Here is a 57,671-nt window from a genome sequence, read left to right as displayed (position 1 = left end):
AAGGATCGCCTTTTAGAATTTTTCGTAGCGTTGGTTTAGACAGACCAGTTCTTTCGTGCAGCATTTCTTGGGTAATGCCGCGGCGCTTCATTGCCAGAGTTAAGTTCTCGCCCAAGATGCTTAACACCTTTTTGTGCTTTGGAAAAATGACGGCTGTGCGTTTTTCTGTTGATTTGATGGTATTCATAGTGAAACTATATTTTCAATTTTCGGTATATGGAGAAGTTATAGTTTCACTTTTGTTGTTTGCCTCACACTCCGTGTGTTGTAACACACCACTTACCCCTTGGGCTTTTGGGGCAGTTTGATAGCAATACCCTCAGAAAGCTGCACGATCTTGGCGTTTATCTGCCTACTGCGTCCGTTTAACTCTTTAATACTAGTGGGGGCAAACTCCTAACTGAACTTAACAGATCAGTGAGGAAGCAAACGATGAACCTAACTACACAATCACCCACAAACTCGGTATACCCAGCGTGTCAGCAGCGGATTTTGCGTTTGCCCGAGGTAAAGGCAAAAACAGGCTTTGGCCGCAGTACCATTTATGCTCCTGTTTATACAAAAGAGAGAGGCTAGCGGTGAATTTCCGCGATCTATTCGTATTGGAGCGCGTGCCGTGGGCTGGTTAGAAAGCGATATCGACCAGTGGATTGAAACCCGCCGTATCGGTGCTGCTTATGGCCGTGGATAAACCATCAGCATCAAACCAATTACCTGCCAGTGAGATGAATAACAACGCGCCAACATTACGGCAGCTTGGCTTTGACGGTATTTAACGCAGCACAGCGCGCAGGTGCGACCCGTTTTCCAAAACGTACGGCAACGTTTTTTAGCCAGCTTAACCAATGGATACTCGCTCGCGGTGGTGTGGCCGCCAATGAAGACCAACAAGCCATTCGTCAGGTACGCAGTTTTATTGAACAACATGGTGAAAGCCGTTTTACGCCCAAACAAACCGGTTACAGCTGCCAAGTACGTCAACGAGCAGGCTGGATAGACCGCTCCGGTGCATTCCTGCACTCGCGGCATACCGTTCATCCTGAACATAACACTACAGGCCTACAAACCCTCTACCTGTTTGACCCAACCGGCTGGCGTGAAGCCACCGAAGGTCTAAGCCCAGATCGCGCCGCTAAAGCACTGATGGCCGCAGGCTACCTAATCCCCGATGGCAACCTACCACAGCGTAAAGTCAGCCTGCCCGACAACACCCGACCACGTACTTCTTTTGAAATAGACAGGGCGTGAAAGGCAACATCTTAGATGACTAAAAAGGCGATAAATCCTGTGTGGGCTTGTCGCCTTGCAGTGTACCGGCAGTAAACATAAGGACTGGGCGAGGATTAAAGGCTAAGGCGGACAAGACTGCTAGTGTACTGGTTGTGTATTTAGCTATTCGATACAGCGTGATGACTATATCAGTGCCATTTCCAGTTTATGTTTTCGCTTCACCCAATCTGGTAGAGAGCGTTCGAGTAAGCGATAAAACTCTGGACCGTGGTTGTGGTGCTCTAGGTGACACAGTTCATGAATGATCACGTACTCAATACACTCTTTCGGTGCCTTAATTAAGTCGCGGTTTAAGGTCAGCGTTCCGTTTTTCGATAGGCTGCCCCAGCGCTTTTTGAGTTGCATTATTTTAATGGTTGGCTTGTTGTCATCTGAATGTTTGAACTTCTCCCAACAATCCGAAAACACCTTATTTAAATGAAAATCGGCCTTTTCTCGATACCAATCACTCAGTAGTGACTCCACATGGTCTGGTTTACCATTGGCAGACGTTACCCAAAAAAAGCCCGCTTTCAGCGCTACACCGTTGTCAGTGCCTACTGCAATTTTTAGCCGATACTTCTTACCGAGATACAAATGGCTTTCACCACTTACGTATTTGCGAGAAGGGGTTCTTGGGTCAAACTGGTCAAAGTAGCGAATTTGACGCTTGATCCACCGAGCACGCTTCTTCACCTTAGCTTCAATGGCCTCACGGTCGGTGCCTTCAGGGGCTTTCACAAAAACTGATTTATCAGGGTGAACTGATATTTCCAGCGACTTGCGTTTAGAAAAAGCCAGCTGGAAGGGGATTTCTCCCCCTCCGTATACAACCGCTAGCTTTTCAGCGCTTGCTGTTGGTATCTCGGCCTGCTTGATGGTTGACGACATCAAGAATGCCTCCGGTGCCTTATTCTTGATTTGGCAACCTGCATGGTTTTCTCAATGATTTCGTCCATTTGCTCTAAGCTCAGCGTCACGCCGTACTGCTCTTTGACTTCGTCATAAAGAAAATCGTCAATATCATTCATCGTCGTTTTTTGAACGTCGGCATCGTCCCAAAAATCGACCTTCCAATGAGCATCAATGATCTTTTGTATCGCTAAGGATGTTTGTGCCGCAATGACATCAAGTTGAGCATCATCTAACTCGTTGAGTGTTGCCACTTGTTGAAACTGCGGTTTAATCAGGCCAAAGTAGGCACACGCTTCGTCGTTTTCACGAATGCAATCAGGCATATCATCATGCTGCTTCGTGGCCACTTTGTTACGAATATCAATCACTCGGTTGAGGTATTCTAAGTCTGAGATGCGCTTAGCCCTAAAGTCATCAATAGCGGCTTGGATAAGCTTCGAAAACTTCTCATAAAACGCAGGGTCTTCGTCCATATTCTCCGAAATGCTGCGCTTCGTGGCGTGGGCGATGGTGTCTGCCTTCGACGCCGTAGTTTTGGTTTGATAAACCCCTTGCTCTTCTTTCACGGCGGTAAACATTTTTTCATCAAACATATTCACGGGCTCGTTAAGCTGAGTCACTTCATTGGCCTGAATATGGGTATCCAGCAGCTTTTTAATTTTCGGCTCGTAGTCGCGATAATCAATCGCCTCGGCGTAACGCAACTTAACCGCTGCCTTTAAGTTCTGAAAACGTTTTAAATCGTTTTTATAGGTTTGTAGCTTCTTCTCATCAGAGCTCATGATGAACTGCTCAGACGATAAAGCGATGGCTAAAGATTTACTGTATGCCGATAAACGCTCGTAAAACTCTTCACGTAACTCGTCATCGGCCAACAACACTTCATAGGCTTCTTCGTCTTTTGAGTTTTTAACGGCTTTAAACAAATCCCATAAGTCAGAGTAACGCTGTGGCAGCTTAAACACTTCTTCATTGATGGAGGTGAGTGTGCCTGCTAAGTCATCTTCGTCAAACCCTTCAAAGGCTTCATACATGGTTAGGGCTTTATCCAACTCGCCTAATACGCTGGCATAGTCGATGATATAGCCAAATTCTTTGCCTTCGTACAGACGGTTAACCCGAGCGATAGCCTGTAACAGCGTGTGCTCTCGCAGGGTTCGGCATAGATACAGCACGGTGTTGCGCGGTGCATCAAAACCGGTTAATAGCTTATCCACCACAATGAGTATTTCAGGGTCATCACCATGCTTAAACTGGTTGATGATTTGCTTGGTGTACTCTTCTTCAGAGCCAAAGCGCTTCATCATTTTGTCCCAGAATTTACCCACCTCATCGGTTGGCCCTTCGTCCACTTCGTCATGGCCTTCACGGGTATCTGGGCCAGAAATCACCACTTCAGTGGAGACGATGCCAATCTCTTGCAAAAACTGTTGGTACTTTAACGCGGCCTGTTTACCCGGGGCAACCAACTGAGCCTTAAAGCCGGTGCCTTGCCAGTTCGCACGAAAATGCTCGCTGATATCAAAGGCGCGCATATATATCACTTGATCAGCTTTGTTTAGCATTTCAGCGCGGGCGTATTTCTTTTTAAGGTCGGCCTTTTGCTCTTTGCTTAAATCGGCGGTGTGACGCTCAAACCAGAGATCGATAGCCGACTGATTCTGCTCCATCTCAACGTGTCGGCCTTCGTACAGCAGTGGCAATACCGCTTCGTCGGCAACCGCTTGTTTAATGGTGTAGTGCGGCTCAATCAGGCCACCAAACTTGGTAAAGTTATTTTTTTCTTTTTTCAGCAGTGGTGTACCGGTAAAGCCAAGAAAACAGGCATTAGGCAGCATTTGGCGCATTCGGGCCGCCAATGAGCCAAAGTTGGTGCGGTGGCTTTCATCGACCAATACAAAAATATCGTGCGACTCATCCACAAACTTCTCGGCCACCCAGCCTTTGTCAAATTTGTGGATCAGTGTGGTGATCAAACCCACTTTATTTTTCAGGTGCTTAACTAAGTTTCGGCCAGACGTGGCTCGCTCGCGGCTTAAACCACAGGCTGCAAAGGTATTACCCAGTTGTTTATCAAGATCATCCCGGTCGGTAACCAAAATGATTCTTGGATTGATAAGCTGTGGCTCAAGCGCCATAGCGCGGGTGAGCATCACCATAGTCAACGATTTACCCGAGCCTTGGGTATGCCAAATAACACCACCTTGGCGGTTTTCTTTTGAGCCATTGCCTTTATTGGTTAGGCGTTTAATTCGGGCGATGGTCGCTTTAATCACAAAATATTGTTGATAGCGCGCTACTTTCTTAATGCCACCATCAAACAGGGTAAAGCGATACACCAAATCTAATAAACGCTCTGGGCGGCACAGGCTGTGAATGGCATTGTCTTGTTCCGTCACCAGGCGTTTACCTTCAGCCTCTAGTGCATCAAAAAATGGCCGTGCGGCCGCAAACTCGCCACTGAATAGCTGTGCTTTAGTGTCTTTGGCTAAAGTGGTATTTATGCCTTTATCGACATCGGCAGGTTTGTCTTCCTGTTCCTTCCCTGGCTCTTTCCAAATACTCCAAAACTTCTTAGGTGTGCCTGCTGTCGCGTATTGGGCGGCGTTTTTATTCACCGCCAACACTTGCTGCACATAGGTAAACAGGCGCGGAATATAGTCATCGCCCTGGTTACGAATATTTTGCGATACGGCTTGCTCTACATCCACTTTGGGTGATTTACATTCAATCACGCTAAAGGGAATACCATTTACAAACAGGACGATATCGGGGCGCACCGTATCGGTGCTGCGCGCGCGCTCAACCGAGAACTCAGCGACTACATGAAAGCTGTTGTTCGACGGCGTCTTCCAGTCAATGTAATTGAGGGTAAAGCTTTTTGAGTCCCCCTCAATGGTTTGCTCCATAGCTGAGCCTAAGGTGATTAAATCGTAAATCGACTCATTGGTTTTTTGCAGACCATCAAACTTAATATTTTTGAGCTTTTGGATCGCGGTTTGAATGTTCTCCTCGCTAAACAGATACTCGCCACCTTTATAGTTAATGCGATTAATCTTTTTTAGCTGCTGGCGAAGCACTCCTTCCAAAATCACATTGGCACTGCGCCCACCCCGTTCAGCCAAAGCCTGCTCAGGGGTGAGGTACTGATAACCCAAATTGATCAACTGTTGCAGGGCAGGAATTTGCGACAAGTACTTTTCGTTAAACTCAAAGCTTGCCGCGTCCTGCTCTCGCTCCTTACCTGCATCCATGCAGGCAAAGCCCGAAGGCTCCGAGTTTGCTGCGTAATTGACTGGAGGTGTGCTCATGCGACGTTCTCCCTAGAAAGCTCCTGACAAGTCTCCTCAGAGAGGTGCTGAGAACTACCAACTTGCCACTCACCAGTAAGCAGCTTTTGCATCAGGCCGCGTTTCTGGCAGCGGTACTTCTCAAGGATATCTTTCAGCAAATCAATTTCCTGCCTTGCAGTGTCAAGTTTTGACGCAATTTTTACTTGTTCATCCATATCAGGGTAAGGAATTTTAATCGTGTCAAAATCTGTAGAGCTAATTTGTTTGCCGTCACGAATACCAATAACTGCAACCGATAGGTACTTTTCAATAAAAATATAGGACTTGAAAAAGTGTCGGTAGAAGCCGGAATGTATTTTCTTCTTCGAGGAGAGCACTGTGTAAGCTGGACTAACAATTCCACAGTAATCAGAGTACTCAAGACCACCCTGAAATGAGCGTAGACTGATTACAAAATTCCCCTTTTCAACTAACTTGTAACCCGCTGTGCTGCCCGCTGGAGACATTACTCGGCCGCTTAACATAGACCTTGGTACGACACCTTGGTCTTGAGTAACGGACAAAAGTTCTTCTTCTGGATGTCCTTTAGAAGAAACTCCAGTGAAAAGTTCTCTTGCAAGATAATGCTTCCAATCAGAACATTTTTTACTAATAAGTGACTGCGTTAACCACTCAAACTGCTTTTCCTTGGCCGCAATTAACGCCTCCGTTTTTTCGATGGCGTTGTCCCATACTGATATAGTGTTTACAATTCTGTTTTGAATTGCATGATCAACAGGATAAGTGATTTTTACGCGGTTTAAGTCTTGTCTATTAATCTTAGGTATACCTGTTCGCATCGAAGATTTAATAGCCTGATTGTAAAATGCAGGGCTTTGCATAAAGTAATAAAGATAACTCTTATTAATCTCTTCTTTAGCCCATATTGGGTACATATCGGCACTGCAAATACCACGAAAGCTCGGCTGGCATAATTTATTCAGGTTGGGCCTAATTTTTGAGTAAATAATAGAATTTTCATCAAATACGTATTTTCCAGAAATGAGTCCCAGTTCTTCGGCTTTCTGTAGATTAATAATTCTTCCTGTATGGCTTTCGATGTTTTCTGGGCCAATGTGTATTTCTCGGCAATATGGCTCTATTCTTGGGTCTACTTGACCATTTGCGATAACCGCTACTTCATCGAATCGTTTTTTCTTCCAGGCGATAGTGGACTTATCTAATTTACTCATTGATCGCCCTCCAACTTCTTCTGCGCACGCGCTAACTGGGGAATGCCTTTTTCTGGTGTTGGCAAATCCTCTGGCATAGTGCCGCCTAGCTCTTCAATAGTGGCGCGCACTTTGGCACCCACTTCATAATGAGTTTGGTTAGCATGGGCTTTATTGCTGACCTGATCACGCTTTAGCTTCTCTTCTGTTTGCGTGGCGCGGAACAGGTTAGCGGCAAGCTCAGTACTGCCCATGAGTTGGTGTGCGACCTTATTTCCCACTTGGGAAAAATGGTGTGCTGTGTTTAACATCATTTTTCCTCTTTGGCATCTTTGGGTAGCTCCGCCGCTTTGATAAGGCGTTTTTCATCGGATTTCACTCGGCGCTCTAGCTTTTTTAGGTCTTCTTCGGCCGGCAGCTCTTCTGGTTTAATGCCGCGCTCACCAAGCATGTCGCGCAGGCTTTTGTTGTTTTGCACGTGTTCATCAGTAATCAACCGTTCACCTTGCAGATCATTTTGACGCACGTTGTGATTGGTGATTTCGGTAGCTAAGTTTTTGGCTGCAATGGTCACCGTCGGCAAAAAGTCAGCCAAAGCACGGCTTTTGGGTACGCTGAGCTTGTTCTTCATGCTTTGGGTAGTATTACCGCCAAATAATGCTGCATCACCGCGCGAACGAATGCGGCCGAAGCCTTTATCGTCAACACCACGCTCGTAAATGTTCTTTGATAGCTCTGTTTCTGACTCTCGAAGCTTCTCTCGCGCTTGAATGCGATCTTGTAGACGTAGCTGCTCTTCAATGAGCTCTTGTTTGCGCGTTTGCAAAGCAAAGTAGGTTTGCGCAAAGGCAATGGCGTCTTTGCGAGGGTCGCCGTTCTGCGCGATCAGATAGCAGGCGTAACGGGTGAGCATAATGTCGTCTATTTTGCGTTCAGCACCCGAGCCAATGGTGACCATTTCGTTGACGCCAACGAAATGGTTTTCGACCTTGCCACCACTGTTGCTACAGGCTTCTTTGGCCTTTTCGATCACCTTGATAAAGTTACGCCAATCGCTGTATTCCAGCATTTTCTGAAGGTCGCGAGCATACCAATACTCTATCTTTGAACCCTCCCATGTGTGGGAAATCTGATTAAAGCTCTGGTTCAGTTGGATGATTAATTCTTGATTCATTCCGCCACCTCCGTTGTATTGTTTTGCGCCTCGTTAGGCACGATATCCTTTAACAGCGCTGCCATTTTGCTACGGACCTTGGCAAGTTCGCTTTCAAGGGTGGTGATCTCAGCCTGTACTGCCATAATGTCGATTTCGACCTCTTCTTCAAAGGTATCGACGTAGCGTGGGATATTCAGGTTAAAGTCGTTTTCTTTGATCTCGTCAAAGGTGGCTAAATGGGCGTATTTTTCTACCTCTTCACGGGCGGTTACCGCCGCAACAATTTTGTCTAAGTGCTCATCCAGCAGGATGTTTTGGTTTTTCCCTGCTTGGTAATGGTCTTTGCTGCTGGCATCAACAAACAGCACGTCTTTGCGGTGTTCATTGGCGCCGCCTTTTTCACGTGAGCGGTCAAATATCAGAACTGCCACTGGAATACCTGTACTTGGGAATAAGTTGCCAGGTAAACCGATCACGGCATCCAGTAAGTTTTCTTCAATCAGTTTTTGACGAATGCGACCTTCTGCTGCGCCTCTAAACAGCACACCATGAGGGACTACTACGGCAATGCGGCCTTCTTTTTCAACGGCGGCTTCAACCATGTGGCTGATAAAGGCAAAGTCGGCCTTTGATTTGGGTGGTAGCCCGCGCCAGTAGCGGTTGTATCTGTCGGATTCAACGTCTTCTGAACCCCATTTGTCGAGTGAAAACGGTGGGTTGGCAACCACGTTATCAAACTTCATCAGTCTGTCATTTTCCACCAACGCCGGTGAGGTGAGGGTGTTACACCACTCGATACGAGCAGAGTCGGAGCCGTGCAAGAACATGTTCATACGCGCAAGCGCCCAAGTGCTGCCGTTGACTTCCATACCATAGAGTGAGTAATTGCGGTCGCCCACTTGGCGTGCAGCTTCAATCAATAGCCCGGCTGAGCCACAGGCTGGGTCGCAAATACGCGCCCCCGATTTTGGCGCAGACAGGCGCGCAACCAGCTCAGAGACTTTATGGGGGGTGTAGAATTCACCTGCTTTTTTACCTGCATCGGAGCCAAAGCGCTCAATAAGGTAGATGTAGGTGTTACCAATCACATCTTCAGACACGCGCGATGGGCTCATGTCGAGGGCAGGCTTGTTGAAATCATCCAGCAAGGTTTTTAAGCGACGGTTGCGGTCTTTGGTTTTACCCAAGTTGGCTTCGCTATTGAAGTCGATGTTACGGAACACGCCTTCTAACTTGGCTTTGTTCGCGGTTTCAATATGCTCTAAAACAATGTTGATTAGCTCACCAATGTTGGGTTCGTTTTTACGCTCTAACAATGAATAGTAGTTGGCCAAAAAGGTGTTGGTAACAACGGTTTTCTTCTCTTTGGTTGCTGGGTCTTCAACTTCTTCTGTGAGTTCTACCATTGGTAGTACAAAACGCTCGCGCTCAAGCTTACGTCTGATACGAACGTCGTCGTCACCGTACTGTTTTTTATATTCTGCGTAGTGGTCATTCCATACATCGGAGATGTATTTTACGAACAGCATTACTAGGATGTAGTCTTTGTATTGCGCAGGATCTACCGCGCCACGGAACGTATCGCATGCAGCCCATGCTGCATTGTTGATGTCTTTTTGTTGAATTTTATCGTTCATGCTCTTGTTCATTAATTCGCGCTCAAATTTGGTCAGTGTTTATAAAGCGGGGCAGGCTATACCGATAGCGCCCCGCTAGCTGCAAGTGAAAAGGTTAAGAATCGAGTACGGCTGATTGAGTCCAGGTAATCGAGCGCCCAAATGGAGGGTAAATCGATGTACTGTCCTTTATGGTGTACCGTGCAATGACTTCACCTTGCTCGTGTAGCTCTTCACATTCATAGGTATCAGTGTCTTGGCCTTTTCGTTGCGACCACTGACTACTCACGGTGTTGAGGGTATGCGATTCAGGTAACCCTATTTTCTTTTTGTATTCATCACTCATAAGGGCGACTATCCTTTAATGTCTTTTGGGTCGTTACCATGGCTATCTTTGCGTTGTATCTGGCCATTTTTGGCATGAACAAACAGCTCAGTGCCTTCGCGCTTGCTTTGTTCGCGCGCCGCAGCTTCGGCCTCTCGTTTGGTGCTGTGTACGCTTGAAGCGCGTTCTGCACCGCCTTTTTTATTCGCCCATCCGTCAGGGTGTGGTACGACATGTCGGGTATTGCCCTTGCTTGATGATGTATTCTTTGTCATAATTTTTTGGTTCTATATGGATTGTGGTTCTACTAAAAGTGCTGTCACACTTTTGGTTCGTCTAAACCCAGTAACTGTCATTACTGGGTATTCATTGCTAAATTTATTAATATTGCGTTAGTTAACACCTCCTTTTTCTCTGCTAATGCATTCATTAGCTTTTGCTCGTTCATGGATAATTGGTAAATCTCAATGATCTTTTTCTGCACATCGAGACTAGGGACTACTATCTCCAGATCCTCAAGTGCAGGTTTGCCAATCATTCTTACCGATGTTCCTGTTGCCTTACTTTGTAATGCTGCTTGTGAAGTCGGTTGATTAATAAACCAGCATAAATACGCTGGCATAACCGAATCACTTTCAACTCGAATTCGCAACAGTGGCGCAGCGATAACAGCATCGCTTAACTCTTGGTCAATCAATGCTGCCGTATTGGTTTGACCTCTAGAGCGAAACGCCAAATCGTTATGTTTAACTCTGTGATGATCCTTTAAGTCCGGCATGGCGATCTGCACTAGCTCTTGGGGATTTAGTCGGTTACCTTCAGTAAGGTCCTTCATTTGGATAACAGAGATATTTCCACTAGCATCTGGCTCAAGCTTTGACCTAAAAGAGTGTCCCATCTGTACAGAGGCAATTTTTTTCAAATTAACTTTCATTGTTTTTATTGTTACCTCAAATTAGTTGTAATGGCGTTTCTGCGATTTTTAATGTTTGAGAGTATAGAGTGACACCTACAGAATTGTCAAATCTAAATATTGAAGAAATGCCGTTACTGCATTTTTGTTTTTTTAAATAATACTTATGTGTGACCGAATTGACCTGATATAGGGCTGCACCGAGGGATGACGTAATTTTTAGCAGGTACCAACATAAATTCGGTGCCAAAAGCCAAACGGATAGTGGTTTTGGCGTATAGGGGTAAAGGCATGGGGAAGTGTTTAATCAAGTGCTGCTGTTTATTTTGACTTGGGATTTTATGGAGGGGCGTCTTCCAACTTGAGTGCAGGTTGCTTGTCACTGTTACCATCAAAGTACTCGAGGGCGTACCCCATTGCTTTGTAGCTTTTCTCACGTTTTTTAAACATGCGTTGCAGCATAGGGAGGGCGCAGTCCACATAGTCGTGAATGGTTACTTGTGTTTTTCCTTCGGATTCACGATGAATACGACCGGCATATTGGGCCAGCGTACCTTTCCATGCGATTGGTATGGCCAAAAACAACGTATCCAGCCTTGGAAGGTCAAATCCTTCGCCCACATATTTTCCTGTTGCGACGACAACTTGAGCCGATTGCAGATGATTGTCAGCGTTCTTGCGTTCGGCAGCTTTCATGGCGCCTTTAAGTACGACAGTGCTGATACTCATCTCGGTAAGTCGTGAGTGTACGTACTCTGCGTGCTCTCTACGCTCTGTAAGGACTAACGGGTGTCCGCCATTTTGAACACACTGATAGGCGTCTGAGACGATTTTTGACGTGCGCTGTTCGTTATCGACGAGCCAGCGGTAAGCATCGCTTATTTTTGGGCGCTCATTTGTTTTTATTAGCTCAGCTGGCGGTATATCGTATAGCTGATGAATAATCACTGTTTGAGCAAATTGCTCATCAGGGCTTTGTTTCACTTTGTAGCGGATGGGCCCTGCCGCCATAAAAATGATCTTCTGATGACCATCTTGTCGCTCAGGTGTTGCTGTTAGGCCCAATACATATTTTGCTCTTACCTCGTTGAGTACCATTTCAAATCTTGGCGCAGATAGATGGTGGCATTCATCAACAATAATGTGGCCGTAGTCTTGGATGAGAGGGGAGATAGAGTTGTCTTTTTTATTGACTAAGCTTTGGTAGGTGGCAATGTCGACGATGCTACTCGGCTTTCTTTTGCCACCGCCTATACTGCCAATGTTTACTTCGGGTAGGAACGTGCGCAAGCGCTCTTGCCACTGTTCAAGCAGTTGTCGGCTATGAACCAGTATGAGGGTATTTACTTTGCGTTTTACGATCATACCAATAGCAGTAACCGTTTTTCCAAATGCGGTCGGCGCATGCAAAATACCGAAGTCATGTTTAGATATTGCGGCCACTGCGTCTCGCTGGTTCTTTCGCAAAGTGAACTCAGGGGTAAGTTTTAATAATGGCTTACCGGTTTCACGCTTATCGTCAAATAGTGGCGAAATGTTTTGCTCTTGTAGCAAAGCAATCGCGTCATCAAGACAGCCTCGCGGTAGTGCTAGATAACCGTTTTCAATACGAGCACAGGCAATAAACCTTGGAATGCCATGAGTTGAAAAGCGCAACGCTTGTGTTTTAAAAAACACAGGATTAGAAAAACTAGCTAATCGCTTTAGTCCTGCCAGTAGTGGCCCAGGTAACTCGCTCATTAAAAAGTAGATATGGTTGGCCAAGGTAATGGTCACGTTTTTCGGCAAAGACTCTAATTTTATTGGTGCTGCTTTGGCTGTGATTTCCCAAGGAGGGCGGTTGTCTGTTCGCCCTTGTTCGGACAGCAATAGGGTATTGGGTGAAATGGTTGTTATGAGTTGATCAATACTCGACTGAGTCAGCGTTTTAAGCCCAGCAAGGTACTGCCATTGATCATCGATGGCATTCAGATCACTGTCAACAAAGCAACTACGGCCTGAAAGGCGAGCCTCCTTTTGAGGTGGTAGCGCAATGAGATTGCCAAACCCGCCTTCAGGAAGTACATCTTGGTTAGGAAAGAGCCTGTCATAGGAGTCAAACGATAGATTTGGAAATATTTCCATGGCTTTATCAAGCAAAGCGAAACCCAGTGCCCGAGCTTGGTTCGCTGGGATATTGGTTTCAAAAAAGATCCATAAGTGCGCCCCGTTGCCAGAACGCGAGATTTCTATCGCGTGCGGAATATCAAACGCTTGGCACGCTTTAGACATTGCTTTGACTTCTTCTTGCCAACAGCCTTTGTCAAAATCGGCGGCTAACAAATAGCACGAATTATCTTTCAGTAAGGGATACAGCCCTACCACTTGTTGACCGGCAAGGTGCCTGTAAATAATGCGCTCGTTTAGTTCGCTAAACTGTCGGTGTGAACAGTCTTGGCATTTAATGCGGGGTTTGTTGCAAACCCCGTTTACCCATTCATTATCACAGGCTACGGAATAGCCACTGCGGCCCTGTTGGTTTTGCCAACGATTGGCAAAGATATCCTCTCGTCCACGAAATCGTTGTCTGAATAGGGCGACCTTTTGTTCTGGCGTGAATGTCTGTATTGAACGCTCGTTTTGAGCGCTACGCAAAGCCTCTCTTAATGCGAGAAGCTGCTGCTTTTCGTTTTCAAGCTCAGCTAGCCTGTTATCAATAGTAGAAATGTTTGGGTAGCGAGCGTCATTCATAACAAACTAATTTTGATTCGCAGCACTATGAAGCGCGAACTTGCGGTGGCTTGATCAGCGACTCTGCTGGAATACCTAGCCCTTCATGAAGTTTCCAAATCATTTTTAGCGTGAGTGATCGCTTACGGTTTAGGATTTCATAAACACGATTGCTTTTACCTATCATGGGTTCAAGATCTTTAACCGTTAAGCCTTTGCGCTCCATCTCAAACTTTATTGCCTCAACAGGGTCTGGCAAATCCATTGGAAAATGCTTTGCTTCGTAGGCCTCGACTAACGTAACCAAAATGTCCAGCTTTTCACCTTCAATGGTATCAGGCTCCGCCATCATTAGGTTTTCGATGTCGTTTAATGCCGCGCGGTAGTCGGCATCTGTTTTAATAGGTCTGATGTCCATTATATGTACCTCTTGTTACTACCTTTTGGCTTTAAATCGTTTGCACATCAATTTTTTATTCGGCTCGTCCATGAGCCTCACCCTTCGGGCTCGCGTTGCTCATGAAAATTCGTTCCCGACGAATTTTTCGTATTGTGCATGGCTATGGCTGCCTATAAACCGTATGTAAACCACCTTGTAGGCATAATTGATCCAAACAACTAATCGGTATTTATTACCGGCAATGTTAAACACGACACGCCCATCTTTGAAGATGCTGGCATTTCTAAAGTCCTGTTTCACATCCGTAGGTGATCCCCAATCAGCGTTTAATGCATGCCTATACCACGCTAACGTTGGCTCTTTCGCGTCAATGTATTCTGGGCTGTCTTCCCAAAATGTTCTTAAGGTTGATAATGCGATAATTCTCATAAATAGATGGTGGTCCCAATATGGGACTTTTGCAAGTTTGGCATTTTTGATGCGGTTAGGAGTTCTTACCGCATCCTCTATTGCTCCATTCCTTGGGGCAGTTTAATTTCCTCTTATTCACCTTCTAAAGCTTGCTGTATCGAGTACTGCCTCATTGTTCCAACTGCCCACAGTAAGTGAGCAAAGTGTGGTTTGTTAGTTTCGCCTGATTGGCTTTTTTGGCATACGGCTTCGTTTGCCATCGAAGAAGGCTAATACACCAACCAAGCCCTGACAGCATGGCTGTTGGAAAGGTAATAGAGGTGAGTCGCATCATAAATTGCATGTTAACGCACTCCTGTGTGGTGTTGTGAAGCGGGCTCAAAGTTCACCAGTGGTTCGATCACATCAGCCACGGTTTGATGGGCAATTCGGCGCTCTTCAAAGTAATCGTGGCGGTCGTAAATGCCCTCAACGCCTTTTAGCTTATGGTTAAGACAGCGTTCGGCCACGTTGCCTGCAATGCCTAAAGAGGCACCAAGGCTGCGAAAGGTGCGGCGTAAATCGTGTACGGTGAAGTGCCCAAGCTTGCCCATTTTATTGGGTGGCTGCTTTTTGCGCCCAGGCTCGCGACCAAAGAGTTTAGAAATTGCGCGGTTCAGTGTATCTGGCCCCCTATGCGGACGATGGCTTGTTCGTCTGGCAGGGAAAACATAAGGCGAGCCACAAGCACGGATTTGCAGCTCGTTGAACTAGGTAATGGCTTGGCGCGGTAAGGGGATGCTGATTGGCACGCCGGTTTTGCTGCGTTCTTTGGGTAGATCCCACACGGCCATGGTTAAGTCCATTTCACGCCACATGGCTTCGCACAGTTCGCTTTTGCGCACGCCCAATACCAAAAACAAACATCAAGCGAGGTAGCTATCGCGGCCAAAGCTATTGATATGGGTATGAAACACGCTGAAGGCGTAGTGAATTTCCTCTTTGCTGAGCATCCTGTCTTTACTGGACTCCACGCCACCGGCATCGTCCACGGTAAATGCAGCGGCTGGGTTATTCAGCGTTAAGTCGAGCTTAATCGCATGTCGAAACAGCTGCTTCATGCACATCAAGGTGTCGTTGGCAATGGTAGGGCGGTTACTTTCTCGAATACGCTCTAATACTTCACGCACATCGCGAGCGGTCACCTCAGAAATACACTTAATGCCAATGACTGGGCTTATGTCTTTGGTGTAAACCCGATACGGAATCTTGGGATGCTTTAGTCGTCGACTCAGGTCTGTTCGATACCAGTCATGGAACAGTTGATCCACTGTCTCGATGTCAGGTAACTCGATTTTCTGTTTTTCCAGAAGAGGATCTATGCCGGCACGCACTTCCTTCCGAAAATAAGCGGCGGCAATTCGAGCGTCTGCCAACGACATCAAAGGAAATTGTCCCAAGGTCGCTTCTCGTCTTCCTTTGGCTGTGGTGTAGCGGATCATCCAATGAGGCGAGCCCTGTTTGCGGACGTAAAAGTATAGGCCTTCACCGTCTGAATATTTTTTTGGGTCGGCTTTGCTGTAAGCAATAACCTGTTTTGCTGTGAGTTTTCCCATGTTTACTCCATAGTTGCTGAAATAATGGAGGGGGCAATAATGGCGGCCCACCACCGATTTGCTTATTGAATCAGCAGCTAACCTGTTGTGGTGGCCAGTTAAATGCGAGAATTGGGTAACTTACTGCCCACCATTCTGCCCACGACTAAACAGGTAGTTGGTAACGGGCATCTGCAAACCGATTTGGACGGGAAAAATAAAAAAGCCCTGTATTTACAACGAAATAGCAGAGCTTCTAAGACATTCTTGTGTAGGTAAAAAATTACTCAATATTCTGGATCTGCTCTCGCATCTGCTCAATTAACACTTTCAATTCCACTGCGGATTGAGTTACTTCTGCATTAATCGACTTAGAGCCTAGCGTGTTTGATTCACGGTTGAATTCTTGCATCATGAAGTCTAAGCGTCTGCCACATGCACCGCCTTTTTTCATGATATTGCGGGTTTCTTTAACGTGTGCAGCAAGGCGGTCTAGCTCTTCGGCTACATCCAGCTTTTGCGCTAGCATGACCATTTCTTGCTCTAAGCGGGTTTCTTCAAGTTCGACCTTGGCTTCTTCAAAGCGGGTTTGTAGTTTTTCGCGTTGCCATTGAATGATTTGTGGCATGTGTTCACCCACTTTTTGGGCTTCTACTTCAATGCCATCAAGGCGTTGTTCTATTAGTTTTTTCAGTTCTTCGCCTTCTGTGGCACGCGCTTCAATAAAGTCATTTAGAGCGGCATCTAAGCCTTTGAGTAACTCGGTTTGGATGGCGTCCATATCGGTTTCTTCTGCTGAAACCACGCCCGGCCAGCGCAAGACATCTAATGGATTAACGCCAGTCGATTGACCATGAGACTGAATCCAGTCTGCTGCTTCTAAAACTTGTTTTGCGAGGGATTCATTAAGTGTAATTTTGCTATTTTCCGCGCCTTCATCGTTGAAGCGTAAATTGCATTCTACTTTGCCTCGCTGAAGGCGTTTGCGGAAACGCTCGCGCAATACAGGTTCTAGGCTTCGAAACTGTTCGGGTAGGCGGAAGTAAGTTTCTAAGAATCGCTGGTTAACTGAGCGAATTTCCCAAACGGCTGTACCCCAAGAGCCTTTAAGTTCTTTACGGGCGAAGGCAGTCATGCTGTATATCATGTAATCGTTCCTTAAGTTTGATGGAGGCATTCTAACGCGAACTGATTGGCCTGTTAACGTCTTATTATTTTAGTTGTTTGTCTACCGTAGTAAGGACAGCGTAAAGGTTGCGAAAACTTACTCTTCTGCCATACTTACCCCGCTTTATCATGATCGTTTTTTCGAGGTCTGAAAGAGCGGTTTCGGAATATTAGTTATAAAAGGATCTAGGAATGCTCAAACCGAGTTGGCGGCTGATAACAGCTATAATACTTTTAACTTCTTTGCCAGTATTGGCGCAAATCTCCCCTGCTTTAATTGCAAAAGCGGATACCTACCACGAAGCAGAACTTTCTCCTGATGGAAAACATCTTGCTGTTACTTTAACCCAAGAAGGTGAGCGCAAAATGATTGTGCTGAGTACCTCTACCTTCAAAATGGTGGGGGCTACGGCGTTTGCTGGTGGCGAAGAAGTGGGAGATATTCATTGGGTTAACAATGAACGCATTGTTATTAAGATAATGCATAAACGCGCTTGGTTAGAGCAGCTTCAATATTATGGCGAGCTTTATGCGGTGAATTACGATGGTAGCCGCGCTGAGCTGATTTATGGTTATCGTGCCGCGGAAAAGCAAACGGGTTCGTTAATTCAGAAACGGAAAGCGACTATCGGCTGGGCTGATATTATTGATTACATGCCTGATGATGAAGATCATATTTTGATTTCATCTGAACCTCAATCTGCAACCTCGGATAAACATTCTTTTATTCACGAATTGAATGTTTATAACGGTAAATTGAGTAAGCCATTGGGCCGCTCTCCTACGCCTTACACTACCTTTCACACCGATCAAAACTCTAAAGTTCGCTTAGCAACCAGCGTTGATAATGAGTACCGCCTCCATGCATATGTGTTTAACGAAGAAGAACGTACATGGAGCGAATTAGAAAATGTGCCAATTGGTTCGTACTTTAGGCCCATTGCTTTTGATGAATCAGGTGATTGGTTTTATGTGATTGAAAATCATGATCAAGATAAAGAAGGCTTGTTCAAAATCAATATCAACACTGGCGAGAAGAAAAAGCTTTATGTAGACCCAGATGTAGATATTACCCACGCCGTTACTAATTATGACGATACAGAAGTTTACGCGGTAAGAGTTGACCCCGGCTATCCTAATTACGTTATCTTCAATAAAACCAATGAAGAAGCGCAGATTTTCCGCAACTTGGTGAAAACCTTTGCGGGCAGCAAAGTCACCATTACCAGCCAAAGTGAAGACGGCAATATGAGTGTGGTGGCGGTAAGCTCCGATACTAATCCGGGCATTTTCTATTTGTACAACAAGAAAACTAATAAGTTGTCTTTGCTGTTTAATAACTTAAGCCACATTGATGCAAAGTTGGTGTCATTAACAGAGCCGGTTTCTTTTGAAGCGCGCGATGGCACAAAAGTGCACGGTTTGTTAACCATGCCAAATGGTGTTGCAGCGGATGCAAAAGTACCGATGGTCACACTCGTGCATGGCGGCCCTCATGGGGTGCGCGATTATTGGACGTATAATCGTGACGTTCAGCTTTTAGCGAGCCAAGGTTATGCCGTGTTGCGTGTGAATTATCGTGGTTCCGAAGGCTATGGCAAAGCGTTTTGGGCGGCAGGGCATAAACATTGGGGTGACACCATTCAGCACGACATTATAGATGGCACAAAATGGGCGCTAGCGAATCATAATATTGATGCGAGTAAGTTATGCATTATGGGGTTCAGTTTTGGCGGCTATTCTGCCATTCAAGCCGCTACCATTGAGCCAGATTTATTTAAATGCGCCATTGCTGGTGGTGGTGTTTACGATTTAGAGATGATGTTCACTGAAGGTGATATTCCCGAGCGCGGTTATGGCGAAAGCTACCTAGAGATGGCGCTAGGTAAAGATGAAGCGGTTTGGCGCGCGTTTTCTCCTGTAAATAATGTGGATAAATTAAAAGCCAATGTGATGATTGCGCACGGTGAAGAAGATGAGCGTGTTCCGTTTGAACACGCGGAAAAGTTAGCAGAAGCACTGAAAAAGCAAGGTAAAAAGTACCGTTGGTTTACACGTAGTGGCGAAGCGCATGGTTTCTTTGATGAGGAAAATCGAACAGCCTACTATGAAGAAGTGGTCGATTTCCTAAGAGAAAATTTGAAATAGCCGTATAATATCCAGCTATTACTTTTATTTTCACTTAGGAGAGCGCAATGCGACCAAGCGGCAGAACAACAGGGCAGATTAGACCCATTACCATCACACGCAACTATACCCTTCATGCAGAAGGTTCCGTGCTTGTTGAGTTTGGTAATACAAAAGTGCTTTGTAATGCCACCGTAGAAGAAGGGGTTCCTCGCTTTATGAAAGGTGAAGGTCGTGGTTGGGTAACAGCAGAATACAGCATGTTACCTCGTGCAACCCATACCCGTTCTCAGCGAGAAGCGGCAAGGGGTAAACAAAGTGGTCGCACTTTAGAGATTCAACGCTTGATTGCCAGAGCTTTGCGAGCTGCGGTTGATTTAAAAATGCTAGGTGAGAATACCATCACCATTGACTGTGATGTCATTCAAGCTGACGGTGGCACGCGTACGGCATCTATTTCCGGTGCTTGTGTGGCGCTAGCCGATGCCCTTAGCTATATGCGTACCAAAGGCATTATTAAAACCAATCCAATGAAATGCATGATTGGAGCCGTGTCTGTTGGTGTTTATCAAGGTGTACCCGTAGTCGACTTGGAATACCTTGAAGACTCAGCCGCAGAAACAGACATGAATGTGGTAATGACCGAAACAGGCAAGTTAATTGAAGTGCAGGGTACAGCAGAAGAAGCGCCATTTAGTTTCGAAGAAATGTACGAAATGATGGAGCTAGCAAAACGCGGCATCCGTGAAATTTTTGATGTACAAAAAGCCGCACTGAACTAAGATTTCTGCTCAGTCGTAAGCATAAAGGCGCTTTTAATAAAGCGCCTTTTCAACATAAATCCTATGAGTTATAAGTCAGTAATCAGTTATGCAGCAATATAAACAAGACTTTATTGAGTTTGCCTTGCAGCGCAAGGTGTTGAAATTTGGTGAATTTACTTTGAAATCTGGGCGTACCAGCCCGTATTTTTTTAATGCCGGTTTATTTAATACCGGAAATGATTTAGCTAAGCTGGGGCAATTTTATGCTGCGGCGTTAGTCGATTCTGGCATTGAGTTTGATGTGTTATTCGGGCCTGCATATAAAGGAATTCCTATCGCCACCACAACAGCCGTTGCACTGGCAGATAAACATCGCATCGATAAACCTTATTGCTTTAATCGTAAAGAGAAAAAAGATCACGGTGAAGGCGGCAACCTTGTCGGTAGCCCGCTGCAAGGAAGAATCATGTTAGTGGATGATGTGATCACCGCGGGAACGGCCATCCGTGAATCAATGAGCCTGATTCAAGCGAATAATGCAGAGCTGGCAGGTGTGTTAATTGCGTTGGATCGTCAGGAAAAAGGGCAAGGTGAGCTTTCTGCTATTCAAGAAGTAGAAAGGGACTTTAATACAAAGGTGGTGTCTATTGTAGCGTTAACAGACGTCATAGAGTTTATTAAGGAGAAGGACGCGTTCAAGGCTTATCTTCCGAGTGTGACCGCTTATCGGGATCAATATGGTATCGAGTGATTCAACGCAACTGTTTGATAACGCAGATCACGAGCTAGACGCCCTCGGCTTGCGCTGCCCTGAACCTGTGATGATGGTTAGGATGCGCGTACGAAAAATGCAAGAGGGTGAAACCTTGCTTGTCATTGCTGACGACCCTGCGACAACGAGAGATATTCCAAGTTTTTGTCGATTTATGGCGCATACTTTGGTGTCCTATGACACCGAAAATCACCCATTTCGGTATTTGATTAAGAAAGGGGTTTAACGTTTAATTGTGAGGGAAAAGCGATGTCCAAACCTACCCTAGAGTTCTGGTATGAGTTTTCCAGTCCGTATTGTTATTTAACGGCGAAGCGGATAGCCGAATTGGCCAATGAAAAAGGTTTTGTTGTTGATTGGAAGCCTTTTTTACTCGGAGCGGTGTTTAAAGCGGAGAATCGTGACGCACCGGTTTCCATTCCAGCGAAAGCAAAGTATATGCGTCGTGATATGCTGCGTAAGTCTAAGAATCTTGGGTACCCTTATAAGTGGCCAGACACTTTTCCGACTTTTGCCTTAGTGCCTGCAAGAATTGGTACTGCTATTCATGGCGAACCTTGGGAAGCGGATTTCATCAAAGGCATTTTTGAACTGTACTTTGAACAAGGTGTTGATATTTCGGGTAAAGATCCGGCTCCTATTCAAGCATTGTTAGAACGGTTAGGGGCGCCAGTTGCAGAGATTTTTGCCAAGTTGGAGCAAGCTGAATTTAAAGATGCGTTGAAGCAAAACACTGACAAAGCAATTGAAATAGGCATCTTTGGTGCGCCGATGTTCTTCGCAAAAGGCGAAATGTTTTGGGGAGATGAGAGCTTAGAGGAAGCCGTCGATCATCTGCTTAATGACTAGGTTCTTGCCTTAATCCAATTAGCGATCGATTCCCTCGGAGCGGTCGCTGATCCTTTGATACATCTTCAACCCAAAATGCGGCAATACAGCAATAAAGTGCTCAATGAGTTCAGCTTGCAGTGTTTCGTATTTCGCCCAAGACTTCTCTTTGCTAAAGCAATATACCTCTATAGGAATGCCTAAGTCGGTTGGTTGCAACTGACGTACCAGTAAAGTTAGGTTTTCGTTGACTAAAGGATGATGCTTCAAATAATGATGGATGTAATTGCGAAGTAGACCAATATTGGTTTGAGATTCGTGAGCGATTTCTTCAAACGGTGGTGGCGCTAGTAGGTTTTTCTGTTTTAGTTGTTCTTGTTGTTCCGTATTCCAAATATTAACCGTTTGTGCATCAAGCCAAATCGCACGCTTGATACGTCGCCCCCCTGAATTTTCCATGCCGCGCCAGTTTTTGACTTCTTCGTTCATTAAAGCGTAGGTTGGAATAGAGGTGATAGTGTTGTCCCAGTTTTGTATTTTTACCGTGGTTAACCCTAGCGCTAAAACAGTACCGTCTGCACCATAACTTGGAATTTCGACCCAGTCGCCATTGTTAACAGTTCGATTAGCCGCGATATTAATACCTGCAACAAAACCAAGAATCGTGTCCTTAAATACGAGAAGTAAAACGGCAGTAATAGCGCCAAGACCTGATAGCAGTAAGCCGGGAGATTTGTCTAACACTTTTGCTGCAACCAGCAAAATTGCAATCGATATAACCACGAGTTTGCCAACTTGTATGAAGCCATCTATTGGTACTCGTTTGGAGTATCTTGAGCGGTTGTAGTTGTAATGAATGGTGTTTAGTATCGCGTTAAAGACTGATGTGATGGCGATAATGAAATAGACGGTGGCAATTAGGTCAACAATAAATAAGGGAGTGCTTTCCTGTACATACAATGCATTACCTGCTGCACCAAACACCATAGCGGTTATTGTGTGGGAAAAACGTGAAAAGAAATGATGTCGTTCCAGCGCATCCTTAAGGCTGCTTTTGGTTTTAGTCAGTAAATGGCTGATATTGGCGCTGAATAATCGATTGACGACGTTAAAGCCAATAAAGGCAATCCCCAGAATAACTACAAAAGCGATACTGTGATAGATAATAGGGTGTAGTTCTGTCGGAACTTTGACCTGATCAAGCAATGGACTTAGGTGGTTATGAAGTAAGTTGTCGGGCACTGACAAATTCAGCATCAAAATCCTCTGATTGGGTCCGATAAAAATAAGAAACTACTCTAGACTAATCGTGTTTAATCAACAACTTTTCCAGTTTGTTATCTTTTTTTATCCAATGGGCGTTAAGTTTTTCCTGAAAGCGAGATTTAAACGTTTGATCGTTGTAGTAATCGCCTATGAGTTGTTTATCAATAGGGACGAGTTCAACATGGATCACAATGCGCTTAAGTTGCCCACGCAACATGTCGATCATGACATGACCAGGGTTATCTGGATACTGAAGTGTGACGTCAATAGTGTGGGTGAAGAGTTCTCCCATGCTGGCGAGTGTAAATGCAATACCGCCGGCTTTAGGAGATAACAGATGCTTAAATTGTGTGTTTCGCTTGGCTTGTTTCGCTTTAGTGAAACGGGTGCCTTCAACAAAATTAATTACCGTTGTTGGCCTGAATTTGAATTTCTCACAATGCTTACGTGTGGTCTCAATATCTTTATTTTTCAACTGCGGATTCTTAGCGACTTGCCTGCGGTTATAGCGGCTCATAAAGGGCATATCCAATGCCCAACAAGCCTGACCAACTAAAGGCATAAATAACAGTTCCTTTTTAATAAAGAACTTAGGCGAAGGAATATGGTAATAACTCCAGTTTAAAATAAGGATAATATCCAAATAACTTATATGATTGGAGGTAAGTAAGTACCAATTATCTTTGCTAGGTTCGCCTTTCATTTGATAATCCCATGTTGGATTATTAAACAAATTCACCCAGAAAACTGCGGATATTCCGTATGCACCAACACACCAGTCTAGGATGCTATTAATGTATTTTTGAGCTGTTGAAAAAGGAAGTATCAGTTTAAGCAGTGTAAAAACAAGTATGCTGGAGGCATAAAAGCTCACTGTTACTAGCTGTAGGAAAAAGTGAATGGGAAAAATGATGATGCCCACAAGAGATACCCTATTTTTTAGCGGCTTCAATAAGCTGAGTGATCTCATCATCTTTACTGTACCAAACTTGATTTAGCCACCTTTGAAATATAACGCGCTCATCTTTGTTATTGAAATAGTCGTCACCAATCACGCCTGACTGGCGTAATTCGTCAATAGATTGAACCTTCACCCTTACTTGAACTTGCTTCACTTTTCCTGAAACAAAATCCCAAAAGCTTGGTGTTCCGCCGGGATAATAAATGGTGACATCAACTAACGTGTGAAGATGGGTTTGCATGGCATCGAGCACAAAAGCAATCCCTCCAGCTTTGGGTTTGAGTAGGTGCTTAAAAGGTGAGGCCTGACGCGCATATTTATCCTCTGTATAACGGGTACCCTCAACGAAATTCATGATACTAACAGGCTTAAAACGGAATTTTTCACAGGCTTTACGAGTGGTTTCGAGATCTTTACCTTTCAAATGTGGGTTTTTGGCAAGAAATGACTTTTTATAACGTTGCATAAATGGGAAATCGAGAGCCCACCACGCCAAACCCAGTACCGGGACCCAAATAAGCTCTTTTTTAAGGAAGAATTTTAGGAAGGGGATTTTCCGATTAAAGATGCGTTGTAACACGACAATATCTACCCATGAGCGATGATTGGCAATGATTAAGTACCAATCGTTCATCGATAGGGAGTCTATACCTTTTATGTCCCAAGTCGTGCGGCTAGTCAGTCGTTGATTTAGGTTGTTCAAACTAACCCAAGCCGTGGCGCAATTATCTAAGAAATAGGACATGAAAGTTTGCCAAGGCTTAATTGGGATAAGCTTGAAAAACGAGAAAAATATTATAGGAATAGACCAAAAGAGGGTATTTAAAACGTAACCTAAAAATGAAATAGTGCCTATGATATGACGCATTATGTACGAACCTAAAAACGCTGTGAAAGTGTAAACACGAAAAAGCGCCGATTATATACGGATTTAATCGCGTGTGCGCTATGTGAATATGGGAATTTACAGGCTTTTGGTGCTTCATTCCTTTGAGGTGAAAACATTTATCCCCAAAATAAAGAAACCAATTTGTAAATTCCTAAAGAAGAAACGAATACCACGATAATTCCACCTAAGGTGTTGCTGATGGGACCATTGGTATAATCTCCCAAAATGTCTTGCTTATTCATTACCCAGAGCAAGAAGATGGCAATAAATGGCAAAAGTAATCCATTACTGGCTTGAGCAAACAAAATAGCCGATAAAGGAGTGATACCAATAAAGCAAACTCCCGTACCGATAGCCAAAACAAAGAACCACGTTAATCGAAAAGCGAACCCTTTGGGCGAGCTAGACCAACCAAATACAGCACAGATGGTATAAGCGGCAGCGAGTGGGGCGGTTACTGCACTGGTGATACCTGCACTTAATAGCCCAATCGCAAAGAAAAGCTTAGCTTGTTCACCAAGAAGCGGTTCAAGTTGTAAGGCTAAATTTTGTGTGTTGGGCGCAATACCATGAGTGAAAAAAGCGGCGGCCGATGTACAGACGATTGCCAACGTAATGAGCCCTCCAATGGCAATGGCAACACTGCTATCTATGCGAATTCGGGCCATGTCTTTGTTATATACATATTGAGTTTGGCCCTCTTTTGAGCGTGCATTTAGGCTGTGTTTGGCAACACTCGCGTGAAGAAATAAGTTGTAAGGAACAATGGTGGTACCAATCAATGCAATGGCAGTAAGTAAGCTACCACTCGGCACGCTTGGTGTGAAAAGGGATGTGAGTATTTCACCAAAATCAGGTTCGGCATACCACAGGGTGGTGATAAATACTGCACTCATGAGCACTACCAGTATTGTGAGTACATTGCGAATGATGCTAAAGGTCCCCGTCGCTAAAAGCAGTGCCGAGAAAACAGAAATGATCAGCGTCCACTGAACTAAGCTACCATCCGATAAGTTTTGTAAACCTATGGCTGCACCCGTTAAGTTACCCGCTTGATAGGCTGTGTTACCAAAGCCAATAGCGCAGACCACTAACAATAAAGCGATGTAGCGAAGTGGGGCGAAGTGAATACTTGCTTTAATTGCTTCAGCAAGACCCTGTTGTGTGACAAGGCCCAGTCTTGCTGACATTTCTTGTAAGATGATGGTCGCAATTACGGAAAAGGTGACAATCCAAGTCAGCGAATAACCATATTGCGCACCAGCCAGTGTTGCAGTTGTAACTGTGCCAGGGCCGATAAAAGCCGCTGTAATGAGAAATCCGGGGCCGAGTCTACTCATATTATTATTCTTTTAGTTGTCGGGAGCTTCATCCTAGCACAAGTTCGTTTTTGTTAAAGGAGGCTACTGCTCAGTTAATGGCTTCCTAAACTTGAGGGTCCAGCGGTCGGTTTGTCCGGTGACTTTTTTATCGCCCACCTCAAGCGTCAGTGAGTCCTGTGATCGATAGTGTAGATCACTAAAGTCGATAAATTCAAAACCCGCTTCAAGAATTTCTTTCATTGCTAAAACGGGATCAAATCGCCGCCTGTTTTCGTTATTCGGTGGTTCCATATGTCGAGCTGTATGACTGACCAGACCGTAAATACCGCCGGGCTTAAGTGCCTTATAAACCGCTTCATTTAGTGATTTGCGACCAATTTCATTAAAGTTTTGATAGTTACGAAACGTCAAAACCATATCAACGTTATCGGCCCCTAACGTTTCGATATCTGCGGTGAGATAGGCTGAACCATTGTCTCGCCAGTAGCTTGCTTTTTCTTCTAGCACGATGGCTTTTTCGAAACCGGGCTTTACAAGTAGTTGGTCTTTAATGCGGTTGGCATTCATTACCGCATAATATTGCCCATTTTCTTTTAAGGTTGGAGCAAGCAGTTTACTGTACCACCCTGCTCCAGGAATGAGCTCAATGACTCGCATATTGTCTCGAAGGCCAAAAAACGCCAAAGTTTCAATAGGTTTACGGTTTGCGTCTCTTGCTTTTTCTTTTGCGCTTCTAAGATCAGATTTTAATGCTTGCTCAAGTTTCATTTTTGTTTGAGCGAAGTCATCTGCAACTGTTGTGAAACTCATAGCACTGATTAGAAATACGAGTGCTAGTTTTTTCATTTTCGTTCTCCAATTTGTACAACAAGGTCATCATGGGACCTACTCGTAAAACAGGCTTAAAGATGGCTCGGATGTTTGTATATCACGCCGTCTTTCATTACAAAAATAACCTGCTTCATATTGTCGATATCTTTTAATGGATTTCCTTTTACCGCTACTAAATCGGCTAACTTGCCAGCTTCAATAGTACCTAGCGTTTCCTCAACGCCTAGAAGTGCTGCTCCATGAAAAGTTGCGCTACGAATCGCATCGATAGGTTTCATTCCCGCTTCGACCATGTAGCTAAATTCATTACCGTTATCCCCATGTGCAGACACGCCGGAATCGGTACCAAAAGCGATATTTACGCCTGCTTTGTAAGCTTTTTTGAAGGTGTTTTGGATAATAGGCCCAATTTTGGCAGCTTTGGGGCGAACAATCGGGGGGAAAAATCCGTCAATTTTGGCTTTTTCTTCCACCCATTTTCCTGCTGCAATGGTGGGAACATAATAGGTGTTGTGATGCTTCATGAGTCGCATGGTTTCATCGTCCATATAGGTACCATGTTCAATTGAACTGACACCTGCTTTGATGGCTCGCTCCATGCCTTTTTTACCGTGAGCATGAACCGCTACTTTCATGCCGTAGTCGGTGGCGGTTTGTACAATAGCTTCTAACTCGTCCATCATAAATTGTGGATTTTGGCCGCTTTTAGCGAGGCTTAAAACGCCTCCTGTAGCTGTTATTTTGATCAAGTCTGCGCCGTCTTTGTAGCGCTGCCTAACGGCTTTTCGGGCTTCTGCAATACCGTTAATCACACCTTCTCTTGGGCCTGGATCGCCCATTAAATCGAAGCTACGACCATTTGTAGGGTCAGCATGACCGCCGGTTGTCGCTAATGACTTTGCTGCGGTATAAATACGAGGACCTGTGATGTGTCCACGATTAATGGCATTACGTAAAGCAACGGTTTCATTGTGACCGTCACCCAGATTTCTTACAGTTGTAAAGCCTGCCATTAGCGTACGTTTGGCGTACACAACGCCTTGGAGGGCGTAGTCCGCTTCATTATTTGTAAAGCGTTTTGTATAAGATTGTGGGCTTTGTTCTGAGGTGATATGTACATGCATATCCATTAAGCCGGGTAATAAAGTGGCATTCTTTAGACTAACGACCTCATCACCTTTCTCCGGTGACATAAAGCCTGTTCGTATTTCTACAATTTTGTTGTTTTCTATTACAACGGAGGAGTTTGACAGCACTTCAAGGCTGTTGGCAGGGATGACACTACCAGCATGGATAATGGTTTTGGCGTGTGCAAAAACACAATTAAAAGCGAGTGTGAAAAGGATAATGCGTTTTTTCATCTTAATATTTTTCATGTTTGCCTGCCGGCTATTGCAACAACATTGCTTTACTTAAGCAAGTGAATTTTAACTGGAAAGTCCAGTGGGTGGGATAAAATGATTACCATCGGTATAATATTTTATACCAAGAATAAGTGGAAATATTTTAGGGATTGTCTAATCGATCTGGCCGAGGCTAAACGAGTAATTTCCACTTTTTACCATTAGATGAGACATACCTTTTTCATCTGTCTCTATCCTACCTAATTCAACGAGTTGGTAGAAAACATTCTGATGAAAGCGGGCAAATAAATTATCTCTCACTTTTACATAAGGCAGGTGAGTTTGATGTTGTTGGTGATAACGAAGTTCGACCGGGTGTTCTTCCCCAACAATGAATTCAATGCCTTCTTTTGTCGTCAAAAGTAGGTTATCTAATTCAAATCGCCAATGCGTGATGATGAAAGGAACGTCTTCTACTTGAATACCCACTTTTTCAATAGGTGTAACCAAATAGTATTGTTCGTTTTCGTGCTTTAGAACGCTGGAAAACAGAGTAACTAGTGCATTTCGTGTGATGGGGGTTCCGTTGTAACACCATGAGCCATCTTGTTTGATGACAATGTCGATGTTGCCGCAAAAAGGTGGGTTCCATAAATGCACAGGAGCCGCTTTGGGGGATTGCCCTTTAAGTTGCTCCTGTAATCTGGATAAATCCACTCGCCTTATTCCACCTCGGTTTGCAAGGCGGAACGTATTTCACGAAGTTTAGCTTTAATGAGTCGCATGTTCTCGGGGCCGGTTCGCAAGAGCTGTTTTTGCGGACCTGACAATGCCTCGATACGTTCATTTCGGTATTTGTACATGACGCTGTCGCTGTATACTTCCACCGGAACTGGAATTTCCGGGGTATCTAGCAGGTGGTCAATGGCAGTTAGTAGGCGTTCCGAGAAGTCCTCGTCTGGGTCTCCTATCTGCATATATACTTCGTCTAACGCTGGCTTATAAGTGTGATACAGCGACATGAGTTTTTCGACTTCTATAGAGTCTAATGCTTCTGCGTATACGGTGTAGCGTTTAAAACTTGCTGCATCAATCCATTCTTTATCTGCTTGGCGATATACTCTAAATTCCGAGTTGGGAACCTGTAAGAAGCGATGGTTATCCGCAAGTTCATAATCGGCTAGATTGTTGCTAAACACCACGAAGCGTCTGATGATGTCACTGTCAACTAGCACTTGAGCTAACTCAGGAATTTCACTTAATGCAACAACGGCTGTTTTCACTGCTGCATCGCTAATGTCCAATGGCTCTTCAACGGGTTCGAGTGTTTCCGTTGGTGGCATTTCCGTTGGCATCGGTTTCTCGGGCAGAGGCTCGGGTTCAACTTCCGGTTCAGGCTCTACCTCATCCACTAAGGTGGATTGAGAAGGTTGCATTTCAGGTTTGGGTTGAGGAGCTTGGGAAAGGTTTTCATCAGAAGATGAGTTTAAAAAATATACACCAAGTAAAACCACAACAATTACGGCCGCAATTACTAAGTGCAGATTCATGGAGGGTTTTGCTGTGTTGCTTTGTTCTGGAGTATCTGAGTCTGTCATTTTTTGTGGAGCAATCTCGTCTTTCACTGTCACATACGTTACTGGAATGTAGCGACATTTGCATTAAAAAACCGTCAATTAATTTAACAAACTTGTTAAAAAATAGCCTAATCAAACTAATCGTTTTAAACTGAAACCTCGCTGAACTTTGGATAGAGCATAGCAATGAATATAATACTAATAGCTATACCTTTTTTCTTTCTATTAATCGCGCTGGAAATAATCACAGATAAGATTAGAAAGACCCAATATTATCGCCTCAACGATGCTATCAGCAGCCTGACCCTAGGCATTGTTAGTCGAGCAACGGACATCGCCAAAAAGTTTGTTCCTTTCACTTTATATGTGTTGTTTGTTGAGCATATTTCAATAGTGCAGTTGCCAGATTCGCTTTGGGTTTGGGTGCTCGCCTTTGTGATGTACGACTTTTGTTATTATTGGACGCACAGAATGTCTCATGAGATTAATGTGCTTTGGGCGGCTCATGTCGTTCATCATTCCAGTGAAGAATACAATTTAACTACAGCATTGCGGCAAACAAGTGGTGGCTTTTTAACGTGGATTTTCTATATTCCTATGGCGCTGATTGGCATTCCTTGGGAAATTTTCCTTGCTGTGGGTGCTCTGAACCTTGTGTATCAATTTTGGGTGCACACACGTCATGTGCCGAAATTAGGTTGGTACGAGTTAATATTTGTTACCCCTTCCAATCACCGTGTGCATCATGCACAAAATGAGGTTTATATTGATAGAAACTACGGTGGCGTGTTTATTCTTTGGGATCGTATGTTTGGTACTTTCCAAGAAGAATTAGAAGATGAACCTTGTATTTATGGAATCAGAAAGCCATTAGCAAGTTGGAATCCTATCTGGGCGAATCTACATTTCTATTGGCAACTGATGAAAGATGCATGGCGAACGGACAGTTGGAAAGACAAGTTCCGCATTTGGTTTAAGCCTACGGGGTGGCGTCCTGCCGATATGGAAATTAAGGATCCAATTGTGCCTGCGGATTTAAGTAAATTTAAGAAGTTTGATATTGAAATTACGGGTTGGCAAAAGTGCTATGCATTGTTGCAGCATTTGATTTTAATTGTTGCTGCATTAACGGTTATGATGAATTTAGCGAGCTACTCCAATGCTCAAATAGTCGCTGGTGTTGTGTTCACTATTTACGCCAGTATTAGCCTTAGTTTAGTATTATCTAACGCTCGCTGGTTTAAAGCGGCGGAGTTTATTAAACACGGAGGTTTTATCGCGTTAATGCAAGTTCTGGGGGCAGCACCTTGGCTGTCTCAAATTGCGCTTGGTTTAGTGGTGCTTAGCTTGCTTGTATTGGTCGTTACAATGAAGCAATCAATTGATAAGCAAATTGAAAATAGTTCAGGCGTTAATCCAACAGCGAATCAATAGCGAAGCTATAACGATGAGTGACAAGGGGCGAAATTGAAAATATTTTGCTGCCCTTAAGAAGAAAGTGAATCAAGAATGCAGAAATAAAAAACCTCGCCGAAGCGAGGTTTTTTTGTATTTGCTTGTTAGCAGTAATCTTAGAAGGAAACGCGAACGTTACCGAAGATACGACGACCAACAACATCATAGATGGCTTGGTCACTGTTATCAGACGTGATGTACGCTGGAGGCAACTTGTCGAACAAGTTACGAACACCCAAGCCAACTGCTACGTTGTCGCTTAGGATGTACGTTGCTGATAAGTCGTGAGTTACCATAGAACCAACGAACGCAGGTGATGTATCTTCAGGAGTGTCGCCACCTGGAGAAACGTCGAACTGAGCTGAACGGTCGGAGAAACGAGTTAACCAGCGAACAGAAAGGTCATCTAGCGTGTATTCAGCAGATAGACGGAATTGGAACTCAGGATCACCAACTTCGCCTTTTTCTACGTTGATTTCATCAGGACGGCTTTGGAATTCAAAGCGCTCTAAGCTGATAAGCTTGTTGCCAATCAAGTTGAAGTTCATTTCACCCGGTAAATCAAACATTGCTAGGTCAGTTTTGTAACGAGCTTGGAGTTCAACACCGCTAGTGTTAAATGCCGCTGCGTTTAAGAAACCAGAACGAACTAATTCGATGTCGTTAGTGTTCGGATTACGGTCAACTGAACTACAGAAAGAATCATCAAGACCACCTGTTGCATCAACACAGTTATCGATAATGTCTTGAGAAGCTACTTGGATGATAGCGTCTTCAATTTCGATGTCATAGTAGTCAACAGTTAAAGAGAAACCTTCTAAGAAAGAGGTTGGTGTCCATACGATACCAGCAGTCAACGAGTCTGATTTCTCAGGTGTTAAGTCTGGGTTACCACCAGAAATAGTGTTGATACTCACGTTATCGTTTGCTTCGAAACCAGCAGGAATACCAAGTGCCGCACAGTTTGCTGCACGATCTGGATCGTCATTGATATTGTCTACGTCACACGGGTCGTTGATGTTAGCAAAGCCTGGAGATTGTGGGCTAAATGCTTCGTCGATGTTTGGCGCACGTACGGCTTCACTGATTGTTGCACGAACACGGAAGTCTTTGATTGGCGCATAAATCAGGCCAACCTTCCATGCATCAATACTACCCGCGTGTGAGTAGTCAGAGTTACGGTATGCGGCATCAATTGTTAATTCTTCAGCGAATTCCAAGCCAGCCAAAATTGGGAAGCTTACTTCGATGAAGTAATCGTTTACGTGATAACCACCGAATGCATCAGGTGTTGCTGCACCAGTTAACACGTCACTCTTAGTGAACTCATCAGTAACGGTTTGAGAATACTCTTCACGGTATTCGTAACCTAAAGCGATACCGATAGCTCCACCTTGTAAGTTTAAGAACTCAGAAGTATCGAATGTTAAGCTACCACTGATTAGTTCTTGCGTGATTTTGTCATCACGAACCGTGTCGGCAGATACCCAATCTTCTGCTTCAGCAGATGCGTTGTTGAAACCAAATGGGTTGTAAGCAACACAGTTTGCAGCGTCTACTGTGGCTGGATCAACATAACCATCGCCTTGTGCTGATGCAACTTGGCTACGACAAGCAGCCGCGCCAGTTTCTGGGTCGATTACTGAGTCAAGAGCAGCTAGGAAGTTGCCAACGATCAAGTCGCTGTTTGTACGGCGAATGTTTGTGGTTTCACCGTAAATATAGTAAGTGTCGAAGTTGAAATCAGTTTCGCTAATAGTGAATGCGCCACGTAAGCCACCTACGAAACGGAATAATTCACGTTCGTTTGAAGCAGAGCGGTTACCTAATTCAGCAAAGAATTTAGAGAAAGTCGCATTTTGGAAGCCTTCATCTAAAAGTGTTTGTCTGTCTGCGTCACTCAAAAATGCGTTATCAGCAACATTAACGGAAACGTTACCAAAACGGAAAGAAGGTTGGAACTGCTGAGAAATGTCCGATCTTACGTATTTCGCATCTGAGTAGAATTGAATGTTGTCGTTAATATCGTAGCTGAACGTACCACCGATAGTGTCACGGTGAACACCCGGCTGATAGTTTTCATAGTCGTTCAACTGGAAGCAGTAATCACAGCCATTTGGGAAGCTACCGAATGCAAAACTGTTGTCGTATTGACGGTCAGTTTGACGAACTAAGTTACCTGCATTATCGAATACCCAAAGTGAACCTGGGCCACCAAATGGGTTGATGACACCGTTTTCGTCGATACGCTCAGAAACAACGTTTGGTACGCGTAAACGATCAGGAATGCCGTCATTTTCACCAGTGTCATCTGGGTTTGCAATCGTTCCCCAGTTGCCTGCTTGGCGAAGGTCTGTTGCAAGCGTTTCTTGCAAGTAGTCGCGAGATGCGAAGAAGGTGACGTTACCTTTTCCGTCAGCTACGTCTGCACCGCCTAAGATGCTGAATTGGTGGTTACGAGCACCAACGCCTTCTAGCGAGCTTGCGCCTGAAGCATTGAACTCAAAACCTTCGAAGTCTTTCTTAAGAATAACGTTAACTACGCCCGATACCGCATCAGAACCGTAGACCGCAGATGCACCACCTGTGATTACTTCTACACGTTCGATTAGAGATGCTGGGATAGTTGATAAGTCAACCTGTGAAGTGCCTGGCGCACCTGCTACGTGACGCTTACCGTTAACAAGTACCAATGTACGAGTCGCTTCTAAGCGGCGTAAGTCAGCAGAAGAGATACCCGCGAACGCGTTGCTGCCGTTGTTACCGATAACGGTATCAGTTGCACCAATTGCAGGTAATTCTGCAAGGATTTGGCCTAAATCAGGCGTACCAAATTGCGCAATGTCTTTTGCTTCAAGTGTAAGAATAGGTGTGGGTTGAGAAAGTTCTGGACGAGCAATGCGTGAACCTGTTACTTCGATACGCTCTGCTGTATCTTCTTCTTCTGCAGAGAAGGCTTGTGTTGCGGGTAGAGCAAACACACCTCCAATCAAGCCTAGCGTTACCGCACGGCTTAGCTTTGTTTTCAACATCATGGTTATGTTCCCGGTGAATGTAGTGTTTTATTACATTATTATTTTGCTTTTTATTTTTGCCTTAAAGTGAAAGGCAAGGAGGCCATACTACCTCCAACTTTATAGGGGTTCAATATGTTGGATGAAAGTAAGGATGCTTTGTGAAGGCATGGGTTAATTATAAAACCAATGTATTTGGGTTTATGAAAAGGTTGTTGGTTTTTTGAGTCTTTGCTGAGTAAAAAATGAACTATTTGATTTTAATTGGTGCTGATAGGTTAGTTATATTTTCACCAAAAATCAGTGTTTGAACTTCTTTCCCTATCTCAATGTTGACTCGATTCACTTGATCCGGCCATATATCGCGCAATGCGTTGTGAGATAGCGTAATTTTAGTGAGAGCAGAGGGAATAGGCATTTCCTGATATACCCAGAAGTAGAGCCCATCCAATTCGTAACCAACCGTTTCTAAAGGGATAAGGGATTTCGGCGATGTGTGTAAATTGAAGTTGTCAACGACGTATCGTGTAAACGTTTGCTGTGTTGATTCTGAGCCAATGATATCTGCCTGTTTACCAAATATTTCATAAACCGCATGTTCTGCATCGTGCAGGCTGAATCTGTGCATTACTTCAATATTGTTAGTATTTGGATTAAACAGCACTTTGATGTAAGCCAATTTCTGCTGATGCGCATAAACGGAATGAGAGATGGCAAGCAATAAACAAGCAAGCAGGGGAGTTAACCCCCTGCTGCTTTTAGTGATAAAAGTCCGTATAAATTGATTCATTAATAGCTAATATTATTGTGTTTGATTAATCTTCGTTTCTCAACTCAAGGGTTGATTCAAACATAATATCGCGATTTTCGTAGCCTTTCTTTTTCTTCGATTTATAAGTCTCGATACGAGAAGGCAAAATCTTTCTTGGGAAGTGGTTATTATTGATGTCCACATCTGCGGTTTGCCAACGAGGGTCGACAACAACGCTCTGAATTTCCTTGTCTTTGTCGGTAACAATCAACTTATTAACGGCTTTAGGAGAGCGGCGCCAAATTTCCGCAGGTAGCGTCAGCATTTCTGTTTCGCCGTCTGTATAAGTGATTTCCAAAATGATTGGCATGACTAAACCACCTAGGTTGCTAAAAGACATGACATAGTAGTTTTTGTCTTCTTTTACTGCGCGCTCTAGGGTTGCTCTTTCCCAATCTTCTAACTTATTTAGGAAGCTTTGGTAATGATTACGTTGTTTATTGGTGACGGTGTAGCGGTCATGGTTATCATAGAAGTCGGTCACATCTTGATTACGCTCAACCCACGTTTTTCCTTCTTTTTGATTACGTTCAACACTGATTGACATGGGTTTGTCTTTTTCTGCATCACGCTCACGGCTGAAATCGATGTCGGGATCGTGCGTGTCCAAACGTAATTTTTCAATTTTATCAATGGAAATATCGACATGGTCTGTGGAATAAAACCAACCTCGCCAGAACCAATCTAAATCAATACCGGATGCTTCTTCCATTGTGCGGAAGAAGTCTGCTGGTGTTGGGCGCTTGAACATCCAACGACGTGCATATTCTTTGAAGGCAAAATCGAACAATTCTCTGCCTAAAATAGTCTCACGCAAAATGTTGAGGGCAGTTGCCGGCTTATGGTAGGCATTAGGTCCAAAGTTCAGAATGCTATCCGATTGCGTCATAATGGGGACTTGAACCGGTGATTTCATGTAATCAGTAATGTCTGATGGCTCGTTACCCCACGGAATTGTTGGATCCCATTCCCGGCCAGCGATAGCGTCGAGAAAACTATTCAAGCCTTCATCCATCCAACTCCACTGACGTTCGTCGGAGTTCACTGTCATGGGAAAATAGATATGGCCAATTTCGTGAAAAATGACACCTAGCAAGAAGCGTTTTTCCGATAGTGAATAGGTGCGCGAACCGTCATCACGTAGCTTCGTCCGCGGGCCGTTAAATGTGATCATGGGGTATTCCATGCCACCAACAGGACCATTAACAGATTGAGCTGTTGGGTAGGGATAATCGAAAGAGAAACGACTGTAGACTTCCATCGTATGGATCACGGCCTCGGTCGAATATTTGGACCAAAGTTCGCCACCTTCTTTGGGATAAAAGGACATTGCCATTACGCTAGGCTGGATGTTACCACCTTGATGATAACCCTTTGCATCCCAGATGAATTTGCGAGAAGAAGCCCAAGCAAAGTCTCGTACATTATCAGCTTTAAACACCCATGTTTTGGTTTCGTCTGAGCCTTCCTTCTCATTTTCTAAAGCTTCTTCTTTTGTCACAATCAACACAGGACGCTTGGTGTTTTTGGCTTTTTCCAAGCGCTGGCGTTGTGTTTTCGTTAACACTTTTTTCGGATTTGCTAATTCGCCCGTAGCGGAAACGATATGGTCTGCTGGCACTGTCATTGCGACTTCATAGTCGCCAAACTCCAGAGTAAACTCTCCTCGACCAAGGAATGATTTATTGTGCCAAGCTTCATAGTCTGTGTATGCCGCTAGGCGAGGGAACCACTGTGCAAGTAGGAAGATGTCGTTACCACCTTCTCTTGCATCATCTGGGAAGTGCTCGAAGCCAGAACGGGCGGAAACGGCATTTTCTTCCAGAATGTTAAAAGTAAAATCAAGTGAGAAGGTAACAGATTCGCCCGGTTTTAATGGTTCTTTTAAATCAACACGCATGAGGGTGTCGACAATGGTAGCCTTTAATTCATTTCCTTTGTTGTCCTTCACATTGGATACAACGAAGCCCAGTGGGCGGTCTGTCATGGAGTGTTGTTGACGTAAGTAGTCTAGCGTCATTCCAGCAGGTTTTTTATCGTTGGCTAATCGCGTTCCTGGTCCGCGAGTGGCGTTGTCACCAAAGGTAATGGAGCGTTCGGAAATGGAGTCTTTGCGAAAACGGTTTTGATCTAAATGAAGCCATAAGTAACGCAGCGTATCAGGTGAATTATTCTGATAAACAATGGCTTCACTTGCCGTAATAGTACGCTGTTCTTCGTTTAGTGTTGCTTGAATTTTGTAGTCGACCTTTTGTTGCCAATATCCCGTTCCTGGTTCACCCGCTGCATTACGGTAAAGGTTCGGTGTTGGAAGAGTTTCTTCCAATTGTCGAAACTTGTCTTCGAAATCGCCTTTGGTCTGATTGATAGCGGCGATCGCAGGCGCTACGGTCAAGGTAAAGAGGACAAGCGCTTTTGATGTCCAATTAAACATAATTCTCTCCATTAAGACTGGCTTGAGGGGGCAAGGGCCGGGCTACGGCGGTCACTTAAACTGGCGTCACAACTTACACCATGGTACTAATTGTAGCAACTAAGACCCGCTCAAAAGCAGATAACGTGCGGTTAAGTGATTATTTGCTCAAATTGATAAAAATATATGGCTAACGGCCCAATTAAAACATCGGCATTACCCGGTTTCTGCCCAGATTTTTAGCATCATAAAGTTGCTTGTCGGCTTGACCGATTAAGTCGGATAAATCACTGCAATCAGAAAGCTGAGAAACACCGAATGAGGCGGTAATCCCCTCGATCATTTGTCCACTTTTCTTGTCTTTGAGTTGCAGCTTCTCTATGCCTCTACGCATTACTTCAGCTTGGTGAACCGCTCGTTTTAAATCCACGCCAGGTAACAAAATAGTAAATTCTTCTCCACCAAAGCGAAAGGCCATTGCCCCATCACGGCAGCTCATTTGTAACTTTTTGCCAACCCCTTTCAGCACTTTGTCACCCATTAAGTGGCCGTGGTCATCGTTAAAGTGTTTGAAGTGATCGATGTCAACGAGGATCATAGATAACACTTCTTGGTTTTGCAGGGATTGCAATTCAGCATCGAAAAAGCGACGGTTGTATAGTCCGGTTAGTGCATCATTTAGCGCATATTCTTGGGTCTTTGCTAACTCGGCTCGGAGTTGTGCAATTTCCTTTTCTGCGCTGTTTAATGCGGAGCTGAAGTTAAGTGTGCTACGGCGAATTTCCTTAGCGTCTTTGGTGAGGTTACGAACCAATCCCATAACCTCTTCAACAGACCAGCCTTCTTTTTCGACTTTTTGGAGATCATCTAGCCGATTATCCATCGAGTCTTTGAATACATTGGTGTCGCTACGTGTATCTTTTACGGTTTGGGATAGTTCAATCACCATGGCTTCAAGCGTCTTACGTAGTTGCCAAGACGTGACTTCTTGTTTATCGGCAATATGATTTCGGTAAAGCTCTAAAGCTTTCATTTCAGAAAGCGTTTCGGTGTGCGTCAGGATGTTGTCGAGTGTGTCGTTTAATTCCGGTGTGTCGTTTGCTGCATAGGTATACCAAAGTGCGTAATTCGTAGGAATAGCAGGCATTTTATGCTTTAACATCAGTGGCACAGTTTTTTTCAGAATCTTAAAGGATTGTTCCAGATTATCCTTGGGCATCCATAAAGCTCCATCGGCATCGTATAGTTTGTTTATTTTAGCAAAGCCTGTGTGCGCTTCGTTAGCTTTTTAAAACCATTTTAATTTATCGTGCAAACTAACGACGCTACCCACGATAATTAAGGTCGGCGGCTTAAGTGCTTCTTGCTCCGCTTTAGCGACAATATCCGTTAAGGTGCCTGTTACAACGCGCTGTTGTTCACATGTTGCAGATTGTACCAGTGCGATTGGCATATCTTTAGGCATTCCATGTTGGACCAGTTGTTTGCAAATAATGGGAAGCCCAGTCAATCCCATATAAAAAACCAGTGTTTGGCCTTTCTGAACAAGTGCGGGCCAGTCTAAGTCAATGGTATCTTCTTTTAAGTGGCCCGTGGCAAAGACAACGGACTGAGCATGATCTCTGTGAGTTAGTGGAATGCCTGAATAGCTCGCAGCTCCGGTGGCTGCGGTTATTCCCGGTACCACTTGAAAGTCTATGTTGTATTGGAACAGGGTTTCGATTTCTTCTCCGCCACGGCCAAATATGAATGGATCGCCGCCTTTTAAGCGCACAACACGCTGACCCGCTAAAGCTCGTTCAACTAGGAGTTGATTGATTTCGCCTTGAGGTAAGGTGTGATTGCTTTTGGCTTTGCCCACATAAACCTTTTCAGCATCGCGTCGCACCATTTCTAAAATGTCTTTTGATACTAAGCGATCGTAAACCACCACATCGGCTTTTTGCATTAAACGCAGGGCTTTAAAAGTTAAAAGCTCGGGATCGCCCGGTCCTGCCCCTATTAAATAAACAGCGCCTTTTTTGGCGCCTTCTTCGGCCGTTTGAGATTCAACCTGCGTTAAACGCTGAATTAACGCTGTTTCTGCTTTTGTTTCTTGATTGTTGTATATATGTTCGGCGACATCACCTTCCATTACTTCTTCCCAAAAGGCACGGCGTGCATCCACATCGGAAAATGCGGCTTTTACGCGGTCTCTAAAACGCTGAAAAAGTGTGCCGAGCTTGCTAATGCTATGCGGTAAGACAGTTTCTAATTTTTGTCGAATATAACGCAGTAATACCGGAGCTGAACCTCCACTGCTTAGGGCAACTACAATCGGTGAGCGGTCTACAATGGCTGGAGTGATGAAACGACACAGTGGTGTGTTATCAACCACATTTACCATGATGCCTTTGTCACGCGCAATTTGATGTATATGTGCGTTGAGGTGGTTGTTGTCTGTGGCGACGAATATCAACGTTTGTGTTGAAACGTCTTTGTCTTGGAATCGACGTTGCTCGAATTGGATTCGACCTTGTTGAGCATATTGCAATACGGTATTGCAAGCATCAGGTGCAATGACATGAATTCGAGCTTCGGTTTTGAGTAGTAATTCGATTTTTCGAGCCGCGACTTCGCCAGCTCCAACAACAAGGCAATCTTGGTCTTGTGTATCAACAAATATAGGAAAGTAGCGCATGGGCTTTACCGATTATTTCATCAGGGCGCAAAGGCACGCAGTTAATTCTGCGTGCATTATGCCTAAATCTCTTATAACCAATAAATAAGTTAAATGGATTTAATATAACTAAATTTTAGCTTTCACGGTTTTTTCTTTCTACCCATTCGCGGATATCAAGTTTTTGCCCAGCCACGCGCGTGTTCTTTAGGGTTTGAGATATGTCTGATGGCATGCCTTCTGGTAGATCAACGGTGCTGAAATTGTCGTAAATTTCAATTGCACCGATGTATTGGCTATCTATGCTCGCTTCGTTAGCAATAGCACCAACGATGTTACCGGGTTTTACTCCGTGTGAGCGTCCAACAGCAATACGGTATCTTTGCATGCCTTTTTCAGGCTTGCTTGAACGAGAGCGATTGCTACGTTCACGACCTTCGCGTTTCCCACCACGTTCACGACCTTCGCGATTATCTCGGCCTTTACCGCCTTCTTTTTCACGGCGAGGGCTGGAAGAGATGTCTGGTACGTCGGATTCTCTCAATATAAGCGGCTCGTCACCTTGCGCCAACTTTGCGAATGCTGACAATAGTTGCTCTGGTGATGCTTCAGTTTCTTTTTGAATGGCTTCAATAACGGGAAGCAGGGCGTCAGTGACGTCTTCTTCCAATGCCTCACAAACACGCTCTTTGAATTTCTGCAAACGAGACTCGTTCATTTCCGTTAAGGTTGGAATTGGCATTGGGTCCATTTTCTGCTTAGTTGCTCTTTCAATGGTTCTAAGCAAACGCATTTCACGGTGTGAAACGAACAAGATCGCATCACCGGTTCTACCTGCGCGGCCAGTACGACCGATGCGGTGAACGTAAGATTCTGTGTCGTAAGGTACGTCGTAGTTAACAACGTGACTAACGCGATCAACGTCAAGACCACGGGCGACTACGTCTGTTGCAATTAAAATATCAATCTTGCCTTGTTTAAGACGTTCAACGGTGCGTTCACGTGATTTTTGTGGAATATCACCATTGAGTGGCTCGACATCGTATCCACGTGCGCTGAGCTTTTCAGCCAATTCAACGGTTGCGGTTTTGGTGCGGACGAAAATAATGACGCCATCAAAGTTCTCAACTTCGAGCACTCGCGTTAATGCCGACAGTTTATGGTGGCCCGTAACCTGACAGAACCGCTGACGAATACTATTTGCGGTGCTGGTTTTAGAAGCAATTTTGATGGTTTCTGGGTTGTTTAAGTATTTGCTTGCAATCTTTTGAATGGGGGCTGGCATGGTGGCCGAAAATAGCGCTGTTTGGCGACCATCAGGTGCTTGTGACAAAATCCATTCAACATCATCAATAAAGCCCATGCGTAACATTTCATCGGCTTCGTCTAATACCAACATTTTAAGATTCGACAAATCAAGAGTTTTGCGTTTGATATGGTCGATTACACGGCCCGGAGTACCAACAATGACTTGCGTTCCACGCTTCAATTGGCGAATTTGGTTATCATAAGATTGACCGCCATAAATAGGCAGCACACGAAGTTGGCGGTTAAAGCTTGCATACGCTTGGAATGCTTCCGCTACTTGAATCGCAAGCTCACGAGTTGGGGCCAATACCAACAATTGCGGCGCTTTTAATTGGTCATCTATTTTTGACAGCATTGGCAAGGCAAATGCTGCGGTTTTTCCCGTTCCAGTTTGCGCTTGACCGATTAGATCTCGCCCTTCTAGTAAATAAGGGATTGTCGCGGCTTGGATAGGAGAAGGTTTTTCGTAACCGATTTTGTCCAGCGCGTCTAGAATCGGTTGAGGTAATTTTAAATCTTTAAAGCTTATAGATACATCAGAAGTCATTGAAATACTCGTTTAGGTCAGTGATCCATCGCTGAACTCTTCATCTGTAACATTAAGCATAGATCAGCACTGGAAGAAATGGGCGAGCATTGTAGTAGAAAATCGATTTGTTTGCCACCAAATACCACTAATTTAATAAAGGTTTTATAGGAAAACACTGCATTTGTGTGAATTTTTATTTAAGAATCCTATTTTTACTAACTGCTGTGCGTATTTTGTACTTTCGATGATGTTAGGTCAGTCTGTAGGTTTTGAATTTCCTCTGTTTCATCAAATTAACCTTGTGTTTACAAAAAATACAATAATGTAAAAATATAACCCGATTTACTGCCTAAACGGTCAGTTGAGCAGGTGGCTTTTGGCGCTTTATCAAAACTAAATGTGCTCAGAGCCGCTTTCTATACATTTTGGGCATTACCTACCTAATGTTAAAAGGATTAATAATATTTTCCCTAGATTTAATTAAAACCTTTAAAATGCTTTAGCTTCACCCCATTGAGAGGCATGAAAGCATTGTTTTGGAGTAAAACTTGATGTTGAAGAGTATGCAAAATTGGTTACTTCATTTAAAAGAAAATAAGGTTTTTGAAGCCTTTGTTATAGCGGTGATTATCGTTTCAGCGTTAGAAATAGGGGCTAAAACTTACGAGTTGCCACCGGTGGCAATTAGCTTGACGGTAGGGTTGGATATTTTCATTACGCTCTTTTTCTTATTTGAAATTAGCGTACGATTCTTTGCTGAATCAGACAAAAAAGCCTTTTTTCGTTCTGGCTGGAATGTTTTCGATACCTTGGTTGTGATAGTCAGCTTAATTCCAATTCAGGATAGTGAAATGGCCTTGTTGGCCCGTTTAGTTCGGGTTTTCCGGGTACTCAGGATGATTTCGATTATTCCCGAGTTACGCATTCTTATTAACTCGCTTTTAAAAGCATTGCCGCAGCTAGGTTATGTGGTGTTGCTCTTGTTTATTATTTTCTATATTTACGCGGCGGTGGGTAGTTTCCTCTTTAAAGATATTAATCCCGAGCTTTGGCGCAATATTGCTATTTCTATGTTAACCCTGTTCCGAATTATGACCTTTGAAGATTGGACGGATGTGCAATACGAAACCATGGAAGTGTATCCAATGAGTTGGATTTTCTACATGACATTTATCTTCTTCACTGCCTTTGCATTTTTAAATATGGTAATTGGCATAGTGGTCAATGTAATGGAAGAAGAGCACGCAAAGGTGCGTCATGAAGAACATCCCGAGCCTTCTATGCAAGATCTCCAAGATGAAATTAGAGCATTAAAAGCGCTGATAAAAGAAAAGTTCGATAAAGAGTCAGATAATACCTAGTCATACAAACAACGTATTGATGCGTTTCTTATTCAAACTAAACAAAAACAGCCAAAGAAAACACGCGTTACATTGGCTGTTTTTGCATAAAGATGGTGACTTCTGCCACAACGACTCCCCACTTTTTTATGTAGGAGCGATTCATTAACGTGTTGTTATCTATCATCCACATCCAGTCATCGAAGCTAACCAGATAGTAGGAGTCGTCAACGGGCAAATCCATGTCGTATGTAAACTGAAATGCATTGCCGAAGCGTTGTCCTGTTGCGGGATAATGAATGTCGTCAGCTTGCCCATGCACTAAACCATCTTTCGTCTGCTTAAGACGCCAAACACGCTGTTTGACACCTTCTCCTTGCATGTAGGTAAAGCTTTCGTCGAGTTGAAGTTCTTCATCGTTAATCACGGTGCCTTGAATGTCGACGGTAAAGCGCTGGACGACGTCTCCTGAATAGTTTTGTACAATTCCCCAAGCTCGCACGTTGCCGTCAAAAAACGCGAATAAATCGAAATCTGGGGTGTATTGTCGATAGCGTTCACCATCTGGAGAATGAGAGCAGGCGCTAAGTAGTAGGGCTGCGAAAAAGGGGAAAAGCGTGCGTAATGTTTTCATTTGTTTATCCGATTGTTTTCCAATAGTTGTTTTCGTACTTTTGGTGCTGAAGTGCTTTCTGCTAGCCAAATATCGAAAAAATGTTGGCTAAAAATGGGGTCGTTAATACTTCCTAAATGACCTTGGGCAGAATAGAAGTGGCTGTGCTGGTTTTCATCGACAATGCCTAAAAGAAAGTAACCATTTTCAACATCGGGAAATATATCCAACATTTTCTGGTACCAAGTGTCTAAAGCACGTTCGTTGTTGAATCCTTGTTCTCGAATTTCTTTAATACTACGTTGAGCGATGTCTTTCCCTTGGAGTGATCGCAAGTAAGTGAGTTTGAGCGCGAAACGTTCCCCTTTTCGGTATTCGGCATTTGGCGCAATGAGCTCAGCATCATAAACATCCCAGAAGAGGTATGTCATTCTGCCCTGACCGATGGTTTTAGCATTAGGAATGTGCTTGTGTAAGGCTGAAAGCGCAGGTTCTGCTAGAGAAAACCCTAAGCTTGGAGTTGGAATGAACATAGTGAGCACGCATATTGTCGATAACAGTGTTTGTCGCAACATTGCTTTAAAAGGGTGGTTGGATAACGTGCTTACTTCTACGCATTAAAATAGTGGATGGATGAGTGAGTCGGCATAAAAAAACCCGGTGCTTGTTGCCAAGACCGGGTTTGTAAGCTTTTTACAGCGAGATTATTCTGCTGCTTTACGCGCTTTTGCTTCTGCGATGACGTCGTCTGCAACGTTTTGCGGACAAGCCATATAGTGTGAGAACTCCATAGAGAACTGACCACGGCCAGAAGTAATAGTACGTAAGTGACCGATGTAACCGAACATTTCTGATAACGGTACGTCAGCCTTAATACGAACGCCTGTAGGACCCGGCTCTTGGTCTTTAATCATGCCGCGACGACGGTTCAAGTCACCGATTACGTCACCAACGTTGTCTTCTGGAGAGAAAACGTCAACTTTCATGATTGGCTCAAGAAGTTGAGGACCTGCTTTTGGCATTGATTGACGGTATGCGCCTTTCGCAGCGATTTCGAACGCAACTGCTGATGAGTCAACTGCGTGGAAGCCACCGTCGAATAGTTCAATTTCAACGTCAAGCATTGGGTAACCTGCTAGAGGACCTTCTGCCATCATGCCTGCAAAGCCTTTCTCGATTGCTGGGAAGAATTCCTTAGGAACGTTACCACCAACAACCGTTGAAGTGAATTTGAAGCCTGAGTTAACTTCACCCGGCTTGATGCGGTAGTCGATCTTACCGAATTGACCAGAACCACCTGATTGCTTCTTGTGCGTGTAAGAATCTTCAACTGCTTGCGTGATAGTTTCACGGTAAGCAACCTGAGGTTTACCTACATTAAGCTCAACACCGTAAGTACGCTTCAAGATGTCAATCTTGATGTCTAGGTGAAGCTCACCCATACCTTTAAGGATGGTTTCGCCAGAATCTTGGTCAGTTTCAACTTGGAATGAAGGATCTTCTGAAACCAATTTACCGATTGCCACACCCATTTTCTCGTTACCGCCTTTATCTTTTGGTGATACAGCGATAGAGATTACAGGCTCAGGGAAGATCATTGGCTCTAGTGTACAAGGATTGCTAGGAGCACAAAGCGTGTGACCCGTTTGTACGTTCTTCATACCAACAACAGCAATGATGTCACCGGCTTGCGCTTTGCTTAATTCGGTACGGTCATCAGCGTGCATTTCCACCATACGGCCAATACGCTCAGTTTTGCCCGTTGCACTGTTAAGGATAGTGTCACCCTTGTTCAATACACCAGAGTAAATACGGATAAAGGTTAAAGCACCGAAACGGTCGTCCATGATTTTGAACGCCAATGCGCGGAACGGCTCATCAATCGCTACTTTTGCTACTTCACCAGTAGGTTCACCTGTTTCTTCGTCAGTTAGATCTTGTGGATCAACTTCAGTTGGGCTTGGTAGGTAATCAACAACAGCATCTAGAACTAACTGAATGCCTTTGTTTTTGAATGCAGAACCACAGTAAGTTGGGAAGAACGCAAGGTCACGTGTACCTTTACGGATACAACGCTTGATGTCTTCCATTGAAGGTTCTTCACCTTCCATGTATGCCATCATTAGGTCGTCGTCTTGCTCAACTGCTGTTTCGATTAGTTGCTCATAGTATTCGTCTACTTTGTCAACCATATCAGCAGGAACATCTTCAACTGTGTAGTTTTCAGGAAGACCAGAGTCATCCCAGATGTAAGCTTTTTTCTCAAGGATGTTAACAACACCTTTGAATTCGTCTTCGATACCGATTGGCAACGTCATTACCAATGGGTTAGCTGCTAGTACATTCTTAACTTGACCAACAACGCGGTAGAAGTCCGCACCCATACGGTCTAGTTTGTTTACGAAGATGATACGAGCAACTTCTGATTCGTTGGCGTAACGCCAGTTCGTTTCTGATTGTGGTTCAACACCACCAGAACCACAGAATACACCAACACCGCCGTCTAATACTTTCAAAGAACGGTATACTTCAACTGTGAAGTCAACGTGCCCCGGAGTATCGATGATGTTCATGCGGTGATCTTTCCAGAAACAGGTCGTTGCTGCTGACTGGATCGTGATACCACGCTCAGCTTCCTGTTCCATGAAGTCAGTAGTTGATTCACCGTCATGTACTTCACCGGTTTTGTGAATTTTACCAGTGAGTTTAAGGATACGTTCTGTAGTGGTTGTTTTCCCCGCATCTACGTGTGCGAAGATACCAATATTTCTATACTTGGCTAAGTCAGTCATGGCTTCACTTTTAATAAGTTAAAAAAAATTGCGCGGCATTATACAAGATTTAGGGCGATATTAAACCAGTTGTGTTGCTTATTTTTACAACGCCTTTCGCTTGGCCTAATTCACTAACCCATATAATGCTCCTTAGTGCTTTTCTTCAGCGCACAGATATAAGGCGCTACATCATAAAAAGTCTTTGATATTTATAGCAAATCATAGCAGGCCAAATCTTCGGCGATTGCTAATTTTCCTTTGTAATGTGTTTGAATGAGCTTTTTGTTTTCATCCAAGACGCGAAGGCTACGTTGCATGAAGTGGGAAAGCAACAACTGCTGTACTTTTCCCTCTTGTGCCATCTTTCCAATATGACTCGGGGTGGCATGTAATTTTTGAGCAATTTCTCCGGCGTTTTCCGGTATAGCTTGTGTCATGACCAACAAATCTGCATCTTTAATGAGTTGTGTAAATGCAGGGTTGTGGTTGTTTTGATCACCTGAGAATGCAATGCGCTTCCCATTAATTTCGATGACATAACCGATAGCTGGAACAGGCCCGTGTTGTACACCCACACCATAAATAGTGATGTCTTCACTGGTGTGTAATTTATGGATTTCTCGTGATGTTGCATCTGCACTTTTGGGTTCAAGCTTGAACATGCCATCGCTACCATCCATAAAGCCATCTAAATAACGGTAAATGCCGGTTTGGCTATTAAATAGTCCATGAATAAACTCTTCTGTGCTTGGCCAGCCCTTATTACCACTTGGTCCTAAAATGGGAAGAGGAGTTTTGCGTTTGGAAAAGTAACTGCTTTTCAGCAAAGCGGGTAATTCTGCGGAATGATCGGCATGCAAATGTGTGAGTAATACGGCTTCTAAATCTTCAAATTTTCCGTTTGCTTCGCCAAAACGTAAAGCGGTGCCTCCACCGGCATCAATGAGGAGTCGAGACTTACCATTGACCCACAGTAAATAGCCACTAGAGGCTCTAGCATCATCAGCGATAGGACCTCCAGAGCCTAGCACTTGCAAAGCTAGCGGCGCTTTACACATCGCAAGTACAGGAAAGGGCAACAAAACGCTAACGAAAATGAGATGATGAATTAAATGGCGAATTCGTCTGAGAGAGCTTAAATAGGGAAAGGCAAATATAGGAGCAAGCATGGAGAACCAGTAGGATGTTTTAGTAGGAATGTGTCGTATTGTCTTTTTATACGGGTCGATGTCAACGTGTAAGGTGGCTTTTTTATCCTCTGTCTATGTTGAGCTTTATTGCTCAGGGAGTTCATTAGTGGTTAAGATTCATTGTGAAATGATGAATTCATTGATTAGTGTGATAAGGCTCTTTGAGACGGAGTAGTAACAATGACTATAATCAACATGTTTTTAAAAGATGCCCTTGTACCTTCAAGTTTACTTTTTAGCCTTGTCTTTTCTGTACTTTTCTTTCCAATAACCGCAAACGCCGATTTACAGCAAACCGCTATTGATGAATGTGTGCTAGAGCACTTAGTGAGTTCAAAGTTGGATTCAGCGGCTCGTCTTATCACTCGCAGTTGTGAGGAGAATTTTCACAAGCCTAATTTTCTAACGGAGCGGCGGAAACAATATAACGCCTGTTTATTACGGCATTTGAAGGGAGTGGAGAGCGAATTTGCAGTACATAAAATCTTGCAGGTATGTGGCAAAAAGCATTTGCGTTTTGGCGCTCCTACTCGTCCTTAATAAAGGCTGTTTCCTAATCGGCCTTTAATCGTAAACATTTGGCTAGCAAAGCCGCTTCCTTGCGGCTAACAGGGGTTTTCAGGAATACTGAAGTTTACACGCCGATATAATCCATAATACCTTCAGCGGCGTTTCTGCCTTCAAATATTGCAGTAACTACTAGATCTGAGCCTCTTACCATATCGCCTCCCGCGAAAATCTTCGGGTTAGAGGTTTGAAAAGCGTATTTACCTTGTTCCGGCGCGCGTACTCGGCCTTTTTCATCCAAGATAATCCCATAATCAGCAAACCAGCTTGCGGGACTGGGTTGAAAACCGAAAGCGATAATAACAGCGTCAGCTTCAAGAATATGCTCGGAACCTTCAACCGGTTGTGGGCTTCTTCTTCCGTAGCCATCAGGCTCACCCATTTCAGTACGCACAACTTTAACACCAGCGGCATTACCTTGGTCATCAAGTGCAATGTCTAGAGGTTGTAAGTTGAACTGAAAATCGACACCTTCTTCTTTAGCATTGATAACTTCGCGTTTTGAACCGGGCATGTTGGCTTCATCTCGACGATACGCACAAACAACACTTTTTGCTCCTTGTCGGATAGAAGTACGGACACAATCCATTGCCGTATCACCACCGCCAAGCACCACCACTTTTTTACCTGACATGCTGATGTAGTCGTTTGCGTTTTGTTCAATTCCCATTACGTTATTGGTATTCGCAATTAAGAAAGGTAAAGCGTCGTAAACACCGGGGGCCGATTCGTTATCAAAACCGCCTTTCATATATTTGTATGTTCCCATGCCAAGGAAAACAGCGTCATAGTCGTCAACTAATTGCTGGAAGTCGATGTCTTTGCCTACTTCGGTACTCAGCACAAACTCAACGCCCATTTCCTCAAAAATTTCTCGACGTAATTGAATGACATCTTTTTCTAATTTGAAGGAGGGAATACCAAAGGTGAGAAGGCCACCGATTTCTGGGTACTTATCAAAAACCACGGGTTTTACACCGTTGCGCACTAATATATCGGCACAGGCAAGGCCAGCAGGACCAGCACCGACAATGGCGACTTTTTTATCGGTTTTGATTACATCCGATAAATCGGGTCGCCAGCCCATTTTGAATGCCGTGTCGGTGATGTATTTTTCAATACTCCCTATTGTGACTGCACCAAAATCGTCGTTTAGCGTACAAGCGCCTTCGCACAAGCGATCTTGCGGACATACGCGACCACACACCTCTGGCAAGCTGTTGGTTTTGTGAGAAAGCTCCGCTGCTTCTAATATCCGCCCTTCGTTAGCGAGTTTCAGCCACTGCGGAATGTAATTATGAACGGGACATTTCCACTCACAATACGGGTTTCCGCAATCTAGGCAGCGGTCGGCTTGACCTTCTGTTTGAGATTGAGAGAGCGGGTGGTAGATCTCTCCAAAGTCTGAACGGCGCACATCCACAGGCTTTTTCGGCGGATCGATGCGCTCAACGTCGACAAACTGATATACATTTTTTGCCATGATGAACCTCTACTGTGCCTGTAATCGTAGCTCTGCACTAGAGCGACTAATGTGACCTAACAAACTTTTTACATCGCTGGTTTTGGGTTTAACCAAAACAAATTGCGCAAGATGATCATTGAAGTTTGTTAAGATTTCCAAGGCACGATTACTGCCGGTTTCGGCGTAATGTTGGTTAATTAACCCTCGAAGGTGCTCAATCAAAATGGCTTTATCTTCTATGCCCATTAACTCGACCAACTCGGGGTTAGTGCGCTGTGCTAAGTCGCCTTTTTCATCAAAGATGTAAGCGAATCCACCTGTCATACCCGCGCCCAAGTTCACGCCAATTTGACCAAGTACCACAACAATGCCGCCAGTCATGTACTCACAAGCGTTGTCGCCAGTACCTTCTACAACGGCAACTGCACCGGAGTTACGCACAGCAAAGCGCTCTCCTGCTTGTCCTGCGGCGAATAGTTTTCCACCAGTTGCGCCGTATAGGCAGGTGTTACCAATAATGGCACTTTCATGGCTGAGGTATTCCACATTACGTGGCGGATAAATGACCAGCTTTCCGCCCGCCATACCTTTGCCTACATAATCGTTCGCATCACCGACTAAGTTGATGTTAACGCCGCCAGCATTCCAAACACCAAAGCTTTGGCCGGCCGTACCTGTCAGGTTAATGTTGATGGGGTGATCCACTAATCCTTGGTTGCCATAATGCTGAGCAATGAACCCTGATAACGTTGCCCCAACGGAGCGGTCGGTATTGCGCACGTTGTAATGCAACGTTGCACTTGTATGCTTTAACACCGCTTCTTTTGCAGCAGCCAAAATGGTCTGGTTTAACTCACCTTTATCAAGCGGCGCGTTTGTGGTTTCCGAACAGAATAAGCGAGTGTGTTCACCGGCCGAGGTTTTCGCCAAAATGGGGTTTAAATCCAACTTGTTTTGCTTCGCCGTAATGCCATCAAGTGCTTTTAAATACTCGGTTTTACCTATGATTTTGTCTAAACTGTCCACACCGATAGAGGCTAGAATCTCTCTAACTTCTTGGGCGATGAAGCGGAAGTAATTCATCACCATTTCTGGCAAACCAATGAAATGTTCCTGACGTAGTTTCTCATCTTGTGTTGCCACACCGGTTGCGCAGTTGTTTAGGTGGCAAATACGTAAGTATTTACACCCTAATGCGACCATTGGCCCTGTACCAAAGCCGAAGCTTTCCGCACCCAAAATTGCTGCTTTGATAACATCTAAGCCCGTCTTTAGACCGCCGTCTGTTTGAACGCGAACTTTGTGTCGTAAGCCGTTTTGCACTAATGCTTGTTGTGTTTCTGCGAGGCCCATTTCCCACGGACAACCGGCGTATTTTACGGAGGTCAGTGGACTTGCCCCTGTGCCACCGTCATAACCGGAAATAGTGATCAAATCGGCATAGGCTTTGGCAACGCCTGTTGCGATAGTACCAACGCCCGGTTCAGAAACTAACTTCACAGAAATCAGCGCTTTCGGGTTGATTTGTTTTAAATCGAAAATTAGTTGGGCTAAATCTTCAATGGAATAAATATCGTGGTGAGGGGGTGGCGAAATTAGGGTGACACCCGGCACGGAAAAGCGTAGCTGAGCAATGTAGCTATTCACTTTATCACCCGGTAATTGCCCGCCTTCGCCCGGTTTTGCACCTTGCGCCACTTTAATTTGAATTACATCGGCATTCATCAAATAGTGTGGTGTGACACCAAAACGCCCCGAAGCAACCTGTTTAATGCGAGAATTACGTTCGTTACCGAAGCGGTTGGGATCCTCCCCACCTTCGCCTGAGTTAGATTGACCACCCAAGCGGTTCATGGCAATGGCTAGCGCTTCGTGAGCTTCTGGGCTTAATGCACCAATAGACATGGCTGCGGTATCGAATCGAGGGAATATTTTCTCAGCTGGTTCGACTTCGGAAATATCAATTTGCTTGCTGGTTGGACGAAGTGATAGTAAGTCGCGGAAATGCGCGGGTTGTCTATCGTTAACCAGTGCCGCAAATACTTTATAGTCTTCGTAGTTTCCAGAAACCACCGCTTTTTGTAGTGTCGTTACAACATCAGGGTTATAGGCATGATATTCGCCGTCATGGACGTATTTTAGTAGCCCGCCGTGGTTGATACTTTTGCGTTTAATCCACGCTACTCGGCTTAGGTTAATTAAATCTTGTTCAAAGTCTTCAAAGCTCGCGCCCTGAATACGACTCGGCATTCCTTTAAAGCAAAGTTCCATTACATTATCGGCGATACCAATAGCTTCAAAGAGTTTTGAGCTTCGGTAACTGGCGACAGTGGATATGCCCATTTTCGACATAATCTTGAACAAGCCTTTGTTAATGCCTTTACGGAAATTAACGATGGCGTCGACATGAGAGCATTCTAGTGCGCCTTTGTTGACTAAATCTTCAATGCTTTCGTAGGCTAAATAAGGGTAAACCGCCGTTGCGCCTAAACCGAGTAAAACAGCAAAGTGGTGTGGATCTCGCGCTGATGCGGTCTCGATTATAATATTCGCGTCACATCGCAGAGCCTTATCAACTAAACGTCGTTGCACTGCACCAACCGCCATAGCCGCTGGAATGGGTAATTTGTTAGGATTGATTTGTCTATCTGAAAGAATTACGAACGCCGCTCTTTTTTGGCGAACAACGTATTCAGTTTCATCACAGATGCGCTCAATAGCGCGTTTCAATCCTTCTTCAGGTTTGTAGTTTAAATCCAATACTTCGGAATAATAATGTTCCGCATCGAACTCACGTAGCTGTTTTAAATCGGTATACGTTAATACGGGCGAATCAATAAGTACGCGGTCTGCGTAGCCGGAAGTCTCGCTGAAAACGTCTTTTTCACGTCCAATACAAGTCGCCAACGACATAACATGGTTTTCACGTAGTGGGTCGATGGGGGGATTGGTTACTTGTGCAAACTGTTGGCGGAAAAAGTCATACAGATTTCGTGTCTTACCGCTGAGCACTGCCATTGGTGTATCATCACCCATTGAACCAACGGCTTCTTGTCCATCACTGGCAAGAACGCGGACTACTTGAGTGAGTTCTTCATAACTGTAATTGAACAGTTTGTGATAGGTGGTGAGTGTATCTTCATCAAATAACGGCTTACCGATTTCATCGTGATCGCATTCCTCAAAAGGGGTAATGCTACGAATGTGAGAGTCGATCCATTCTTTATATGGTAAGCGTTGTTTTAAATCTTCATCGATTTCGTTACTGCGCCAGATTTGGCCTGTTTCAGTATCCACAGCTAGCATCTGGCCGGGGCCAACACGGCCTTTTTCGAGTACGTCTTGGGGCTTGTAATCCCAAATACCGACTTCTGAAGCGAGTGTAATGTATCCGTTTTTGGTAATAACGTATCGCGCAGGGCGTAAGCCGTTTCTATCTAGGTTACATGCCACATGGCGACCATTGGTTAATACGATTCCTGCTGGTCCGTCCCACGGTTCCATATGCATGGAATTGTATTCGTAGAAGGCTTTTAGGTCCTCATCCATGGTTTTATCATTTTGATATGCTGGTGGCACTAAGAGACGCATGGCTCGGAACAGATCCATCCCGCCAGCAAGAAATAGCTCAAGCATGTTATCTAATGACGATGAATCAGAGCCGGTTTCATTTACGAAGGGGGCGGCGTCATGTAGATCGGGAATAAGTGGCGTTCTGAACTTGTAGGTTCTGGCGTTGGCCCAATCTCTATTACCTCGAATGGTGTTAATTTCACCGTTGTGAGCAAGGTATCTGAAAGGTTGTGCTAGTGGCCATTTGGGTAATGTATTGGTTGAGAAACGCTGGTGAAAAACACAAATACTGGCTGCTAATCGTTCATCTGCAAGGTCGTGATAAAAGTTTGGTAAGTCTTTGGGCATGACCAAACCTTTGTACACCATCACGAGGCTAGAAAGAGATGAAATATAAAACTCTTCATCCTCATGTAAGCGTTTTTCAGCGCGACGTCGAGCCATATACAGGCGACGTTCTAAATCGTGTTTGCGCCATCCTTGAGGGGCATTAATAAATACCTGCTCAATTTGAGGTAAACATTCGGCTGCAAGATCGCCTAATACCGAGGTGTCGGTTGGAACAACGCGCCAACCAAGAACCGCAAGGGTTTCTTTTTCTAATTCTTCAACTAATACCTTGCGTGAAAGCGTGGCTTTCTCATCATCAGGATTTAGGAAAATCATGCCTACAGCATAGTTTTTGGCGAGTTTCCACCCCGCATCTGCGGCGATGCTCTGGAAAAAGGTGTCGGGTTTTTGCAATAGCAAACCGCAACCGTCACCCGTTTTGCCATCAGCAGCAATACCGCCTCTGTGTTGCATGCGATCGAGCGCATGAATGGCTGTTTCAACCAGATTGTGGCTGGCTTCGCCTTGGATATGAGCTATTAATCCAAAGCCGCAATTATCCCGAGAATCATTCGGGTGATACAGTTTCATTAAACTTAACTCCTTCAACCGTGGACTGGGCAGGGTCAGATAGTGGGCTTCTAATAAAGCACATGTGTCACTTTGCCGCTTATTATCTGGATTTTTATAGAGTGGCTCTTGGTGGCCTGTTCCAGATTTGGTTTCTGTCGTTTTTGATGTTTTAGAATTTCTGTGCAGTGATAATTTGCTTTAGCTATTCTTGCTCATCAAACATCAGTTTTTATGTTGATGATGGTCGGGTCAGCCAAAGTTGACCACACGCTATTCTAAATTATCCAGCCGTTAATCGAATCATTATGCACTTCGTCGAAAGTGGGTTAGTCAAAATACAGGCATATTTCACATAAATCAATTGCTGTTTTTACGCCTGATAAGTAATGGTGCAAATTTTTAAAGCTTGTATTAGCTGCGCTTTGCAACCTCTGGTGCACAAGGAAGGTGCACAAGACAATATGACACGAATCAAAATGGTGTGACATACCCGCTGAGGATAGGACCGGAGAAATACTTATATTATTTTACTGCATAGATATTACTGTTTAACGAATATTCATGGTTTTGGCCTAAGCGAATTTCCTGATAGGATGCTGCATCACACCAATCCAGAGGCTTAAATATGGCACCTTCCCCAGACGATAGGGATAGTTTGACATTTCGAGTGGCGCACTTAATTAGTCGCATGGGCGCGTTTAAAACGAGTTTAGTTTTTTTGGCGCTCATTTTGGCGCTCAGCGCGTTGGGCTCATATCTTCTACGTATTGTTTTATCCGCAGAAAATAGCACCGAAGATTTCGCTATAGCGGTTATTTTAACTCTCATAGTCGCACCTTGGGTACTGATACTGTTTACTGGTTTGGTAAAGCAATTGGTTCGTTCCCGTGAAGATTTAAAGCGCGCAATTTCAGAGTTGGAAAAATTACATCAACAAGATGAAAAAGAGAGCTTTCGTTTAAAAGATGATATTGAGCGGCTTAATCATGAAATTTCCAAGCGAGAGCAGCTTAATCTTGACCGAGAAAAGGTGTTTGCGGAACTGGAAAATCAGGTGCAAAACCGTTCAGAGAAAGAGCAGCAAGCATTAAGATTGTCTACCTTAATGCGCTCAATTATCGATGCTTCTCCTGACCTAATTTACTATCGCAACCAAGAGGGAAAATTTGCTGGTTGTAATCGGGTTGCAGAGCAACTGACGGGTAAAACTGAAGAAGAGTTAATTGGGTTAAGTCCCCATGAAGTCTATGACGAAGAGTTAGCGCGTCAGGTGGTGGCAAGTGATAACGAAGTATTAGAGAGTAATTCGAGCATTACCGAGGAATTATGGCTTCGTTTTGCAGACGGGCGTCGACGCTATTATGAAATGCGTAAAGTGCCATTTTTTGATCCTCACGGAGACCGATTAGGCTTACTTGCGTTTGGACGGGACATCACTGAGCGGAAACAAGCGGAAGATAGCGTTGCGAAAGCCAGCAAAGACAAAACGGCTTTTATTGCTACCATCAGCCATGAATTAAGAACGCCTTTAAACGGAATTGTTGGCCTTAGTCGGATGTTGCGTGACACTGAGCTGACGCAAGAACAGTTCAACTGGGTGAGCACTATTTATGCGAGTGCTATTACACTAGGTAACATTTTTAATGACATCATCGACTTAGATAAGTTGGAAAGGGATCGTCTTGAGTTTTCCCTTAAAACCGTTTCCTTAAAGGACTTTGCAGGTGAAATCGGCAGTATTATTGAACTGCTCGCTGCGGATAAAGGGCTAGGATTCGAGGTGAAAATACAAGAACCATTGCCTGAATTTATCGAAGTCGATGGCACTCGGCTGCGGCAAATCCTATGGAATTTGCTGTTCAATGCTGTGAAGTTCACTCAGCAGGGAAAAGTCAGCTTGAGTGTGGAAGCGACTGCGCCTAAGGATGATGTTTGTTTAGTGACCTTTAGAATTTCAGACTCAGGTATTGGTATCCCTCAGGCAGAACTCGACAAAATTTTTGCTATGTATTATCAGGTAGATCATCCCAATCATAAGAGTGCAACAGGCACAGGGATTGGGCTGGCAATCTGTCATGAATTAGTGACACGGATGAAGGGTAATATTACCGTCGAAAGTGAAGTAGGTAATGGCACTACTTTTATTGTGGAGTTACCTGTCGACATTAGTAAAAACGGGATGCAAGTTGAGGAGTTGTTGGTTCAAGGGTTGAATATTCTGTTAGTAGAAGATATTCACTTGAACGTTATGGTCGCAGAAGCCTTGTTGTTGAAGTTGGGTCAACACGTTGAAGTGGCGATGACCGGCGAAGAAGCGATCGATAAAGTGCGTCATAACCAATATGACCTTATTTTATTGGATATTCAGTTACCTGATATGACAGGTTTTGAGGTTGCGAGCAAATTGCAGGAAGAGGACTTGGTGAGCGGCACACACATTGTTGCGCTGACGGCAAATGTCATCAGAACTCGTCAAGAGTATTTAGATAACGGTATGGATGATGTTATTGCCAAGCCGATTAAAAAGAGCCGAGTGATTCAGGTATTTAATCAGTTGTTTGCCGATTATTGCCCTATCCGCAGTGGTGAAGTTATTGCGATTGAGAAGCCGGTTGAAGAAAAATTGAATGCAGTTTTGGACTTAGAGTTATTGAACACGCTTAACGATACCATTGGTAAAGAGATGTTAAGCACCAGCATTGGCATATTTAAAGAAAGCATGCCCAAGTATCTTGAGCTTCTGCAATTAAGCTTGAGTGCAGAAGAAAAAGACGAGGCTTGCGCTCATGCCCATAAAATCAAAGGGGCGGCGAGTTCGGTTGGATTGGTTGGTGTTCAGAAAATTGCTAATCAGATCCAACAAGGCGACCATCCTGCTTGGTGGCAAAATGTCCACGATTGGGTCGAAGCATTGGAAAAAGCCTATAAGCTTGATGTTCAGAAGCTTGAAGAGTGGTTGAGTCGGCAAATGGAACAAGGAGATTAGCAACCGGAACAGGCAGTGTTTAATAGCGGCTTACTATGGCCAACATGTTAGCGAACAAGCTGAGAAGGTTGAACTAAGAAAATAGATGCGGTGCCAAGGAAGGCGAAAATCCCCACAACATCAGTGATAGTCGTTAGGATTACACTGCCTGCCAACGCAGGGTCGATTTTGGCTTTTTTCATGGCAATAGGCAGTACCGCACCGGATAGTCCCGCTGCAATCATATTTACCATCATAGCAAAAGCGATAACTCCGCCTAAAACAAGATCTTGTTTCCAGAAGGCAACGACAGACGCGATTAGCAGGGCCCAGATAAGGCCATTCAGTAGTCCAATAGAAAGCTCTTTCGCAATTAACCAACGCGAGTTAGTTGTTCCCACATGACCAAGCGCCATTCCGCGAATAACAAGCGTTAGTGTTTGGTTGCCAGCC

The 57,671-nt window shown here is 44.3% G+C and carries 47 protein-coding genes and 2 pseudogenes (2 of these 49 cut by a window edge); 12 read left to right on the top strand and 37 right to left on the bottom strand.

Features of this window, described 5'->3' with window-relative positions; genetic code table 11:
* Nucleotides 1-187, bottom strand: partial view of a helix-turn-helix domain-containing protein gene (locus HJG39_RS05480; protein ID WP_268407546.1) — the 5' portion only. Its footprint begins 128 nt before the window's first position; the window shows 187 of its 315 coding nt (coding positions 1-187); the start codon lies at nucleotides 185-187; its stop codon lies off the left edge, out of view.
* 245 nt (nucleotides 188-432) lie between these two features.
* Between HJG39_RS05480 and HJG39_RS19410 the strand changes: the two genes are divergently transcribed.
* The 3 genes and pseudogenes from HJG39_RS19410 to HJG39_RS05470 all read left to right on the top strand — a co-directional run.
* Entirely contained in the window at nucleotides 433-576 is a 144-nt protein-coding gene (locus HJG39_RS19410; RefSeq protein ID WP_442781000.1) for an AlpA family phage regulatory protein, read from the top strand.
* The gene (locus HJG39_RS19405) at nucleotides 545-691 is read left to right on the top strand and encodes a helix-turn-helix transcriptional regulator (protein WP_442781004.1); all 147 of its coding nucleotides are present in this window, start codon (nucleotides 545-547) and stop codon (nucleotides 689-691) included. The genes HJG39_RS19410 and HJG39_RS19405 overlap by 32 nt, the downstream gene beginning before the upstream one ends.
* A gap of 44 nt (nucleotides 692-735) precedes the next feature.
* A pseudogene (locus HJG39_RS05470) lies at nucleotides 736-1,248 on the top strand (hypothetical protein); the annotation flags it as partial.
* A 165-nt stretch (nucleotides 1,249-1,413) separates the two neighbouring features.
* Here HJG39_RS05470 and HJG39_RS05465 read toward each other — a convergent pair.
* The 15 genes and pseudogenes from HJG39_RS05465 to HJG39_RS05395 form a co-directional block, all read right to left on the bottom strand.
* Nucleotides 1,414-2,160 (bottom strand): M48 family metallopeptidase, encoded by a 747-nt coding sequence (locus HJG39_RS05465; RefSeq protein WP_268407542.1) that lies wholly within the window; start codon nucleotides 2,158-2,160, stop codon nucleotides 1,414-1,416.
* Entirely contained in the window at nucleotides 2,160-5,495 is a 3,336-nt protein-coding gene (locus HJG39_RS05460; protein ID WP_268407540.1) for a type I restriction endonuclease subunit R, read from the bottom strand. The genes HJG39_RS05465 and HJG39_RS05460 overlap by 1 nt, the downstream gene beginning before the upstream one ends.
* A complete protein-coding gene (locus HJG39_RS05455; RefSeq protein WP_268407539.1) occupies nucleotides 5,492-6,709 on the bottom strand; it encodes a restriction endonuclease subunit S in 1,218 nt (405 codons plus the stop codon). Before HJG39_RS05455 ends, HJG39_RS05460 begins: the two co-directional genes overlap by 4 nt.
* Nucleotides 6,706-7,002 (bottom strand): DNA-damage-inducible protein D, encoded by a 297-nt coding sequence (locus HJG39_RS05450; RefSeq protein ID WP_268407538.1) that lies wholly within the window; start codon nucleotides 7,000-7,002, stop codon nucleotides 6,706-6,708. Before HJG39_RS05450 ends, HJG39_RS05455 begins: the two co-directional genes overlap by 4 nt.
* Nucleotides 6,999-7,862 (bottom strand): DNA damage-inducible protein D, encoded by an 864-nt coding sequence (dinD, locus tag HJG39_RS05445; RefSeq protein WP_268407537.1) that lies wholly within the window; start codon nucleotides 7,860-7,862, stop codon nucleotides 6,999-7,001. The genes HJG39_RS05450 and dinD overlap by 4 nt, the downstream gene beginning before the upstream one ends.
* On the bottom strand, nucleotides 7,859-9,481 hold the full coding sequence (locus tag HJG39_RS05440; protein WP_268407536.1) for a type I restriction-modification system subunit M: 1,623 nt from the start codon (nucleotides 9,479-9,481) through the stop codon (nucleotides 7,859-7,861). The genes dinD and HJG39_RS05440 overlap by 4 nt, the downstream gene beginning before the upstream one ends.
* 94 nt (nucleotides 9,482-9,575) lie before the next feature.
* The gene (locus HJG39_RS05435; protein WP_268407535.1) at nucleotides 9,576-9,806 is read right to left on the bottom strand and encodes a hypothetical protein; all 231 of its coding nucleotides are present in this window, start codon (nucleotides 9,804-9,806) and stop codon (nucleotides 9,576-9,578) included.
* Between the two features lie 8 nt (nucleotides 9,807-9,814).
* Nucleotides 9,815-10,060, bottom strand: a complete 246-nt coding sequence (locus HJG39_RS05430) for a DUF2188 domain-containing protein (protein ID WP_268407534.1) — start codon at nucleotides 10,058-10,060, stop codon at nucleotides 9,815-9,817.
* 80 nt (nucleotides 10,061-10,140) lie between these two features.
* Nucleotides 10,141-10,719 carry a restriction endonuclease subunit S gene (locus tag HJG39_RS05425; RefSeq protein WP_268407533.1) on the bottom strand — a complete coding sequence of 193 codons (579 nt, stop codon included), beginning with the start codon at nucleotides 10,717-10,719 and terminating at the stop codon, nucleotides 10,141-10,143.
* Nucleotides 10,720-11,037: 318 nt separating this feature from the next.
* Nucleotides 11,038-13,428: a TOTE conflict system archaeo-eukaryotic primase domain-containing protein gene (locus tag HJG39_RS05420; RefSeq protein ID WP_268407532.1), complete on the bottom strand. Its 2,391-nt coding sequence runs from the start codon at nucleotides 13,426-13,428 to the stop codon at nucleotides 11,038-11,040.
* A gap of 25 nt (nucleotides 13,429-13,453) precedes the next feature.
* Entirely contained in the window at nucleotides 13,454-13,825 is a 372-nt protein-coding gene (locus tag HJG39_RS05415) for a helix-turn-helix domain-containing protein (RefSeq protein WP_268407531.1), read from the bottom strand.
* Nucleotides 13,826-13,924: 99 nt separating this feature from the next.
* Nucleotides 13,925-14,236, bottom strand: coding sequence for a type II toxin-antitoxin system HigB family toxin (locus HJG39_RS05410; RefSeq protein ID WP_268407530.1), 312 nt, complete (start codon nucleotides 14,234-14,236; stop codon nucleotides 13,925-13,927).
* Nucleotides 14,237-14,387: 151 nt separating this feature from the next.
* Entirely contained in the window at nucleotides 14,388-14,561 is a 174-nt protein-coding gene (locus HJG39_RS05405) for a hypothetical protein (RefSeq protein WP_268407529.1), read from the bottom strand.
* 1 nt (nucleotide 14,562) lies between these two features.
* A pseudogene (locus tag HJG39_RS05400) lies at nucleotides 14,563-15,813 on the bottom strand (tyrosine-type recombinase/integrase).
* Between the two features lie 262 nt (nucleotides 15,814-16,075).
* Nucleotides 16,076-16,939 (bottom strand): YicC/YloC family endoribonuclease, encoded by an 864-nt coding sequence (locus tag HJG39_RS05395; protein WP_268407528.1) that lies wholly within the window; start codon nucleotides 16,937-16,939, stop codon nucleotides 16,076-16,078.
* A gap of 212 nt (nucleotides 16,940-17,151) precedes the next feature.
* Between HJG39_RS05395 and HJG39_RS05390 the strand changes: the two genes are divergently transcribed.
* From HJG39_RS05390 to HJG39_RS05370, 5 genes are all read left to right on the top strand, one after another.
* Nucleotides 17,152-19,107, top strand: a complete 1,956-nt coding sequence (locus HJG39_RS05390; protein WP_268407527.1) for an alpha/beta hydrolase family protein — start codon at nucleotides 17,152-17,154, stop codon at nucleotides 19,105-19,107.
* Between the two features lie 47 nt (nucleotides 19,108-19,154).
* Entirely contained in the window at nucleotides 19,155-19,868 is a 714-nt protein-coding gene (gene rph, locus HJG39_RS05385) for a ribonuclease PH (RefSeq protein WP_268407526.1), read from the top strand.
* A gap of 88 nt (nucleotides 19,869-19,956) precedes the next feature.
* Nucleotides 19,957-20,601, top strand: a complete 645-nt coding sequence (gene pyrE, locus HJG39_RS05380) for an orotate phosphoribosyltransferase (RefSeq protein WP_268407525.1) — start codon at nucleotides 19,957-19,959, stop codon at nucleotides 20,599-20,601.
* Nucleotides 20,588-20,848, top strand: coding sequence for a sulfurtransferase TusA (gene tusA, locus HJG39_RS05375; RefSeq protein ID WP_268407524.1), 261 nt, complete (start codon nucleotides 20,588-20,590; stop codon nucleotides 20,846-20,848). Before pyrE ends, tusA begins: the two co-directional genes overlap by 14 nt.
* A 23-nt stretch (nucleotides 20,849-20,871) precedes the next feature.
* Nucleotides 20,872-21,471, top strand: coding sequence for a 2-hydroxychromene-2-carboxylate isomerase (locus HJG39_RS05370; RefSeq protein ID WP_268407523.1), 600 nt, complete (start codon nucleotides 20,872-20,874; stop codon nucleotides 21,469-21,471).
* Nucleotides 21,472-21,489: 18 nt separating this feature from the next.
* On the opposite strand, the gene HJG39_RS05365 is transcribed toward HJG39_RS05370, so the two are convergent.
* The 8 genes from HJG39_RS05365 to HJG39_RS05330 form a co-directional block, all read right to left on the bottom strand.
* A complete protein-coding gene (locus HJG39_RS05365) occupies nucleotides 21,490-22,707 on the bottom strand; it encodes a mechanosensitive ion channel family protein (RefSeq protein ID WP_268407522.1) in 1,218 nt (405 codons plus the stop codon).
* Nucleotides 22,708-22,753: 46 nt separating this feature from the next.
* Nucleotides 22,754-23,638, bottom strand: coding sequence for an acetyltransferase (locus tag HJG39_RS05360; RefSeq protein ID WP_268407521.1), 885 nt, complete (start codon nucleotides 23,636-23,638; stop codon nucleotides 22,754-22,756).
* Between the two features lie 10 nt (nucleotides 23,639-23,648).
* Nucleotides 23,649-24,545: an acyltransferase gene (locus HJG39_RS05355; RefSeq protein WP_268407520.1), complete on the bottom strand. Its 897-nt coding sequence runs from the start codon at nucleotides 24,543-24,545 to the stop codon at nucleotides 23,649-23,651.
* A 137-nt stretch (nucleotides 24,546-24,682) separates the two neighbouring features.
* Nucleotides 24,683-25,906 carry an Nramp family divalent metal transporter gene (locus tag HJG39_RS05350; RefSeq protein ID WP_268407519.1) on the bottom strand — a complete coding sequence of 408 codons (1,224 nt, stop codon included), beginning with the start codon at nucleotides 25,904-25,906 and terminating at the stop codon, nucleotides 24,683-24,685.
* 63 nt (nucleotides 25,907-25,969) lie between these two features.
* Nucleotides 25,970-26,734, bottom strand: a complete 765-nt coding sequence (locus HJG39_RS05345) for a class I SAM-dependent methyltransferase (RefSeq protein WP_268407518.1) — start codon at nucleotides 26,732-26,734, stop codon at nucleotides 25,970-25,972.
* Nucleotides 26,735-26,790: 56 nt separating this feature from the next.
* Nucleotides 26,791-28,080 (bottom strand): metal-dependent hydrolase family protein, encoded by a 1,290-nt coding sequence (locus tag HJG39_RS05340; RefSeq protein WP_268407586.1) that lies wholly within the window; start codon nucleotides 28,078-28,080, stop codon nucleotides 26,791-26,793.
* A 156-nt stretch (nucleotides 28,081-28,236) separates the two neighbouring features.
* Nucleotides 28,237-28,779: a DUF1285 domain-containing protein gene (locus HJG39_RS05335; RefSeq protein ID WP_268407517.1), complete on the bottom strand. Its 543-nt coding sequence runs from the start codon at nucleotides 28,777-28,779 to the stop codon at nucleotides 28,237-28,239.
* Between the two features lie 5 nt (nucleotides 28,780-28,784).
* Nucleotides 28,785-29,693, bottom strand: coding sequence for a DUF3014 domain-containing protein (locus tag HJG39_RS05330; protein WP_268407516.1), 909 nt, complete (start codon nucleotides 29,691-29,693; stop codon nucleotides 28,785-28,787).
* Nucleotides 29,694-29,825: 132 nt separating this feature from the next.
* Here HJG39_RS05330 and HJG39_RS05325 point away from each other — a divergent pair, with 132 nt between their 5' ends.
* Nucleotides 29,826-31,073: a sterol desaturase family protein gene (locus tag HJG39_RS05325; protein ID WP_268407515.1), complete on the top strand. Its 1,248-nt coding sequence runs from the start codon at nucleotides 29,826-29,828 to the stop codon at nucleotides 31,071-31,073.
* 137 nt (nucleotides 31,074-31,210) lie between these two features.
* Here HJG39_RS05325 and HJG39_RS05320 read toward each other — a convergent pair whose 3' ends face one another.
* The 6 genes from HJG39_RS05320 to HJG39_RS05295 form a co-directional block, all read right to left on the bottom strand.
* On the bottom strand, nucleotides 31,211-34,129 hold the full coding sequence (locus HJG39_RS05320; protein ID WP_268407514.1) for a TonB-dependent receptor domain-containing protein: 2,919 nt from the start codon (nucleotides 34,127-34,129) through the stop codon (nucleotides 31,211-31,213).
* A 229-nt stretch (nucleotides 34,130-34,358) separates the two neighbouring features.
* Nucleotides 34,359-34,898, bottom strand: coding sequence for a DUF6702 family protein (locus HJG39_RS05315; protein WP_268407513.1), 540 nt, complete (start codon nucleotides 34,896-34,898; stop codon nucleotides 34,359-34,361).
* A 25-nt stretch (nucleotides 34,899-34,923) separates the two neighbouring features.
* Nucleotides 34,924-37,353: a M1 family metallopeptidase gene (locus HJG39_RS05310; RefSeq protein ID WP_268407512.1), complete on the bottom strand. Its 2,430-nt coding sequence runs from the start codon at nucleotides 37,351-37,353 to the stop codon at nucleotides 34,924-34,926.
* 181 nt (nucleotides 37,354-37,534) lie between these two features.
* On the bottom strand, nucleotides 37,535-38,551 hold the full coding sequence (locus HJG39_RS05305) for a GGDEF domain-containing protein (protein ID WP_268407511.1): 1,017 nt from the start codon (nucleotides 38,549-38,551) through the stop codon (nucleotides 37,535-37,537).
* A gap of 69 nt (nucleotides 38,552-38,620) precedes the next feature.
* The gene (gene cysG / locus HJG39_RS05300; protein WP_268407510.1) at nucleotides 38,621-40,012 is read right to left on the bottom strand and encodes a siroheme synthase CysG; all 1,392 of its coding nucleotides are present in this window, start codon (nucleotides 40,010-40,012) and stop codon (nucleotides 38,621-38,623) included.
* A 115-nt stretch (nucleotides 40,013-40,127) separates the two neighbouring features.
* The gene (locus HJG39_RS05295) at nucleotides 40,128-41,846 is read right to left on the bottom strand and encodes a DEAD/DEAH box helicase (RefSeq protein ID WP_268407509.1); all 1,719 of its coding nucleotides are present in this window, start codon (nucleotides 41,844-41,846) and stop codon (nucleotides 40,128-40,130) included.
* A 533-nt stretch (nucleotides 41,847-42,379) separates the two neighbouring features.
* Here HJG39_RS05295 and HJG39_RS05290 point away from each other — a divergent pair.
* Nucleotides 42,380-43,189 carry an ion transporter gene (locus HJG39_RS05290; protein WP_268407508.1) on the top strand — a complete coding sequence of 270 codons (810 nt, stop codon included), beginning with the start codon at nucleotides 42,380-42,382 and terminating at the stop codon, nucleotides 43,187-43,189.
* A 67-nt stretch (nucleotides 43,190-43,256) separates the two neighbouring features.
* On the opposite strand, the gene HJG39_RS05285 is transcribed toward HJG39_RS05290, so the two are convergent.
* The 4 genes from HJG39_RS05285 to HJG39_RS05270 all read right to left on the bottom strand — a co-directional run bounded on the left by HJG39_RS05285 (nucleotide 43,257) and on the right by HJG39_RS05270 (nucleotide 47,724).
* A complete protein-coding gene (locus HJG39_RS05285) occupies nucleotides 43,257-43,802 on the bottom strand; it encodes a DUF3833 domain-containing protein (protein ID WP_268407507.1) in 546 nt (181 codons plus the stop codon).
* The gene (locus HJG39_RS05280) at nucleotides 43,799-44,314 is read right to left on the bottom strand and encodes a hypothetical protein (protein WP_268407506.1); all 516 of its coding nucleotides are present in this window, start codon (nucleotides 44,312-44,314) and stop codon (nucleotides 43,799-43,801) included. Before HJG39_RS05280 ends, HJG39_RS05285 begins: the two co-directional genes overlap by 4 nt.
* A gap of 171 nt (nucleotides 44,315-44,485) precedes the next feature.
* Nucleotides 44,486-46,573 carry an elongation factor G gene (gene fusA, locus HJG39_RS05275; RefSeq protein WP_268407505.1) on the bottom strand — a complete coding sequence of 696 codons (2,088 nt, stop codon included), beginning with the start codon at nucleotides 46,571-46,573 and terminating at the stop codon, nucleotides 44,486-44,488.
* A 191-nt stretch (nucleotides 46,574-46,764) separates the two neighbouring features.
* Nucleotides 46,765-47,724, bottom strand: a complete 960-nt coding sequence (locus HJG39_RS05270) for an MBL fold metallo-hydrolase (protein ID WP_268407504.1) — start codon at nucleotides 47,722-47,724, stop codon at nucleotides 46,765-46,767.
* A gap of 201 nt (nucleotides 47,725-47,925) precedes the next feature.
* Here HJG39_RS05270 and HJG39_RS05265 point away from each other — a divergent pair, with 201 nt between their 5' ends.
* Nucleotides 47,926-48,285 (top strand): VF_A0006 family four-cysteine protein, encoded by a 360-nt coding sequence (locus HJG39_RS05265; RefSeq protein ID WP_268407503.1) that lies wholly within the window; start codon nucleotides 47,926-47,928, stop codon nucleotides 48,283-48,285.
* 94 nt (nucleotides 48,286-48,379) lie between these two features.
* Here the strand turns inward: HJG39_RS05265 and HJG39_RS05260 are convergent, their stop codons facing one another.
* Together HJG39_RS05260 and gltB are read right to left on the bottom strand one after the other, a co-directional pair.
* Entirely contained in the window at nucleotides 48,380-49,795 is a 1,416-nt protein-coding gene (locus HJG39_RS05260) for an FAD-dependent oxidoreductase (RefSeq protein ID WP_268407502.1), read from the bottom strand.
* A 9-nt stretch (nucleotides 49,796-49,804) separates the two neighbouring features.
* Entirely contained in the window at nucleotides 49,805-54,271 is a 4,467-nt protein-coding gene (gene gltB / locus HJG39_RS05255) for a glutamate synthase large subunit (RefSeq protein WP_268407501.1), read from the bottom strand.
* A gap of 607 nt (nucleotides 54,272-54,878) precedes the next feature.
* Here gltB and arcB point away from each other — a divergent pair.
* Nucleotides 54,879-57,239 carry an aerobic respiration two-component sensor histidine kinase ArcB gene (gene arcB / locus HJG39_RS05250; protein ID WP_268407500.1) on the top strand — a complete coding sequence of 787 codons (2,361 nt, stop codon included), beginning with the start codon at nucleotides 54,879-54,881 and terminating at the stop codon, nucleotides 57,237-57,239.
* A 47-nt stretch (nucleotides 57,240-57,286) separates the two neighbouring features.
* Here arcB and mgtE read toward each other — a convergent pair whose 3' ends face one another.
* Nucleotides 57,287-57,671 carry the 3' end of a magnesium transporter gene (gene mgtE, locus HJG39_RS05245; RefSeq protein WP_268407499.1) on the bottom strand. 995 nt of this gene lie beyond the right edge of the window, so 385 of the gene's 1,380 nt are visible here — the last part of the coding sequence; its start codon lies off the right edge, out of view — the gene reads right to left on this strand; the stop codon is at nucleotides 57,287-57,289.

The organism is Alteromonas sp. a30, from assembly GCF_026788005.1.
Lineage (GTDB): Bacteria > Pseudomonadota > Gammaproteobacteria > Enterobacterales > Alteromonadaceae > Paraneptunicella.
This window is presented reverse-complemented; position numbering and strand designations above follow the sequence as displayed.

Excerpts from the sequence above, each read along its gene's own strand:
- HJG39_RS19410 (WP_442781000.1), top strand. The coding sequence starts at position 433 with ATGAACCTAACTACACAATCACCCACAAACTCGGTATACCCAGCGTGT.
- HJG39_RS19405 (WP_442781004.1), top strand. The coding sequence starts at position 545 with ATGCTCCTGTTTATACAAAAGAGAGAGGCTAGCGGTGAATTTCCGCGA.
- HJG39_RS05465 (WP_268407542.1), bottom strand. The coding sequence starts at position 2,160 with ATGTCGTCAACCATCAAGCAGGCCGAGATACCAACAGCAAGCGCTGAA.
- HJG39_RS05460 (WP_268407540.1), bottom strand. The coding sequence starts at position 5,495 with ATGAGCACACCTCCAGTCAATTACGCAGCAAACTCGGAGCCTTCGGGC.
- HJG39_RS05455 (WP_268407539.1), bottom strand. The coding sequence starts at position 6,709 with ATGAGTAAATTAGATAAGTCCACTATCGCCTGGAAGAAAAAACGATTC.
- HJG39_RS05450 (WP_268407538.1), bottom strand. The coding sequence starts at position 7,002 with ATGATGTTAAACACAGCACACCATTTTTCCCAAGTGGGAAATAAGGTC.
- dinD (WP_268407537.1), bottom strand. The coding sequence starts at position 7,862 with ATGAATCAAGAATTAATCATCCAACTGAACCAGAGCTTTAATCAGATT.
- HJG39_RS05440 (WP_268407536.1), bottom strand. The coding sequence starts at position 9,481 with ATGAACGATAAAATTCAACAAAAAGACATCAACAATGCAGCATGGGCT.
- HJG39_RS05435 (WP_268407535.1), bottom strand. The coding sequence starts at position 9,806 with ATGAGTGATGAATACAAAAAGAAAATAGGGTTACCTGAATCGCATACC.
- HJG39_RS05430 (WP_268407534.1), bottom strand. The coding sequence starts at position 10,060 with ATGACAAAGAATACATCATCAAGCAAGGGCAATACCCGACATGTCGTA.
- HJG39_RS05425 (WP_268407533.1), bottom strand. The coding sequence starts at position 10,719 with ATGAAAGTTAATTTGAAAAAAATTGCCTCTGTACAGATGGGACACTCT.
- HJG39_RS05420 (WP_268407532.1), bottom strand. The coding sequence starts at position 13,428 with ATGAATGACGCTCGCTACCCAAACATTTCTACTATTGATAACAGGCTA.
- HJG39_RS05415 (WP_268407531.1), bottom strand. The coding sequence starts at position 13,825 with ATGGACATCAGACCTATTAAAACAGATGCCGACTACCGCGCGGCATTA.
- HJG39_RS05410 (WP_268407530.1), bottom strand. The coding sequence starts at position 14,236 with ATGAGAATTATCGCATTATCAACCTTAAGAACATTTTGGGAAGACAGC.
- HJG39_RS05405 (WP_268407529.1), bottom strand. The coding sequence starts at position 14,561 with ATGCAATTTATGATGCGACTCACCTCTATTACCTTTCCAACAGCCATG.
- HJG39_RS05395 (WP_268407528.1), bottom strand. The coding sequence starts at position 16,939 with ATGATATACAGCATGACTGCCTTCGCCCGTAAAGAACTTAAAGGCTCT.
- HJG39_RS05390 (WP_268407527.1), top strand. The coding sequence starts at position 17,152 with ATGCTCAAACCGAGTTGGCGGCTGATAACAGCTATAATACTTTTAACT.
- rph (WP_268407526.1), top strand. The coding sequence starts at position 19,155 with ATGCGACCAAGCGGCAGAACAACAGGGCAGATTAGACCCATTACCATC.
- pyrE (WP_268407525.1), top strand. The coding sequence starts at position 19,957 with ATGCAGCAATATAAACAAGACTTTATTGAGTTTGCCTTGCAGCGCAAG.
- tusA (WP_268407524.1), top strand. The coding sequence starts at position 20,588 with ATGGTATCGAGTGATTCAACGCAACTGTTTGATAACGCAGATCACGAG.
- HJG39_RS05370 (WP_268407523.1), top strand. The coding sequence starts at position 20,872 with ATGTCCAAACCTACCCTAGAGTTCTGGTATGAGTTTTCCAGTCCGTAT.
- HJG39_RS05365 (WP_268407522.1), bottom strand. The coding sequence starts at position 22,707 with ATGCTGAATTTGTCAGTGCCCGACAACTTACTTCATAACCACCTAAGT.
- HJG39_RS05355 (WP_268407520.1), bottom strand. The coding sequence starts at position 24,545 with ATGCGTCATATCATAGGCACTATTTCATTTTTAGGTTACGTTTTAAAT.
- HJG39_RS05350 (WP_268407519.1), bottom strand. The coding sequence starts at position 25,906 with ATGAGTAGACTCGGCCCCGGATTTCTCATTACAGCGGCTTTTATCGGC.
- HJG39_RS05345 (WP_268407518.1), bottom strand. The coding sequence starts at position 26,734 with ATGAAAAAACTAGCACTCGTATTTCTAATCAGTGCTATGAGTTTCACA.
- HJG39_RS05340 (WP_268407586.1), bottom strand. The coding sequence starts at position 28,080 with ATGAAAAAACGCATTATCCTTTTCACACTCGCTTTTAATTGTGTTTTT.
- HJG39_RS05325 (WP_268407515.1), top strand. The coding sequence starts at position 29,826 with ATGAATATAATACTAATAGCTATACCTTTTTTCTTTCTATTAATCGCG.
- HJG39_RS05320 (WP_268407514.1), bottom strand. The coding sequence starts at position 34,129 with ATGATGTTGAAAACAAAGCTAAGCCGTGCGGTAACGCTAGGCTTGATT.
- HJG39_RS05315 (WP_268407513.1), bottom strand. The coding sequence starts at position 34,898 with ATGAATCAATTTATACGGACTTTTATCACTAAAAGCAGCAGGGGGTTA.
- HJG39_RS05310 (WP_268407512.1), bottom strand. The coding sequence starts at position 37,353 with ATGTTTAATTGGACATCAAAAGCGCTTGTCCTCTTTACCTTGACCGTA.
- HJG39_RS05305 (WP_268407511.1), bottom strand. The coding sequence starts at position 38,551 with ATGCCCAAGGATAATCTGGAACAATCCTTTAAGATTCTGAAAAAAACT.
- cysG (WP_268407510.1), bottom strand. The coding sequence starts at position 40,012 with ATGCGCTACTTTCCTATATTTGTTGATACACAAGACCAAGATTGCCTT.
- HJG39_RS05295 (WP_268407509.1), bottom strand. The coding sequence starts at position 41,846 with ATGACTTCTGATGTATCTATAAGCTTTAAAGATTTAAAATTACCTCAA.
- HJG39_RS05290 (WP_268407508.1), top strand. The coding sequence starts at position 42,380 with ATGTTGAAGAGTATGCAAAATTGGTTACTTCATTTAAAAGAAAATAAG.
- HJG39_RS05285 (WP_268407507.1), bottom strand. The coding sequence starts at position 43,802 with ATGAAAACATTACGCACGCTTTTCCCCTTTTTCGCAGCCCTACTACTT.
- HJG39_RS05280 (WP_268407506.1), bottom strand. The coding sequence starts at position 44,314 with ATGTTCATTCCAACTCCAAGCTTAGGGTTTTCTCTAGCAGAACCTGCG.
- fusA (WP_268407505.1), bottom strand. The coding sequence starts at position 46,573 with ATGACTGACTTAGCCAAGTATAGAAATATTGGTATCTTCGCACACGTA.
- HJG39_RS05270 (WP_268407504.1), bottom strand. The coding sequence starts at position 47,724 with ATGCTTGCTCCTATATTTGCCTTTCCCTATTTAAGCTCTCTCAGACGA.
- HJG39_RS05265 (WP_268407503.1), top strand. The coding sequence starts at position 47,926 with ATGACTATAATCAACATGTTTTTAAAAGATGCCCTTGTACCTTCAAGT.
- HJG39_RS05260 (WP_268407502.1), bottom strand. The coding sequence starts at position 49,795 with ATGGCAAAAAATGTATATCAGTTTGTCGACGTTGAGCGCATCGATCCG.
- gltB (WP_268407501.1), bottom strand. The coding sequence starts at position 54,271 with ATGAAACTGTATCACCCGAATGATTCTCGGGATAATTGCGGCTTTGGA.
- arcB (WP_268407500.1), top strand. The coding sequence starts at position 54,879 with ATGGCACCTTCCCCAGACGATAGGGATAGTTTGACATTTCGAGTGGCG.